We start from the raw sequence: 57,671 nt of genomic DNA, 5'->3' as shown, positions 1-57,671 counted from the left end.
CTTGGACATGCTATTTCGGCTGCTTTCATGGCTACATTACTCGGTATCTTTACAGGTTATGTTTTATGGCACCCATTTGCGAACAAGTTAAAGCGTAAGTCTGCTTTAGAAGTAAAACAAAAGAGAATGATGATTGAGGGTATCCTTTCAGTATTAGAAGGGGAGGCTCCACGTGTAATTGAACAGAAACTATCATCATACTTAACGATGGAAGAACGTCGTCAAATTTCTGGTGAAAGCGGGGCGGGTGGCCTTGGCAAAGAAAGCTAAGAAAAAAAAGCATGATGAACATATTGATGAATCTTGGTTAGTTCCATACGCAGATATTTTAACTTTGCTCTTAGCTGTGTTTATTATTTTATTTGCCTCAAGTTCAGTTGATCAAGAAAAGTTAGAGAGAATGTCGGCGGTATTTAGTCAAGTATTTGACGGGGGAACAAGCTTTCTAGAGCAGCCTGCACCAGTACCAAGCCCGAATGCAGATAGCGACCAAACGCCACAGCAAAATTCGGCCTATTTAAAGGATCAACAAGAGCTAGCAGCTATTAAAGATAGTGTGGACAACTTTATTGCAGTTAATGAGATGGAAGGTCAATTTGCAACTGAAATGACAGATGAGGGATTGCTTGTAACTATCCGTGATAGTATTTTATTTGATCCTGGTAAAGCAACGATTAAACCAGAATATATTCCAATTGCAAAAGAGCTTGCGGATGTATTAGTGTCTAATCCACCTCGTAATATTGTTATTACAGGTCATACAGATAATGTGCCAGCTGGCCCTAACTTCTCATCAAACTTGGAGTTATCATTAATGCGTGCGTCTAATTTTTACATGGTATTATTAGATAGTAATTCACAATTAAAGTCTGAGAACTTTAGTGCGAAAGGCTATGGTGAAAACCGAGCGATTGCTCCAAACGATACAGCAGAAGGTCGTGCACAGAACCGACGTGTAGAAGTGCTTATTCAGCCATTGGTTACCGAAGATGGTTCAGAAGCAAAAAATACACAATAATAAAAAGCTATTAGCGGCTGACCAATCGTCACATGCTAATAGCTTTTATTTACTTTACTTACGTAAAGACCCCAATTCAGCAACAATCGCTTGCATTTCACTTGGGCTAAATGTTTCTCTTTTCATCACCATCTCATATAAATACACTAAATCTTCATAATTAGCTTCATCGAAATGTTCTGATTTCATTGCATCAACATTCACCATGCGTAGCTTGTCCTTCATTTGATCCACCATATACACTACGTTTTCCTTAGACGGAACTGATAAATCCATTTTTTACCCTACCTTTCATAATCCTCGCACATATCATTTCATTGAATAAAAAAAATGTCAACTCCGTATTTGAGCATTGCTTTAAAAATAGACTGTTATTGGGTAGAATAAGTGCAGGAAGCTGTTTATTTATGAAATAATAGGGAATATGCAAATACACAAGCAGGGGGTTATAAATATGGGTCAGAGTAAATTATTAGCTTCAATCGTAGCAGGAGCAGCAGTTGGTGCTGCATTAAGTATGCTCGATCGTACAACGCGTGAAACAACAATTGCTACAACTAAAAAAATGAAGGAAGCCATCACATATTATGCATCAAATCGTGAAGAACTACAGGTGCTAGTGGAGGAAAAAGTGCTGGCAGCAAAAGTGCTTTGTGAAAGCGTGTCTGATAATGTTAACACGATTGCTGAGAAGGTTGATGAATTTAAAGAATTACCTTCCACAATACAAGGAATGATTGAGGACACGAAATCAGCCTTTACTTTACCTGAAAAGGAGTAAAGGAAGCTTTAGGAGGAATTATATGGAAGGGAAAAAAGCAACAATGCAAAATGCTTTTGGGTTCGTAAAGTCGTTTGTCTCTCCTGAGGAGGAATCGATTGACGTGATGACATCCAAAGGCTTTGTTCAAGATTTAATAAGTCGGCTAAAGCGAGTTGAAATATCTGCGCTTGCTGCACAATTGGCTTATTTCTTTTTACTATCGTTCTTCCCCTTACTTATTTTCTTAGTGACGCTATTACCGTATCTAAATTTAGAAACGACACAGGTCTATTCATTTTTAGTGAATATCTTACCAGATGAAGTGTATAAGCTGATTGAAAATACGCTGAATGAGATTTTAACAAATCGAAATAGTAGTTTATTGTCCATCGGGGTTCTCGGTACAATTTGGTCTGCATCGAAAGGTATTAATGCGCTTATTCGAGCTTTAAATAAAGCCTATGATACAGAGGGGAGAGCTGGCATATTAGATAGAGGGTTGTCACTGGTTTTTACAATCGCTCTTGTAATTGTGATGGCTATCGCTCTCTTACTACCAGTTTTTGGTCAGCAAATAGGACATTTCCTATTTTCAATCGTTGGAATTGAGGAGCAATTTGAATCTATTTGGCACAAATTAAGATGGTCAATACCACCTTTACTTATTTTTATCGTTTTAATGGGAATCTACTGGGTCGTTCCAAATACAAGCCCGCGTTTGAAAATAATGGGTGTATGGCCAGGGGCGATGTTTGCGACACTTGCCTGGTTAGCAGTCACATATGGTTTCTCTTTCTATATTAATAATTTTGCAAATTATTCTGCTACATATGGTAGTATCGGTGGTGTCATTATTTTAATGCTCTGGTTATACTTTACAGGAATTATTATCATCTTTGGTGGGGTATTAAATGCTACCATGCAAAAAAGGGCACTACAAAAAGAACTTCATGAGTAAGGAAATAACAATAAAACAAAATGAGCCTCGCTTTTCTTTATGAGAAAGGCGAGGCTTTGTCATTAGATATTTTTATTGAGCATGCGTAAACCGTTTAAAATAACTAGAATTGTACTACCCTCATGTCCGATTACACCTAAAGGAAGGTCGACTACTTGTAAAAAGTTAGAGGCGATTAATAAAACAATAACGCCGATAGAGAAGAAGATATTTTGTTTTACAATACGCTGCATTTTACGAGATAAGCGAACAGCATAAGCAATTTTGGATAAATCATTTTTCATCAACACAACATCGGCTGTTTCTAATGCAACGTCTGTTCCTTCACCCATCGCAATGCCAGTAGTTGCCGTAGCTAATGCAGGCGCATCGTTAATACCATCGCCGACCATTCCAACAAATTGATGTTGTGTAAGTAGGCGTTTCATTTCAGTAACTTTTGTTTCAGGCAGACATTCTGCTACATATTCAGTAACGCCAGCTTCCTTTGCGATGACTTTAGCTGTTTTTTCATTGTCACCTGTGAGCATTACCACTTGAATGCCGAGATCTTTTAATAGAGCTACAGCCTTTTTAGCTTCGCTGCGTACAGTATCTTTTAGAGCTGTTAAGGCAACAATACCATGCTGATCCCGAATAAAAATAACTGTTTTCCCTTCCGCAGCAAGTTTTGTAGCAGCACTATTTGCAAAATCATTGGCAAGCTGAGTACCAACAAACTCAGGTTTCCCCACTTGATACTCCTCATGATGGATCGTCCCTTTTATACCCCAACCAGGAATATCCTCGATTGTTGCCTGTGGTAATGTGTTAATTCCTTCTGCTTTAGCGTATGTAGTAATGGCTTGAGCTAGTGGGTGATTGGATTGCGATTCAATCCCTGCAAGCTTTGCTAAAGCGATATTACGATCTACGCCATCTCGGACAATAAAATCTGTAACAACTGGTTTACCCTGTGTTAAAGTACCTGTTTTATCGACAGCTAAAGCACGTAAAACACTGAGATGCTCTAAATGTAAGCCACCTTTAAAAAGTACACCATTTTTTGCACCATTTGAGATGGCTGCTAGTGTTGCAGGCATAATCGATGCTACGAGTGCACAAGGGGATGCAACCACCAATAACACCATTGCTCGGTAAAACGTCGTTGTCCAATCCCATCCGAGTAAAAAGTGGGGAAGGAACATCATTAAGGCAACACCTAATAACACAAATTTTACATAAGTCCCCTCAAATTTTTCGATGAATTGTTGTGAGGGAGATTTTTCACTTTGCGCATTTTGGACAAGTTGTATAATTTTTTGGAAAAGTGTTTCTGAATTTGCTTTGGTCATTTCCATCGTAATAGCACCATTTAAATTTACTGTGCCTGCAAATACTTCGTCACCTTCGATTTTTGAGACAGGCAGTGGCTCTCCACTAATAGCTGATTCATCAATAGAAGACTGTCCTTTGAAAATAATACCATCTGCTGGAATGCGTTCACCTGGTTTTATCAATAAATGATCGCCGATATTTAACGTGGACACGGACACTTTCATAGGTTCAAATCCGCCACGCACTAACCAAGCTTCTTCTGGCTGTAAATTCATAAGTGCTGATATTTCACGATGACTTTTATTCATTGCATATGTTTCAAGTGCACCACTTACTGCGAAAATGAAAATAAGAATAGCTCCCTCTGTCCAATAGCCGATTGCTGCAGAACCAATGGCGGCTAATACCATCAATAGCTCTACATTTAGTTTTCGATCTTCAATCGTTTCTTCAATGCCCTCTTTTGCTTTTGCGAATCCACCTACAAAAAATGCAATTAAATATAGTAGAACTGAAGCAGTTGTTTGTCCGCTCGTATCTAAGCGCCATGCAAGTAAGATGAAAATGCCCGCCATCAATGCAGCGATCAATTCAGCATGTTCTTTTGTTTTCTCAATTAAATTTATATTTTCTCGATTAGAGTATTCCATCTATATCCCTCCTGATAATGAAAATCAATATCAAAACCTTTATAAATTAATATTTATTAAAGTTTTTTAATTGAAAATGGATTTCAATTACCATCTCTTTTATTTAGAATTATTATAACAAAGGAATTTGTAAAAATAAAGTAGGAAGTTTGAAGGATATTTACTTTGACCATGGGGTGATGATGATAGGGGATTTTAAATAAAAAAAGCACAGTCTATTCACTAGGAATATTCTGTGCCTTACAAAATGGTGCAATCAAATGGATGACTACTACCGTTTATTTAATTAGAAAACTCTTTCTGCATGCAAAGCAAGCTTATCTAATGATGATTTATCGACATCTGCATGTAGAGAGTTACCATGTGAATCCATTGTTACAACTGCTGTAAAGTTTTCTACATTTAAGTGCCACATAGCTTCTGGAATACCAAAGTCCATTAAATCGACACCATCAACACCTTTAATGCAGTCTGCATAGTATTGGGCTGCTCCACCGATTGCATTTAAGTAAACACCACCATGTTCATTTAGAGCTTTTAATGTTTTTGGTCCCATTCCACCTTTACCAATCACAGCACGGATACCGAATTTTTTCATGATATCACCTTGGTAAGGCTCCTCACGAATAGAAGTAGTTGGACCAGCTGCTTTTACTGTCCAGTTACCTTCCTCATCTTTTGCCATTACAGGTCCGCAGTGATAAATAACTTGTCCATTTAAGTCCACTGGTGCATCGTGGCTCATTAAATGGTGATGGATAGCGTCACGGCCAGTATACATACGACCAGTAATAGAAACGACATCTCCCACTTTTAGTGAGCGAATTTGTTCTTCCGTAATTGGTGCAGTAAGCTCTACTAGATTTGTAGTTGTATCTTCTGTTGTAGCAGCTACTTCATCTTCTTTGAACGTGATTTTTTCACCTTCTTGGTAGTGCCAATTCATAATTTCGCCTGTTTGTGGATCGATGTCCACAGCCATACGACGGTAAGCCCAGCAGTTATAAGCTACAGATACATAGAAGGAAGCAGGGATACGGTGCATCACTCCAATTTTACAGCCTAGTAATGTTGCTTCACCACCGAAGCCCATTGTACCAATACCGAATGTATTAGCTGTTTTGACAACATACTCTTCTAATTTAGCAAGATCTGAATTTGGGTTTGTATCTTCAACATGACGGAATAATTGCTCTTTTGCTAAATCGTAGCCAGAAGAACGATCTCCACCAATGCCTACACCGATGAAACCAGCTGAACAGCCCTGACCTTGTGCTTGGTACACAGAGTGTAAAATACATTTACGAATACCGTCTAAGTCACGACCTGCACGACCAAGACCTTCTAATTCGCATGGTAAGCTGTACTGAATGTTTTTATTTTCACAGCCGCCGCCTTTTAGAATTAATTTAATTGTAATGTAATCTTTTTCCCATTGTTCGAACTTCATAACTGGTAAACCATCACCAAGGTTATTCCCACTGTTTGCACCAGTTAAAGAATCTACCGCGTTTGGACGTAATTTAGCATCTGCTGTTGTATCATTGATTGCTTTTTTGATTGCAGCTTTAATTTCTAATTGGTTTACGCCAACAGGTGTATAGATTTTGAAAGTTGGTAGCCCTGTATCCTGACAAATTGGTGACACATTATCTTCTGCCATAATAATATTATTTGCAATTGTGTCTAAACTCATTGCTGCACGTGTACCAGCATTCTCAGCTTCTTTTGCTTTTTTAATAGCACGACGTACATCCTTAGGTAAATTCGTAGATGTTTCAGTAATTAAATCATAAAGACTTTTCTCCAAAGTTTGTAGATTCATTGGTATTGCCCCCCATAGAAAAATTGATTATTTCCACGTTACATTATACTCTTTTCAACTAATGAAAAAAAGAGTCCTTATCTGAGAGCCCTAAATTAAAGCTTGTTTTCATAGTATTTTGAGAAGGGGTTGATTTAATAGAACATTTGTTCTAAAATAGAAGTGAATCCACATTTAGGAGGAATTTGAATGGCTGCTAAAACTTTACTTGAATTACCGGAAGAATTTGAAAAATATAGACCATTAATAGAAGAAACAATGAAGCCTGTTGTATTGGTTGATACGAAGGTAAGCAAAACATCTTTATTTCAAAGTAAGTTTGCAGGGAATCCCTACTTTCCACTGTCGATGGAATATCCAACAAATAACAATGGACAACCTTTGAAGCTATTAGCTCAAATTAATTTTACAGAAGTACCAAAGCATCTAGCGAATTTTCCAGAAGAGGGAATATTACAGTTTTATATTGATGGTTATGACGATGTGTTAGGAATGGATTTTGATAATGGACAAAATCAAGAAGGATTTCGTATTATCTTCCATGAATCGATCGTGCATGATGAAACAAAGCTCGTTCAAGATTTTTCATTTGTCAAAATAGTGGATGAGGAGATGTATTTTCCTGTGGAGCGTGAAATGGCACTATCCTTTAAAGCAGGCTTTGAACCATTGTCCATTGATGATTTTAGAAGTAATGACATGTACGCTAGTATCTTAACATCAATAGAGGATGATGATACATTAGAAGATGCCTTCTATGATGCTTTGACTGGTGATGGACATAAAATAGGTGGGTATCCGTACTTTACACAGGAAGATCCACGAGCATACGGTGATTATACGGACTCTACAATCATGTTATTACAGATTGATAGTGTAGGTGATGATATCCTTTGGGGCGATTGTGGTGTCGGCAACTTCTTCATTACAGCAGAAGAGCTAAACAATAAAGATTTTAGCAAGGTGCTTTATAATTGGGACTGCCACTAAAAAACAAGCGAGCATATTATATGCTCGCTTGTTTTGACTCATTATTGTTCACGAGCATTAAACTGCTCCATTTTATCTTCTAAATCATCCATCATTTGAATTAAGCGATCGATATCCTCTAATTCAGCAGTTTCGGGATCAAGGGCATCTAATACTTCTAAAAAAATTTCAAGACGCTCTTTTAAGTAGGTTACTTGCTGTTTTTTATCAGTGATTGGCTTTGACATTCGTACACCTCATTTCATCCCCTTTATCGTAGCCGATTTGGGCTTAAATTTCAATGTTTAGGTAAACACCTAGGACTAAGAGATTAATTTTAAAAATCAATAGGCAGAATATTTACAATATTGAGGATGTATGTTAAAGTTGTTTTAAGATAAAGTAAAGGAGCTGATTGGAAAAAGTATCATTGCAAAGCTAACTCGAAAAGGAGGGAGTTTAAACAAGTATCCGGTAATAATCAAAAGCCGAATTTCGTGTTTATACAATTAAATGAATATAAGTATTAGTTAGGCCTTAGCGTAAAATCACATGTGGTGAGCGCTAAGGCTTTTTGATATGCTGTTCTTTGGAAGAATGACGATATTGGAGGAAAAGATGACATACTTCTCAGATTACAGCAAAAAACGATTTACCATTTTAGTATTAATTGTATCCATATCAGGCTTTTCACAAGGGATGCTGTTACCGCTTATTTCGATCATATTTGAACGGGATGGCGTATCCTCGGCATTGAATGGCTTGAATGCAACAGGCTTATACATAGGAACACTATTAATCTCACCATTTATCGAGCAGCCTTTACGAAAATGGGGCTACAAACCGATTATTTTAGTTGGAGGAGCACTTGTTTTTGCATCTTTGCTTGCATTCCCCTTCTGGAAAAGTGTGACCTTCTGGTTTGTTCTTCGTTTGCTCATTGGAGTAGGGGACCATGCCTTGCATTATGCGACCCAAACATGGATTACAAGCACAGCAGATCATAAAAGTTTGGGAAAAGGAATGGCCATCTATGGCTTGTCATTTAGTATAGGCTTTGCCATAGGACCACTTATGGTGAAGCTGATTGAGATTGCTGAAGCGTTACCGTTTATCATATCATCCATCATGTGCTTGTTTGCATGGTCTTTTGTATTTTTCTTACAAAATGAAAAACCTGAGCGACTAACAGGCGACTTAAATGCAAGAGGATGGCAACGCTACAAAATGGCTATTTTATTTGGATGGATGGCCTTTTTAGGACCTTTCGTTTATGGATTCCTTGAGTCTTCATTAAATGCTTTATTCCCAGTTTATGCTTTACGCAAAGGCTACGAAGTAGGTATGATCCCTATTATTCTATCTGTCTTTACATTTGGTGGGATTTTAACACAAGTACCACTTGGTGCATTAGGGGATAAAGTGGGAAGAAGGAATATCTTGATGGTAGGCTCGTTCGGAGGCGCTATGCTTTTTGCAATCGCCAGCTTTTTAGAGCACTCTCAATTAGCTGTGGCTATAGCATTTTTCTTAACAGGCACTTTAGTTGGCTCCATGTTTTCTTTAGGCATTACATACATGGCCGATCTAACACCAAAGGAGTTACTTGCCTACAGGAAATTTACTTTGTGGAATTGCTTTAAGTATTGGTAGTTTAACAGGGCCTTTTTTAGGTGGAGTTTATATAGAGTATGTAAAAAATTATAGCTTCCTTTTACTTGTAGCAATGTTGTTGTTAGCTGTCGCTATGGTATTACTTGTATTTGGACGCCAGAAGCATAAACAAACATTAATGGCAAAATAAAAAGAGCGGGGCTCATCTCCCGCTCAAAAACAAAAAACGCCCAGCAAATCCGTGCTGTTATGGCGTTTTTTTGCGTAACAAGGATGTTCCGTCCAAGTTACATAGGTTTGGCACCTAGAAATGTATTATACAGGCATGTTCTTATGAAAGCAATAAAAAATAAAATGGGTAATTTTGGACTTTGTACATCTTTCTCTTTATAATGAAAGAACACTTGCTTAAGAAGGAGGTTTTATCATGACTGAAATGAAAAAACTATCTATTCATCGTGCCTTAACAGAATTAAAGATGCTGAATCTACGAATTGAGACAGCAACGAATGAGGTTAGTGCAGTAGTAGCTAATCGAAAAAGTAATCGTAAAATTAATGGTGTAGACATTCAAGAATATGAAAAGCAAATGCAAGCGTCCTATGATAAAGTGGTAGGCTTGATTAGCTATCGAAATAAAATAAAAGCTCTAGTTGTACAGTCTAACGCTAGCACAAAGGTGATAGTTGGTAAGGAAGAAATGACTGTAGCAGAGGCAATCGAACGGAAACAATCTATTCAATATGAAAAGAATTTGCTAGAAATCATGCAGCATCAATATCGTTCAACCATTAATACCGTTGCCAAAGAAAATGATGCATTACCTGCAAAACTGGAAACCTATTTAATTAACATATTAGGTAATAAAGATAAACAGTCTCCGGATGAAGTCAAATTACATACAGAAACATTTATGAAGAGAAATGAGTATGAAGTCATTGATCCTTTAAATGTCAAAAAACAAATTGAGTCATTGAGCACTTGTATTGAAGAATTTGAATCAGAGGTTGATGCTGTCCTATCGGAATCAAATGCTACGACATTTATTGAAGTGGGAGCTTAACGAAATAAATAGGCATGGTCTAGCGAAAATGGAAAACGAAAAGTCGCTCGCGCTTAAAGGCATGTGTGCGAGTTAAAACGTAAAACATGTCTTACTCAAAGGAAACTTTCAACTAATCTGATATGAAAGCTTAAAGGTTAAAGGTGAAAGATCAAAACTTACGTATCAAAGTTCTTTTAATAAAAGCTAAAAGTTTAACATTTAAAAATCTTTTAAATCCTGGGGTATTGGTTAAGGTATCGACTTTTCTGGACCGTCCATCACCCACCAGGCAGCCTGTGCTGTGCATTACATAAAAAGGACACATCAATTAATTTTGATGTGTTTTTTTATTTATTCATTCATATAAAAGGGAAACCAAGATAAAAAAGATGCAGCCTGTAATAGACAGACTGCATCTAAAAAGTCGCCAAACTATTTCTGATACTCAGGTTTTAAAACCATGCTACAAACGCATTCCACCTGCGCCGTCTGTGCGAACATATCGACAGGCTGGATATACTCAACATGATAAAGCTTTGATAATTGTTGTAAATCCTTCGCCAAAGTGGATGGATTACAGGACGTATAAACAAAACGCTTAGGTTTTAGCTTAAGCACTGTTCGAATAAATTCTGGTGCTAGTCCAGTTCGTGGTGGGTCTACTGTAATTACATCTGGAGTAAAACCTTCCTTGCGCCATTTGGCAAGGACACTTTCGGCTGTGCCGACTGCGTATTTTGTATGCTTGAAGCCATGGTTGCGCGCATTTTTACGCGCATCTTGAATGCTTTCTGGAATGACATCCATCCCACGTACTTCTTTCGCCTGATCTGCTAGCCATAGCCCAATTGTTCCAACACCGCAATAGGCGTCAACGACTGTTTCTTTCCCCGTTAATGCAGCGGCTTTTTTTATTTCATCATAAAGATGAACAGTTTGCGTTGGATTTAGCTGGAAGAAGGCACGAGCTGATAAATCAAAGGCTAGTTCACCAAGCTCTTCATGAATCGTTTCCTTGCCATCCAGTACAATGGTTTCATCACCAAATATTAATGATGTTTTTTCACGATTAATATTTTGTGCTATCGATACGATACTCGGATCGATTTTTTTAATACGTGTGATAAGTTCAGTTAAATGAGGGATTTCTTTTCGTGTTGTGACAAGAACTACTTGTGTCTCACCAGTGCGAATCCCTGTACGTACAACAATCGTACGCACTAAACCATCTAGCGTACGACCGTCGTAAATAGTGATATTTAGTTTTTGCAAAATCTTTCTTGTGGCTACGGTAATTTTAGAAGTGACTGGGTGCTGTACGAGACAATCATTAATATTCAAGAGCTTATTGCTTCCTTCAGCAAATAAACCTGCGTATACACGCTTACCCTCTTTACGTACTTGGAATTGGCTTTTATTACGATAGTGCCAAGGATTATCCATACCAAGTGTTTTACGTACTTCGATCGTTTCAGTTAAAGGTTTGGCATAACGTTCTAATGCTTGAATGACAATGTCTCGCTTTTCAATTAGCTGTTTATTGTAAGTCATATGTTGAAGCTGACAGCCGCCACATTCGTTATAAACTGGGCAAGGTGCCTCCTGACGATGCTTCGAAGCTTTACGAATGTCTAAAACTTCTGCTTCAGCAAAATTACGCTGTGTTTTTGTCACCTGAGCTGTAATTTCTTCTCCGGGAATAGCTCCTTTTACAAAAACTACATTACGTTTATAAAACCCTACACCCTCACCATTAATACCAAGCCTTTTTATTGTTAGTGGGAATTTTTGTCCCACGGTCATTGTTGTTTGCTGCGTCAAACATTCCACGTCCCTGCTCTATAATGTCATCTCCCCATTATAACGAAGGAGCAGGCGATTGCAAAGCGACAGGAAAATCTTCATATTCCAATACTAAATCGTCAAGCGATAAGAAGGTATAGCCCTGCTTTTTAGCTTCCGCAATAAACATTGGTAAAGCTTCGGCATTATCCTGTGCTACAGTATGCATTAAAATAACAGCACCAGGATGTAATTGTCCCATAAGTGCGTTATAGGCATAATCCGCACCACGACGTTCATCCTTCATCCAATCCTTGAAAGCCACAGACCAGAAAATATGGCGATAGCCTTCAGCATTTCCGACTTCTAAAAGTTTTGCATTGAAAGAACCTTCAGGTGGCCGAGCATATGTTGTACGATCGATTCCAGTTAATTCACGTAACTTCCCATCAAATTTCCGCCATTCCGCACGCATTCCATCTGGAGAAAGTCGCGCCATATTGGGATGACCGTATGAATGATTCCCAATAATATGACCGTCTTCCACCATGCGTTTCACTAAATCGCTGGCACTGTCTAAATAATGCCCTGTTAAAAAGAAAGTTGCTGGTACATTTTCTTTTTTCAATGTATCCAAAATACTTTCAGTAAAGCCGTTTTCATAGCCATTATCAAATGTTAAATAGGCAATTTTTTTATCTGGCTTTCCTTTGTAAATCGCACCATATTGGTCAAGTAGCTGATCAAGCTGCGCTCCTGCTTCCGCCTGCTCACCATTTTTAGCACGCTTAAAGCCCCAATGGTGTTCATCAGAACCAGCAGCGAAATAAGGATTAATACTAATTCCTGCGGCAATAATAAAAGTAGCAATTACCGCACCTACAATATGTTGTTTCCACATAAAAAACGCATCCTTTCTTTTTCATTAGAATGCGTAGTTTATAAAAAAATTATCCAACTTAATTTTTGCTAATTCTGAGCTTTTAGCAAATCTTCAAGTGCTTGCTTTAAAACGGGATATTTAAATGTAAAATGGTGTTGTTGTAAAACAGTGGGCAGCACATGTTGTCCTTCTAAAACAAGCGAACTTTGTTCACCAAGAGCTAAACGCATCGCAAAACTTGGGACAGGCATCCAATGGCGTCTGCCCATGACTTCTGCGATTGTTTGTCCGAACTCTTTCATTCGCATAGCATTCGGAGCTGTTATATTAAATGGACCACGAATATTTTCATTTATAATCGCGAAATAAATTGCGCGTACTACATCATCAATATGTACCCAAGAGAGCCATTGCTCACCAGAACCAATTGTTCCACCTATATACATTTGATAGGGCAATAGCATAGGTGGTAGCGCACCGCTATTTCTGCCTAAGATGACACCAAAGCGTGCAAAAGCCACGCGAATCCCTAATGATTCTGCTCGTTTCGCATGTCGTTCCCAATCATGGACGGTTGTACCCAAAAAATCATGGGCATAGTCCATAAAATCCTCATGATAGACAGCATCTGTAGAAGTAGGATAAATCCCCACGGCACTAGCATTGATAAGAACTTTAGGCTTTGACGTTAGCAAGTCCATTATCTTCACTAATTCAAGCGTTGCATTCATTCGGCTCCAATAAATAGCCTTCTTCTGTTTTTTCGTCCAGCGCCCATCATTTAATGAAACACCTGCTAAATTAACAAAGGCATCAGCACCCTCTAAAAAAGGCAAAGGCTGCTCGTGCTGCTGTAGCCATTGTACATAGTGAATACCATTTTCTAGCCTTGAGTGATGACGTGTTAAGACAAAAACATCATGTCCATTATCCTGTAATAGCTTTATGAGTGCACTCCCGACAAAGCCAGTGCCACCTGCAATAACGATTTTCATAACAAGCACCTCTTCTCTGATCGAATAAAAACACTTACTAGTAAGTTTAACACTTAACTCAAAAGCGAACATCTTCAGTGCATTCCAGAATAAGCGCAAATACTCACGGAAGGAAGAAGAATACTCGCGGAGTGAAGAGGAATCCTCGCGGAGTGAAGAGAAATCCTCGCGGAGTGAAGAGAAATCCTCGCGGAGTGAAGAGAAATCCTCGCGGAGTGAAGAGAAATCCTCGCGGAGTGAAGAGAAATCCTCGCGGAGTGAAGAGAAATCCTCGCGGAGTGAAGAGAAATCCTCGCGGAGTGAAGAGAAATCCTCACGGAGTGAAGAGAAATCCTCGCGGAGTGAAGAGAAATCCTCGCGGAGTGAAGAGGAATCCTCGCGGAAGGAAGAAGAATACTCGCGGAGTGAAGAGGAATCCTCGCGGAGTGAAGAGGAATCCTCGCGGAGTGAAGAGGAATCCTCGCGGAGTGAAGAGGAATACTCGCGAAGTGAAGAGAAATACTCGCGGAGTGAAGAGGAATACTCGCGAATGAAAGCAAAACCCTCTCGTCAGATCACTGCTCCCTTAAAAAAGAAATGCTATAATATGCAATAGTGAGGTGTTTGCTATGCGTATAATTACGAAAATTGCACGTCAAAAAAACAATCCTGAACGATATAATATCTATATAAATGAGGAATATGCTTTTCCAGTTGATGAAGCCATACTTATTCAATTCGGTTTAACAAAGGGAAAGGTGCTTGATGAATTTGAAATCCAAGAGATTGCCTATGAGGATGAAATACGTAAGGCCTTTAATAAGGGATTAAACTTTCTTTCTTATCAAATGCGAAGCGAGCATGAGGTGAAGAAAAAACTGCTCACATTAGATTTTGGAGAAGCCATAATATTGGAGGCAATTCAGAAGTTAAAGTCTTATGGCTTTATCAATGATGAAAACTATTCAAAGGCATTGCTTGATACCAAGAAGGCTACGATGAAAAAAGGGCCGAGAGCCATTAGACAAGATCTTATTAAAAAGGGCATTGAGAAAAATCTGCAGGATGAGGTGCTTGCTACATATAGTTTTGAGGAACAATTAAAACTGGCAATGCAGTTAGCGGAGAAAATTATTCGCTCACAGAATAAGAAAACGCCAACACAAATAAAGGCCAAGATCCAGGACTTTCTTTTAAGAAAAGGTTATGCATTTCCGATTGTGGAAGAGGTGCTTAGCCAAGTTGAGATAGTGCAGGATGATGACAACTGGCAGCAGTTATTAAATACTCAAGGCGAAAAAGTTTGGAAAAAGTATGTATCGAAGTATACTGGTTATGAGCTAAAGATGAAAGTTAAACAGGCGCTCTATCAAAAGGGTTTTCCTATAGAAATAATAGATCGTTTTATAGAAGAGAAGGAGAATGAAGAATGAACGAAAAAAATTATGCTGCGATGACCGAGCACGAACTGCGAGAAGAAATTGCTTTTCTAAAAGAGAAAGCTCGAAAGGCAGAACAGCTAGGAATTCTCAATGAGTTTGCTGTTTATGAGCGTAAAGCTTTAATGGCAGCAGCGTATTTAGTAGATCTGGATACGATTGTTCCTGGAGAAATGTATCGTATTGATGGTTCAGATAATGAGTTTTTCCAAGTAGATTATTTAAAGGGTCGCTTTGCTTGGGGACATCGTTTAGGCGGGGATAAGTACCAAGAGGCATTACCTGTATCGATATTATCCCCTGTAAAGGCGGGTAAGTAAATGGAAGAGAAAATTGAAAAATTAACAGCAGAGTTACTAGCAAAAAATCCGCAAATGTCTGTTGGACGGGCACGAGTTTGGGTGGAATTATTATGGAGTGATTTTGAATCAACAGCTGCGAAAGCAGGCTATGCTTATCGTGGGGCAGAGTACACAGAAAATCTTGTGCGTCAATTAATTGCAAGCTATGGTGATAAATTACATATTTTTGCAGGGCGCAATCCGAAATATGCTCATTTCTTAGATGCTAGTGATGATATGTTACAATAATAAAACCCTGACCACTAGTGGTCAGGGTTTACTGCTTAATTACTCGCGCCAATTTGTAGCTTTTTCTGTAATTTATCTTCTGTAAAAATCCACCCTGTATAAGACGTAACAATTTCATAATCATCGTTTAAATGTGCAACAGCTACGAAAGGATAGCGATTATCACTACGATAACGTAAATCGATTAACCTTACTTCTGTTAAGCCATTTTCAAGTTCTGAAATTTCCCATCTGTACATTGGGGAGAAGGACACAAATGCAGCTAGATTAGAATCTTTCATTGCCGCATCTATAACAGCAGTTTTAGGTAAAGGCTTGATTTCGAATTTATCGTAAATATTAACAGTCCTTCCATAAGCACGCCCAACATAATAATGAGTCTTAGACTTGGCTGCGATTCGCCAGTGGAAGAAGCGCATTGTAGGTGCTACAATAACATATTCCTCGTCCTGAATGGTATGATGCACAGCTTTTTTTACAGCTCTTTGAACAGCAAATCGTAAAATATAATAAATCACTATTACGATATACATGATACTAAATGTCCAAACTGGATTTGTGCCAAATGCCCATAAAACAATACCGAGGCAATGTAAGGAAAAGATAATTGGATCGAATGTATTGATGACACCTAATGCTACCCATTTTTTAGAGAATGGTCGAATTGCTTGCGTACCATAGGCGTTAAAAATATCAACAAAGACATGAAGGCCAACAGCTAAAAAGGTCCAAAGCCATAAATGAAACACATTTACGTCTTGCAAAATAAGCGATAAAACAACTGTAATTAAAATAGGCCAAATAGCCACAGCTGGTAGTGAATGTGTAATTCCTCGATGATGTCGAATATAGATAGCGTTATTACGTAGCTTTAACACAGTGTCGACATCTGGAGCTTGTGAGCCAATAATTGTCCCTGCCATTACTGCTGTAAAAGTCATTGAATGATTGGCTACTACAGGGTCGGCTAATGCAAGACCGCCAAGGGCAATACCCATAACGAAATGTGTACCTGAATCCAAAAATATCCACTCCTAGTATGCGGTAAAATCGAGTACAATGTGCATACATCTTTATTTCAATAATAATAAAAGATCTATTAAATTTTATGACATTCAAGCAAAGGAGACGATTTTTGTCGACTAAACCCGAATGTTCTTTTCTTAATTGTATACCCTTTTCATCATAAATTAAATCGTAAAAACAACGGAGGTCACTGTGAATTACCCATATGTAACAGAATTTCGACAATCTTTAGTCAACTGGTTTAACGCTGAGAAACGCGACTTACCGTGGAGACATACAACTGACCCTTATAAAATTTGGGTATCAGAAGTGATGCTACAGCAGACACGTGTCGACACAGTTATTCCTTATTACAATCGTTTTATGGAAAGTTTTCCAACATTAGATTTGCTTGCGGAAGCACCACAAGAATACTTACTGAAGTATTGGGAAGGTCTTGGGTATTATTCTAGAGCTCGCAACTTACAAGCAGGTGCTCGTGAGGTTTTAGAAAATTACGGAGGCGTAGTACCAGACAATCGCCACGAAATATCAAAATTAAAAGGTGTTGGTCCCTATACTGCAGGTGCTATTTTAAGTATTGCCTACAACAAGCCTGAACATGCAGTAGACGGTAATGTTATGCGAGTTTTAAGTAGGGTGCTTGATATACATGATGACATCGCTATGCCAAAAACGAAGAAAGTTTTCGAAGTAGCGGTGGAGAAACTCATTGATCCTGAGCATGCCTCCTCTTTTAACCAAGGTTTAATGGAACTTGGCGCGCTTATTTGTACACCTACCTCGCCCAAATGTTTATTATGCCCAGTACGAGAATATTGTACGGCGTTTAATGAAGGGGAACCAGAAAAATTACCTGTCAAATCAAAAAAAATAAAAATGAAGCACCTTACATATGATGTCCTTGTATGTGAAGATGAAAACGGACGATTTTTAATGCAGCAGCGTCCTGAGAAAGGTCTACTTGCTAATCTATGGCAATTTCCGATGATTGATACAAGCCAATCTACAGTAGAAAACTTTAAAAAAGAATTTACAGTAAATGTTCATGCCAAACATGAGTTGCTTACATTTAAACATGTTTTTTCACATTTAACTTGGCATATAAATAGCTATTATATGAAATGTGAGACTTTTGGCCAGGGCGATTGGCTAAGCCGAGAGCAAATCGAACTTTTGCCGATGCCTGTCCCGATGCTAAAAATTTGGGAAGAAGTCAAAAAGTAAATCGCAGGAAATTAAATCCATCTTAAAATAATCAATTCATGAGCATAAAAGTCATCACCTCAGTACACAATAACTAGCGTGGAGGTGAATGAAGGATGAAAAAACAAAACAACCAAAATTTCCAACCGAATAAAAACATGCAACGTCAAAGTGAAGAGTTTGGTTATGAAACGGACGTAAATGAAGTGCAAAAGCAAAATGCGAAAGCAGAGCAAAAGAAAGCTCCAGCTTCAGGCCGTTTCTCTAAAACTAACCAAGATTTAGGTGAGTAACACTTTGTAACTGCATAACTGCATTTACCTCTAAGGGGCTGTCTAAAATCCGAAAAGATGAAAAAGACAGCCCCTTTCTAATTGCTAAGAAAATCCTCTAAAAGTGGTATAGCTGTGCAATTAATTAAATAATCCCACTGAGGCTGACAAGATTATAAAAATCGCTTTAATTGACTAAATTTTATACTAATTCAAAATGGCGTAGTGAAATTTGTGGTTTTCTAACTACACCTTTCGCGTACACATTGCTATAATATACTAGAGACTGCTAGATTTAGGTAGCATAGACGAAAAGGTGGGCTTCAAAATGGCATTACCGGTAGAAGGAGAAACGATACAAATACATAGTTATAAGCACAATGGCCGTATCCACCGTGTTTGGCAAGAAACGATGGTTTTAAAAGGAACAAAGAATATCGTTATCGGTGCGAATGAACGGACCCTTGTGACAGAATCTGATGGTCGTACATGGCTAACGAGAGAGCCTTCTATTTGTTACTTTCATGCGGAACACTGGTTTAACATCATCTGTATGCTACGTGAAGACGGTGTGTATTATTATTGTAATCTAAGCTCACCATTTGTTTTCGATAATAATGCCATTAAATATATCGACTATGATTTAGACATTAAAGTTTATCCTGACATGTCTTATACCCTCTTAGATGAGGATGAATATGAGCTTCATCGTAAGGAAATGTCTTATCCTGAAGTCATTGATAAAATTTTAAAGCGCAATGTCGATAAATTAATAAGCTGGATTCAACAAAAAAGAGGACCATTTGCACCCGACTTCATCGATGTCTGGACAAATCGTTACAAGTTCCAGCTTGATATGCAGTCAGATGATTGTTAGTGACACCTATTAGTTTACCTAATAGGTGTTTTTTTGTTTGGTACAGCCATCTGTAAAGAGAGAAGTAAAATAGTTCGCTGTAAAGTCAATATAACTGTATTTTAATCAAAATATTGCTATAATACGTAGGGCATTCATAATCGAATGTCTGTTTCTTTTTGTAAGGATGTGATGAAAAGTTGGGAAGCATAAAGCGGTATATGCGCTTTGTAAAACCATATACATGGGAAATTATTTTAACGATTATCATTGGTATAGTGAAATTTGCTATTCCCCTGTTTATTCCACTACTCATTAAAATTGTGTTAGATGATATTATTGCAGCAGAAGACCTAACAGATGTAGATAAAACAAAAGAGCTGTTATATTGGTTAGGCGGAACCATTATTGTGTTTTTTATTATCCGTCCACCAATCGAGTATTATCGTCAATATTTTGCACAACACGTTAGTAATAAGGTGTTGTTTGATATTCGTAAGGAAATCTACGCACATTTACAGCGATTAAGTTTAAAATATTATGCCAATACACGTGCTGGAGATGTTATATCAAGGGTCATTAATGATGTTGAGCAAACGAAGAACTTTGTTATGACGGGTTTAATGAATGTTTGGCTGGACCTAGCGACGATTATTATTGCGATTGTCATTATGCTAACAATGGATGTAAAGCTGACGTTAGTCGCATTAGTCGCTTTCCCATTTTATGCATTAAGTGTGAAATACTTTTTTGGCAAACTGCGAGCTTTAACCCGTAAACGTTCTCAAGCACTTGCGGGTGTACAAAGTTATTTACATGAACGTGTAGCTGGTATGAGCATTATTAAGAGTTTCACGCTAGAAAAGCATGAACAAAAAATATTTGATACAGCAAATGGGGAATTTTTAGAAAAGGCACTCGACCAAACAAAGTGGAATGCTAAGTCATTTGCAGTAGTTAATACAATCACGGATGTAGCGCCATTGCTTGTCATAGCCTATGCGGGCTACCAAGTCATAAATGGATCACTTTCAGTTGGAACAATGGTTGCTTTTATTGCTTATATTGAACGATTGTATGGTCCACTTCGCCGCCTTGTAAGTGCCTCGACTACTTTGACGCAGTCGATCGCCTCAATGGATCGGATGTTTGAATTAATAGATGAGCCCTATGAAGTGAAAAACAAGGACAATGCTCGTGAACTACCACGTGCAAATGGGGAAGTTTGCTTTCACAACGTGTCCTTCCAATATGAAAAAGTTGGCGCATCTATTTTAAATGCTATCGATTTTACGATTAATCCTGGAGAAACTGTTGCATTTGTTGGGATGAGTGGTGGTGGTAAATCCACGATTATCAGTTTGATTCCTCGTTTTTACGATACAACAAGTGGTAAGGTGACGATTGATGGACACGATGTACGAGATGTCACTATACATTCGTTACGCTCACAGATTGGTATTGTTCTGCAAGATAATATACTTTTTAGTGATTCTGTTAAAGAAAATATTTTAATGGGACGACCAGATGCAACAGATGAACAAGTCATTGAGGCAGCTAAAGCTGCAAATGCACATGACTTTATTATGGGTTTGCCTAATGGCTATGATACAAAGGTTGGAGAACGAGGTGTAAAGCTATCCGGCGGGCAAAAACAACGGGTTGCTATTGCGCGAGTATTTTTAAAAAATCCACCGATTTTAATTCTTGATGAAGCTACTTCTGCGTTAGATTTAGAAAGTGAAGCATTGATTCAAGAATCACTTGATAAACTTGCTCATGAACGGACGACCATTATCATCGCACATCGTCTGTCTACAATTACCCATGCGGATAAGATTTTCGTCATAGATCATGGGCAATTAATAGAAAATGGTACACATGAACAATTAATGAACAGACAAGGAACCTATTATAATTTATTCCAAGTACAGCATTTAGATTAAAAATTATATGATTTATGGAATTTTTTCAAAATAGCCTTTCATTTAATGATAAATGGAAGGCTACTTTTTTGTTATAAAGGCGAAAAAACTATCTCTTTATAAGATTTAGTTATTATGAAATGAGATTAATGTAGAAATACTATGTAATTTGGAGAATATTAGTGATTGAAAGAGCAAAGATTTTTAGGTAGAATTATCTGAAAATAGGGAATTTAACAAAAGTTATAGTATGCTATTAATAACATTATACAACTAAGTAAAATATAGGTAGGGTGGGACGTTGCGCATGAGGAAGAAGCTACTAGAAATAAAAGGTTTAAAAACAACCTTTTTCACAGATAATGGACAAATTCCTGCTGTAGATGATATCGATTTTTCTGTCCATGAAGGAGAAATTTTAGGAATTGTAGGAGAGTCGGGAAGCGGAAAAAGCGTTACGTCGCTGTCCATCATGGGATTGATCCCATCACCACCAGGGAAAATAACAGGTGGCGAAATTTTGCTAGATGGCAAAAATCTAGCGCTATGTACAGATAAACAAATGCAAAAAATACGTGGAAAAGACATTGCGATGATTTTCCAGGAACCAATGACTTCTCTAAATCCATTGTTTACGATTGGTGACCAGCTTAAAGAAGCGATTCAAATTCATAATCCTAAATGGTCGAAAAAGGATGCGTTTGCAAGAGCGGTTGAAATTATGAAACTTGTCGGTTTACCACGGGCTGAGGAATTGTTAAAGGATTACCCCCACCAGCTATCTGGTGGAATGCGTCAAAGGGTTATGATTGCCATGGCACTTGTTTGTGATCCTCAAGTATTAATTGCAGACGAGCCTACAACCGCATTAGATGTGACGATTCAGGCTCAAATATTACAGCTCATGAAAGACTTAAATAAACGGTTGAATACAGCTGTGTTGTTAATTACACATGATTTGGGCGTTGTAGCGGAGACTTGTGAGCGAGTGATTGTAATGTATGCTGGACAAATCGTGGAAGAGGCACCGATTCAAGAAGTTTTTACTAATCCGAAACATCCTTATACACAGGGACTTATTCAATCAGTACCTGATATGCGTTATAAAAAGGACAATCTATATTCTATTCCTGGTAGTGTACCAAAACCTGGGAGCATCCAGGTCGGCTGTCGATTTGCGGCACGCTGTGAACATACGATGGACCGTTGTTTACAAGAAACACCACCTTTATTTGAGGCAGCAGAGAACCATAAATCGAGATGTTTTTTACTAGAGAAGCAGGGGGTGGAACAGCGTGTCGAAAGCGTTATTAAAGGTTGATGGTTTAAAAAAATATTTTCCTATTCGAAAGGGTGTCCTGAATTCACATGCCGGGGATGTGAAGGCGGTGGATGATGTTTCATTTGAGGTATTTGAGGGAGAAACATTAGGCATTGTTGGAGAGTCAGGCTGTGGTAAATCCACAACAGGCCGCTTATTAATGCGTTTATTGGAGCCAACGGAAGGTAAAATAGAATTCGCAGGTAAAGTAATTTCAGAATTATCCAATAATGAAATGAGGAAGGCACGTAGAGATATTCAAATGATTTTTCAGGATCCCTATGCCTCATTGAATCCGCGCCATAACATCGGCAAAATTTTAGAGGAGCCCCTTATTGTTCATGGCATAGGAAATGCCAAAGAGCGGAAACAAAAGGTATTGGAGCTACTTGAGATTGTTGGATTGAATGAATATCATATCAAGCGTTATCCGCACCAGTTTAGCGGAGGGCAAAGGCAGCGTATCGGAATTGCTAGAGCCTTGATGACCAACCCGCGCTTAATTATTGCGGACGAGCCAGTATCTGCGCTAGATGTGTCCATTCAGGCACAAGTATTAAATTTATTGCAAAAGCTGCAAAAGGATTTAAAGCTGACTTATATTTTTATTTCCCATGATTTAGGGGTAGTGCGCCACATCAGCAATCGTGTTGGCGTAATGTACCTAGGTAAATTAGTAGAGTTGACAGCGAGTGAGGACTTATATGCTGAACCGCTTCATCCATATACACAGGCACTCTTATCTTCGGTCCCTGTTCCTGATCCGATGTTTGAACGGGAACAGATCATTATTTCTGGAGATATTCCGAGTGCATCAAACCCGCCAAGCGGTTGTACTTTCCATACGAGATGTCCTTTTAAAAAGGAGCAATGCTCACAAGTAGTACCTAAAATGCAAGAAGTAAAACCGGGTCATTATGTTGCTTGCCATCTTTATGAGGCGCTTCAACATTCAATGATATAAAAAACTCATAGGGGGAAATTTAATGAAGAAAAAGAAGCTTTGGACTTTAGGTGTAATGCTACTCCTTATTCTCTCGACAATCTTAGCAGCTTGTGGCGGCTCAGATACTAAGGATACGGGTAGTAAAGATACATCAACTGGTGGCAATACAGCTGGCAGTGGTGAACCAAAAATATTAGTGTATGGTCGTGGTGGAGATTCAGTAGCACTAGACCCTGCTGTTGTTACAGATGGTGAATCTTTTACGGTAACAGCTAATATTTATGAAACATTAGTAAACTTTGGCGAACAAGATGTAACGATTCAACCTGGGTTAGCAAAATCATGGGAGGCTTCAGAAGATGGATTAACTTATACTTTTGAGCTACAAGAAGGTGTGAAGTTCCATGATGGTACAGATTTTAATGCCGAGGCAGTTGTAAAAAATATTGAACGTTGGAAGTCAAGTACTGATAAATATCCTTATTTTAGCTCCCAATTTGTCGTTGGAGACAAACAAGTAATCGAATCAGTTACTGCTGAAGGTGACTATAAGGTTGTATTTAAGTTAAGTCAACCACAAGCACCATTCCTAAAGAATTTAGCCATGTCCCCATTTGCGATTGCTTCGCCTACAGCATTTGAGGCAGATGAAGAAGGCTTATCTGCAAATCCAGTAGGAACAGGCCCATTCAAATTTGTTAGCTGGGTACGTAATGATTCTGTAACGATCGAGAAAAACCCAGACTACTATATTGATGGCTATCCAAAATTAGATAAAGTGATTTATCGTTCTATTCCAGATAACTCTGCGCGTTTAAATGATTTGTTAGCAGGCAATATTGATGTGGCTGATGGTTTAAGTCCATCTGATAAAGCAACAATCGAAGGCGATGCTAAATTACAATTAATCGAACGTCCATCTATGAACGTTGGTTATCTAGGTTTAACAGTGACTCGACCACCATTCGATAATGTAAAAGTGCGTCAAGCAGTCAACTATGCAATTGATAAGCAAGCATTGGTGGATGCATTTTATGAAGGACTAGCTGAACCAGCGAAAAACCCAATGCCACCAGTAATTTCAGGTTATAACGATGAGGTTACAGGCTATACGTATGATCCTGAAAAGGCGAAGGCATTACTTGCTGAAGCAGGCTATGATGGTAAAGAAATTGAGCTATGGGCAATGCCAGTACCACGTCCATACATGCCAGACGGACAAAAAGTAGCAGAAGCGATTCAAAAGAACTTAGAGGATGTAGGCATTAAATCTAAAATTGTATCATTTGAATGGGCTACTTATTTAGAAAAAGCACAAAATGGTGAAGCGGATGCATTCTTACTTGGCTGGACAGGTGATAATGGAGATGCAGATAATTTCCTATACACGTTATTAGACGGCGATAATATCGGTTCTAACAACTATACATTCTATGACAATCCAGAATTACACAAAATATTGACAGCTGCTCAAACTGAAATTGATGAGGACAAGCGTAATGAACTTTATAAGCAAGCTCAAGTCATGATTTCTGAGGATGCTCCATGGGTTCCACTTGCTCACTCTATTCCAATTTTAGCTGCTAATGCAAAAGTGACGAATTATATTGCGCATCCTACAGGTTCTGACCGTTTAGATGCAGTAGATATTCAAGAGTAAACTTCATTTTGTAATGGAATAGAGGAGTTTAAAAGAATCTGCTTGCTTTTCTGCGGGTAAGCCGTGGAAATCTCGCAGATTCTTTTCTAGTAATAGATAATCATTTTCTCCTGTGTGAAAGATCACTCATCTAAACATTCAAAATCGTTTGGTGAAGGTTCAACCTTTCAACAGTATATAAAGACTTCAAAGTAGATTATGAAAATCATAGAGAGGTGATGAAGATGCTTCACTATATGGGGAGACGTTTACTCCAGCTAATCCCAGTTTTGCTTGGAATGACTTTTATCGTCTTTATGTTGATACGCGCAATACCTGGTAATCCAGCACAAGTTATTTTAGGACAACAGGCGACAAAAGAGGCGGTCGAGGCGTTAAACGCAAGTTTAGGATTAGATAAGCCTTGGTATACACAATATTTTAGTTATTTAGCAGGCATTTTTCAGGGAGATTTAGGTGTTTCCTTACGTACAAAATTACCTGTATCAGAAGAAATTTTTCCATACTTAGCAGCAACAGCTGAACTTGCATTTTTCGCAATGATTATTGCCATTGTTATTGGGGTGAATGCGGGTATTATTTCTGCATGGTTCCAAAATTCTTGGTTCGATTATACAGCGATGGTGGTGGCATTAGTTGGTGTATCTGTACCTGTATTCTGGCTAGGCTTGATGGAACAGTGGACATTTAGTAGTCAGCTTGGCTGGTTACCTACTTCTGGTCGAGAGGATGTTCGAAATCCAATAACCTCTATAACCCATTTTTATTTATTGGATACGCTCATTCAAGGGCGCTTCGATCAATTTATTGAAGTTGTAAAGAGGTTAATATTACCGGGAGTTGCACTGGCAACCATTCCTATGGCTATTATTGCAAGAATCACAAGATCTTCTATGTTAGAAGTTATGCGCTCAGATTATGTACGTACTGCAAGAGCAAAAGGCCAAAAAATGTTTATTGTTGTGTATAAGCATGCTTTAAAGAACGCTATTATTCCTGTAATAACGGTAATCGGGTTACAGACGGGGTTACTACTAGGGGGAGCCATTCTAACAGAGACGATTTTTAGTTGGCCAGGCATTGGTCGTTATATTTATGATGCGATTGGCTTCAGGGATTATCCTGTCATTCAATCAGGTATTCTAATCGTTGCATTTATTTTCATCATGATTAACTTAATCGTGGACTTACTGTATACAGTGATTGATCCACGTATTAAATACAAATAGAAGGGAGCTGCAATGATGACTGGAGCAATTGACATAAAAAAAGAAGCAGCACCAGTTCAAGAACGAGCGGTCGGTCCATGGTTAGAGGGCTGGCGAAGCTTTAAAAAGAGCAAAATCTCTTTAATAGGTGCAGGGATTGTTATATTTTTTATATTACTTGCTGTAGTAGGACCGCTCGTTGCACCACAAGGGATAAATGAACAAGATTTATCGAAGCGTTTACTAGCACCATCAGGTGATCATTGGTTTGGAACAGATGATTTTGGGCGAGATATTTTTTCTAGAATCATTCATGGTGCACGAATTTCGCTATGGGTAGGCTTTTTTTCAGTTGTTTTATCGGTAATTGTTGGTAGTTTGCTTGGTATTATCGCCGGTTATTATGGTAAATGGATTGATACAATTATTTCACGTATTTTTGATATTATGCTCGCTTTCCCTAGTATGCTATTAGCGATTGCTGTTGTGTCGGTACTAGGACCATCCTTACAAAATGCATTAATTGCCATTGCCATTATTAACATACCGAATTTTGGACGTTTAATTCGTTCCAAAGTGTTGAGCGTCAAAGAAGAAGAGTATATTGTCTCAGCAAAAGCAATCGGCATGCGTGATTCACGAATTTTATTTTCACATATTTTGCCGAATTCTATGACGCCTATTATTGTACAAGGAACGCTTGCAATTGCGACTGCCATCATCGAAGCAGCAGCATTAGGCTTCCTCGGACTGGGCGCTCAAGCACCAGCACCTGAGTGGGGAAAAATGTTAGCAGATGCTCGAAAGTTTTTATTAAATGCTCCTTGGACTATGATTTTCCCAGGATTAGCAATTATGCTAACGGTTCTTGGCTTTAACCTGATGGGAGATGGCCTAAGAGATGCACTCGATCCAAAGATGAAAAGTTAGTTAAATACTATAGCCTTCTACTAGTTAGAAGGTTTTTTTTTAGCTATTTTGCCCATCTATACGAAAGGGAATAAAAGGAACTCTTTTACAGCAAAGTCGTTTTAAAGAGTAGTAGGTAACAGGAGGAATTTTCTAAAAATAAGCGAAAATATCTTTTAGGAGCCATTAATTGAATTTTTTGTCACGTTATTTTAGACTTAAAAAGTAGAAAAATTTTATTTTAGTAGATTATTACTTACCATATAATCTTTCAGTTGAAATACATATTTGAGGAGGGTGTTAAAATTGGGGATTAATTTACAAAAAGGGCAACGAGTTGATTTAACAAAAGGTAACGCAGGTTTAAATAAAATTAAAGTAGGCTTAGGGTGGGACCCTGTAGCGCAAGAGAAAAGTGGCGGCTTTTTAGGTGGTTTATTTTCTAGTAGAAATAGTGGCAGTGGCAGAAGCATAGACTGTGATGCTTCAGTCTTAATGCTGCAAGATGATAAGGTGATAGCGGGAGACGATGTTGTTTACTTTGGAAAATTAACAAGTAATTGCGGCTCTGTTCGACATTCTGGTGATAATTTAACAGGAGACGGCGATGGCGATGATGAAGTAATTACAATTGAGCTATCGTCTGTACCAACGCAATATAACAAGCTTGTGTTTGTTGTAAACATTTATGATGCAGCAGGTCGTAATCAACATTTCGGTATGATTCAAAATGCATATATTCGTGTGTATGATGACAGGACAGGAAGCGAACTAATTCGCTATAATTTAACTGATAATTATTCGAATTTAACGACGTTAGTCTGTGGAGAAATTTACCGTCATAATAGTGACTGGAAATTTGCTGCAGTTGGTACGGGAACGAATGATATAAAACTTGGCGATGTTGTTCGAAGATATCAATAAATAAATGACTATATAGGAGGAATAAAGAGTATGGGAATTTCACTACAAAAAGGTCAAAAGGTAGATTTAACAAAAACAAATCCAGGATTAACAAATGTTGTTGTAGGTTTAGGCTGGGATACAAATAAATATGACGGTGGTAATGATTTTGATTTAGATTCTTCTGTATTTTTACTGGCTGATACAGGCAAAGTAGCTGATCAAAATGACTTTATTTTCTACAACAATACAACAGGTGGCAACGGTTCAGTTGAACATTCGGGCGATAATTTAACGGGTGTTGGTGAAGGTGACGATGAAGTGGTAAAAGTTGCATTAACGCAAGTGCCTGCTCATGTTCAACGATTAGCCTTCACTGTAACAATCCATGATGCAGAGTCTCGTAGTCAAAATTTCGGAATGGTGTCTAATGCGTATATTCGTATTGTTAATGCTGCTTCCAACGAGGAAATTATCCGTTATGATTTAGGCGAGGATTTCAGTATTGAAACAGCTATCGTAGTAGGGGAATTATACCGCCATAATGGAGAATGGAAATTTAATGCAATTGGTGCTGGCTACCAAGGTGGCTTAGCTGCTTTATGTAATGATTACGGCTTAAGTGTAAACTAAAATTTCATCTTTGGACAGAAAGGGAGATTTTGAATGGCTATTCAATTAAGTAAAGGGCAACGTATTGATTTAACCAAGCAAGACCCAGGATTAAATAGCATTGGCATTGGCTTAGGCTGGGATGTTAAGCAATTTGATGGTGGGCAAGACTTTGACCTCGATGCATCTGTATTTTTACTAGATGCATCAGGTAAATGTCGTAATGAACAAGATTTTATCTTCTATAATAATTTAGCGAGTCTAGACCAATCTGTTGTTCATACAGGTGATAATCGTACAGGTGAAGGTGATGGGGATGATGAAAAGATTCTTGTCAACTTAAAGCAAGTATCACCTCAAATTGAAAAGATTGTGGTAACGGTTACTATCTATGATGCTGAGAGTCGTCATCAAAACTTCGGACAAGTACTAAATGCTTATGTTCGATTGACAAATGAAGATTCGGGATCAGAGGTATTACGCTATGATTTAGGCGAAGATTTCAGTATTGAAACTGCCGTTGTATTTTGTGAGCTTTACCGTCATAATGGCGAGTGGAAATTTGCCGCAGTAGGCTCAGGCTATCAGGGTGGACTAGCAGCATTAATCAACGCATATGGCCTACAGTAACGAGTAGGGTATAGGTACATGACGGGGGATCTTCGGTGGATGTAATAAACGAGATATTAAATACATATGCACAGTTTTTTAACTGGCAGATGTGGGGACAAGTTTTAACAGATCCAGTATCATGGGGCCTTATTTTTTCATTGATTATTATGGAGGGGCTATTGTCTGCAGACAATGCGCTTGTTTTAGCAGTACTTGTTAAACATCTTCCACAGCATCAGCGGAAAAAAGCGCTAATGTATGGGATGTTTGGGGCTTATTTTTTCCGATTTCTCTTCATCGGTATTGGCGTTTACCTCGTAAAATTCTCTATTGTTAAAGTGATCGGTGCAACTTATTTAATGTGGTTAGTCATATTACATTTTAAAAATAAAAGCACTGATGAAGGAGACGCACACGAGTTTAAGAAGACAGGTTGGATGGTTCGAGTCTTTGGTACTTTCTGGGCGACTGTTATTTCAGTTGAATTAATGGATATCGCCTTTTCAGTAGACTCTATATTAGCGGCATTTGCCATATCCGATCAAGTATGGGTTCTTTTATTAGGTGGAGTTTTAGGCATTATTATGATGCGTACCATCGCTGGTGTATTTCTTTCATTGATTGAACGAGTACCAGAACTTGAAACGACTGCCTATATTTTAATTGCCATTATTGCATTGAAAATGTTTGCTAGTATTTTTGGATTCCATCTTTCACATGAAGTATTCTTTATTATTTTAATTGCTGCATTCTTATTGACGTTTGTTGTTCACAAGGTGAATAAGAAAACAGCAGTGTAAACAAGGCACTGTATTGGTCTGTATAGAACAGGCTGATACAGTGCTTTTTTCACAAAAGGCATAGTTATCGGGGAGAGGATTAGATGCAACACTTTGCAACAGAAGCAGAGACGATTTTTTTTAAGAAGCCACAGCCTTTTACTAAGTGGGAAACGCCAGATATTTTATCATATGCTCTAGGTGCGACTCTGTATATGCCAGCTTCTATGCCTGCAATTGTGAGTTTGATTCAATCACAAAAATATCAAGAACTCACATCACTCGTCATTGATCTGGAGGATGCAGTAGGCGATATAGAATTACGAGATTGTGAAGCGAAGTTGATGGAGGATATTAGTGAGCTATATGCACTCTATCAACAAAAAAAATTATTACTTCAGGATCTACCATTACTTTTTATTCGTGTACGTCATGTTGAGCAATTTCAAAGATTAACAACTATTTTAGGGAAAAAGCAAGAAATACTAACGGGCTATGTATTTCCAAAGTTTACAGCAGCACAGGGCGCCCGTTATTTTGAGCTTCTTGAACAAACAATTTTAGAAAATGACTTAATTCTATATGGTATGCCAATTTTAGAGAGCCGTGAGGTGCTATATAAGGAATCTCGCATGGAAGCATTATTAGACATTAAGGCAGTGCTACATCAATACAGAGCTCGTGTATTAAATGTACGTATTGGTGCCACTGATTTCTGTGGCATTTATGGAATTCGTCGTCGTATGGACTCGACCATTTATGATATCAGTGTGATCCGTGATTGTATTGCAGATATTGTCAACGTCCTTGGTCGTGAGGAAGATGGGTTTGTTATCTCGGGGCCTGTGTGGGAGTATTTTAGTAATCAGCGTGTATTAAAGCCTGCATTAAGAGAAACACCATTTAGTGAAAAGGGAGCTCTTGATACGAGGAAAGCATTATTAGACGATTGTTTAGATGGATTAATGAAAGAAGTGTTAATGGATAAACAAAATGGTATTGTGGGAAAAACAATTATTCATCCTAGTCATATCCGTGTTGTTCATGCCCTCTATGTCATTTCCTATGAAGAATATTTAGATGCGCTAAGTATTGTAGAGAATAATGATGGTCGCAAAGGTGTGATGAAAAGTCACTATGCGAACAAGATGAATGAAATCAAACCACATATGAGATGGGCACAGCGAATATTAAAACAGGCACAAGTCTATGGTGTCTATCATGAATCTGTCGATTTTGCCTCACTCTTATTAAATTCAGAAATAGGTGGTAGTGTTTATGCAACAACAAATGAGTAAATTAAGCATTTTACCGGATTATTCAATCGATATTGAAATTACCCACAATCCGCATAATTTTGCGCTAACCGACTTGTTTAAAATGGCAGCTCGTATTAATAAGAAAAGGCAATTTTTGTTTGTAAGCACCGTACTTGGTAAACATTTAGCTGTGCGCCCGCAAGTGCCCTTACTGACAGGGACCCTGCTAGCCATGATGTATCATCAGCATCTTACTGGACAAAAAGTAGCAGCTTCATCAGCAGTCGTTAAAGCTTTAAAAGAGGGTGCGGGTTTGTCAGAAGTACAAAATTCTACAGAGGGTAGCCTCGAGTTAGCACAAGAAACATTGTTCGTTGGATTTGCCGAGACAGCTACTGCACTAGGACATGCGGTATTTAACGCATACGATTCGAATGCAATGTATATTCACACAACACGTGAAGTGCTTCCCGATTTTGAACCATTTGTTACATTTGAGGAAGAACACTCCCATGCGACAAGCCATAGAATTTATACTGAGGAGCCAGAAGTGTTACTACAAGCTAAACGCATTGTGTTAATTGATGATGAGATTACTACTGGTAATACGGTTATTAATATCATTCAAACATTAAGACGGAAATTTCCGTTAGTTAAGCAGTATGCTGTGCTCTCTATTTTAGATTGGTGTTCTGAACAGCAACAAAAGATTTTTCAGCAATTAGAAGAGCAATGGGGTATTTCCATTGTGTTCATCTCAATCATGTGTGGACACTTTAACTGTTCTGGTATACCAAGCTTAACGAGCACACAGCCTAATATACTAACACAACCTACAAATAATCTGACACTATGGCCAATTCAAGAATCTATTGATCGTAAGTTTTATCGATCTATTGCTGAGAATAAATTCGTAAATAGTCAACCCTATATAGTAGCAACAGGGAGATTTATGCTCACGTCAAAACAGCATTTTCAACAAAAGAAAATGTTACAGACCATCGCCAAGCAATTACAAAAGCTTCGTACAGATGGTCCGGCATTAGTTATTGGAACAGGTGAGTTTATGTATGTCCCTATGCAAATTGCCTCTTATTTAGGAAACGACGTTTATTTTCAATCAACTACTCGTAGTCCGATCTATTGTACGGACGATTTAGGATACACGATTACTGAAAAAATAGCCTTTGAAAGTCCAGAGAATAATGGCGTTGATAATTATTTATATAATATACAAAGCCAGTCCTACACGGAACTTTTCTTTATGGTGGAACGTATAGCAAGTAAAGAGGTTGTTGCTCGTGTGGTAAATGAGTTACAAATATTAAGTAACGCCAAGGTCTACGTGATTTGTATGCATGAATGGGAGGTAGAACAATGATTTCAACTTTGCAGCCAGACAAAATGGGGAGCTATGCACCAGAGGATGTTCTATTTTTATTGCGTGATATTGGGCATGTTTATCTTGAACTGGATAATGAAAAACGTGAACAGCTTATTCAATCAGGCACACATTATTCTGAAATGCTACCAATGGAAAGGCAACCATCTAACACCTATATGAATCTTTTTTATAAAACGTTAGATGCGCATGCAGAGAGAATAGCCATCGCTGTTGGAGTGGTGGCAGAGCACATCATTGAAAATAGAGGGTTAGAAAACTTAGTGCTTGTTAGTTTAGCAAGGGCAGGTACACCCATTGGCATTTTAATCAAACGGTATATTGCCATGCGATATAGGGTGAATATTCCACATTACTCTATTTCTATACTACGTGGTCGAGGGTTTGATGAGGTAGCGATCCGTTACATTTTGACAGAGCATCCCCTAGGAAATCTTCAATTTATTGATGGTTGGACAGGAAAAGGGGCAATTACCAATGAATTAATCCAATCCTGTCAAAAATTTAATGCGCAACAGCCCAGACAATTAAATGCCAATTTAGCCGTATTGGCTGATCCCGGGCATTGTGCTGCCATCTATGGAACTCGTCAAGACTTTTTAATCCCGTCTGCTTGTTTAAATTCGACTGTATCTGGATTGGTGAGTAGAACAGTGTTAAATTTACAGTTCATGGATGCAAATGACTTTCATGGTGCTAAATACTACAAAGAGTTAGAAGATATGGATGTCTCTAACCTTTACATAGAACGTATCGTCTCATGCTTTGAACATGTACAGAGTACGATATTGCAACAATTTCAAGAGCAGGTCATCGCTCCTATTACTTGGGAGGGCATGAAGTCTGTGCAAAAGATTCAACGCGATTTTGGCATTGAGAATATTCATTTCATCAAACCAGGTGTAGGTGAGACGACTAGAGTGTTGCTTCGACGGTTACCTTGGAAAATTTTAATTAATCCACAGTACTTGCATGAACTGGAACATATTTTATTATTAGCCAAAGAAAAAAATGTACAGGTAGAAGAATATTCGAATATGTCCTATGCATGTTGTGGCTTAATCAAAGCATTATAGAGGAGATTATGATGATACTATTTACATCGGATTTAGATAGAACGCTTATTTATTCTCAACGTATGATGGAGAGTTTTCCGCCGGTTACAGAGACAGTGGTCGTTGAACACAAGGCGGAGAAAGCAATGAGCATGATGACGCAGGCAACAGCATCTCTATTGCAACAAATACACCAACAAACAATATTTGTACCTGTTACGACTAGGGCATTACATCAATATAAAAGAATTCATTTTATTAGTGATATGTGTCCTGCTTTTGCAATTACAAGCAATGGGGGTACAATATTAGAAAAGGGCCAGCCCTCTGAAAAATGGACGAAAACACTATGTAGACGTATTGAGGATTCTTCAATCCCACGAGAGGATCTGTTAAAGCATTTTCAATCAATTAAATCCGATACATGGCTACAACGTTCTTTGTATATAGATGATCTGTTTTATGTACACCATGTGGATCTTGAAACTTTACCACACGTGGAATTACAAGCTATGATTCAAGAGTTTGATACGTACGGCTGGTATGTTCTTTTACAAGGTGAAAAATTGTATTTTATGCCTAAGGTACTGACGAAGGAAGCGGCTATCGAATATATGAAAGAGTTCTGTACATACGATGTGCATATAGCGGCAGGGGATTCTATTATGGATTACGGAATGCTGGCAATGGCTGATTTAGCTTTTACACCGAATCATGGAGATTTAAAGGATAAACAGCCAAAAGTTTTACAAAATACAACTTACTCGGCTTACAATGGTGAAGCATTTACTAAAGATTTGCTAGATATGGTTTTACAGATGACTTCACAACAGACAATAGTATAAGCTTTCAATTATTTTTGTCATAAGGTAGAGTCGTCCTATGACAAATGAATGCTTCAGCATATGCTGAGGATGATTTTAGGAGGTGCGTTTGTATGCAAACAATCACAATTAAATCAGTGTTGGAGCGTCATCCTGATGATTGGCTACAGGCGTTTCAAGATTCACCAAAGGATCGTGCATTTTATGAAGAAACAGCACAACAAGTTAGTTTTAGTAGGATTGCTGTTCGTGTATTAGGTGTACCAATCGAAGAAGATGATTATTTCAATTCGTTATTTACATTGTCACAAAACGCTAATATCCATATTTTAAGTGAAGAATTAAATAAGCATATTGAACAAAAGGATTTTCAAGCCATACAAACAATTTTATCGCAGCATCAACAAACACCAAAAGGGCTATCTATTAATCGTCTAGTGGCGATGATGTATGGTCATCAGTTAATACCAAAGCATGATGATGGTGTTATGAATCGCCATTTACAACTAGCGACCATTAAAGTAGTAGAACTATTTCAACAACAACAATCGTTAGGTCTGCTAGCAAATGATTTTCGCCGATTTTTAATTGATATGGTGAAGTGGCTAAAAAACCATTGGATTATATGGACAAAATCCATGAAACCAACGGATGATTTTCCTAAAGTTGTTTGGTATGGGGAAACCACTATAAGTCAGCGTTATTTCTTATTACTATTAATGGAGCTTGGCTGTGACGTTTTAATTTTCCATCCAGCGAAAATAGATGAATTGGCAGAGATTGACCCTACCGATACATTCTCTATCACGTACGCATATGCTAATCAAACAACTTTACAGCCATTTCCTGATAAGCTTCGTGATCGGCAGGCAACGGTAGGTTATCGCTCTAGTCAGCATTTTGAACAATTAATGCATGATCAACAATCAGGTGTCTATAAGCCTTGGCAGTTTAAAGATTTTATGCCACGTTCATTAACATTACGGATGACATATGATGATATTTTTATTTATGCAAAAGAGAAGGCTTTGGTTCGACCGCAGTTTGAAGTGATTGGAGATGAGGTAATCATCCCAGTTATATTTGCAAAAATTAGTGGTGTTTCAAGCCAAAGAGAAGAATACTGGCATCAAATGCATCAATTACTGGTAAGTTCGCAAACCGTTTTTGTACAGGAATTTCCTTATGCAGCAACAAGCAGAGCCAATTTTCATTTTCATTATAAGCATTGCTTAGTGAATGGGGAGCTGTCAGTAGAGCGTATTATGCAAAGTGATTGGTGGCAATATGGTGAGTTAACATTGGAGCTACAGCGTGCAATCGCCCACACGATAAAAACTTCCTGTGAGCAGCCCATGTTGAAACAACAGCCAAATGAGACTTTATATGATTTACAGTTATTTTTATTCAAACAAATGACCATGATTCCTCAGGATATCCTGCGATTAATGCAAAGCTTTGATTATTCACAAGATGTACCCAAACTGGTATTATATCAAGCACCTCAGCAACCAGCTTTATCACGTGAGGATATGGCATTATTGGCATTTCTAAATCGTTTTGGTATGGATATTATATTTTATAATCCGACAGGCCAACTTGACTTAGAAAAGCATTTGCAAGAGGATACATTCGATGTACATCGTTTAGAACATATGCTATTTGACTTGCCCTATGAAGAACCAAAACAGCAAAAAACTGCACCCGATAAAATCATTAAAAAACTCTTTAATCGTTTTTTCTAATGGCAGGAAGGAGGCGGCACGAATGTCAAATATCTCGAAGACGTTGGAGCAGCTGACCTTAGAAACCGCTGATGCCGTCAAAGAACAGTTGCGAGACCATGCAGAGGTTCAGCAAATTGCTAATCGAATCAATGTGAAAAATCAGTTAGAACTATTGGCGCTGGGAAAAGAGCCAGCGACAAAATTAGCTACATTTGCAGATCAGATTTTAGCTATTATCACCCGCTCAACATCCTTCGAATCAAATGAATTATTTAAGCAGCTTGAGGCTCTAATGCAGACATTTGATAAAAAAGATTTTACTGAGCAAAAGGGCTTTTTTAAAAAGCTATTTGCACGTAAAACCAAAAATGATGAAGATTTATTTGCCAAATACAATGTACTGGGTAGAGATATTGAGAAAATTCATTATCATTTTGTGTTGATGGAAGAGGAATTAGCGAAGGATAATCGAATACTTGCACGATTATATAACGAGGACTTGATGTACTATCTTGAACTAGAAAAATATATCGTAGCTACTGATATAAAATTACATGAAGTACAAACAACATTGATTCCGATGTATGAAAAGCAGAGCGAGGCTGGTAATCAGGTGGCGAAAATGGAGCTGAATAGTTTGCAAGCAATTGCTGAAATGCTCCGACAGAAAATAGATGAATTAGAAAAATCACGTATGGTCGCCATTTTAACAGCTCCGCAAATCGAAATGCTACGTCATGGCAATAGTGAACTGATTGAACAAATTAATGGCGCTTTTGTTAAGACCATCCCTGTTTTTAAAATGGGATTAATGAATGCGGTGAATGATAGGCGACAACAATTACAAAATCAATCTGCATCAGCCTTTGAAAATCGTATGAAGCAATTCGGAGGAGCTAGCGATGAAGCGGTGCAATTAAGCACTGCTATGGCTCAGCAATCAGGCCCAACACAGAGCCTTGAAGAAATGTGGGACATTATTGTTTCAGGTATTGAAAATTATCAGCATTTACGTGATGAGCAAACGGTAAAACGTCAGCAAGCAGAGCAACAGCTGCTAACATTGCGAAACTAACACCCTTCCTCTAAAGTAGGTCACTACTTGGAGGATTTTTTTGTATAGTAAAAGCGACAGATTGATCTTGATTTAGCGGGTGTTCAAACTCCCTTTGATTTAAGATCATCTGTCGCTTAAAACGCTAGTTAAATGAATTCTTCTTCAAATTCTACATTGATTTCATGTCCATGATGACTTTGATAGGATACGATGAGTGTATCTAGATGCTCTAGATTTTCCTCATAATCTAAAATACGCGATAGTATATAAAGTAGGTGATAGCTAGAAAATTCCATATCGCCTTCTTCACGAGCAAAGTTGACTTGCTTGATGAAAATTTCCATCAGTTCATTGCGTTGGACATAGTCGATGCTTTTACTCCACTGTGAATGCTCAGGCTTTAATTTACCTGTATATTTCAAGAGCAATTGTTCATGGTATGTTAATAAGGAATCAAGTCGCTCCTGTATCATCAAGTGAAATTGCGTAGGTAGCTGCGCCAATTCGTTTTCATGCTTATGCAAACGCTGTAGTAATTCTAAGCTTTTTTTGGAAGTTAAAATCATTTGACGATAGACTACAAGTTTACGTGCTTTCACATACTTTTTATTTTTGAAGTAATTACGCTCTTCCTTGAATAAATCATACAGCGTATCCACGCGCAACATACGGCTTTTAAATTTACTTAATGCTCCCTTTGTGGATGTATGCTCAGAAGCCTGACGTACAGCAAGTCGTGTCCAACGAATAATATCGTCCTGTAAAATATAGATTTTACGGAATAGCTTTACCTCGTATTTCGGTGGTAGGAAAACAAGGTTAACAACAAATGCTGCTAACACTCCAACTAATATAGTAACAAAGCGTATCAATCCAAACGTTAAGAAGTCATCGCCTTGAAATTCCATAATAGCCACGACTGACACCAACGCCAACGAAAGCGATTTTTCAAGTTTAAACTTCAACATTAAACCAATAGCTATTATGACGGCTATGCCAATGGCAACAACATGATGGCCAAAGAGTAAGCCAAACATAACGGCGATAGTCGCACCTATAATATTTGCCTGCACTTGCTCTACAATAGTTTGATATGAACGATAAATAGAAGGCTGAATCGCAAAAATGGCTGCAATTCCAGCAAAAACAGGTGAAGGTAGCTTTAATAACTCTGCGATAAACAGTGCTAAGACAATAGCGACACCAGTTTTAAATACACGGGCACCTAATTTCATAAAGATGTCCTTTCTGTCTAATATTTTTTAGTTTCTTTACATTATAGAAGGAAGTGCACATAAAATACATAGATTTGTATGCTTGATATGAAAAAGGCGACTTTTACTAACAAGTCGCCTTTGTATTGTCACATGCTTACAATTGAGAAAACGCAGTATCTACAGCTTTAATAGTTTCAAGAATATCTGCTTCCGTATGCTCTGTTGTTAAGAACCATGCTTCATATTTAGAAGGAGCTAGATTGATACCTTGCTCAAGCATCAATTTAAAGAAACGACCAAAGATTTTACCGTCAGAGTTTTCAGCTTGGTCGTAGTTTTCTACTTTCACATCTGTAAAGTAAATCGTTAGTGCCCCTTTGAGGCGATTTAACGTAATGGTTACGCCATGCTTCTTGGCAGCAGCTAAAATACCTTCTTCTAGAATTCCACCTAATCGATCCATTTCATCGTAAATACCTGGTGTTTGTAGCACTTCTAGGCAGGCAATCCCCGCTTGCATAGAGGCAGGGTTTCCAGCCATCGTACCTGCTTGATATGCAGGGCCGAGGGGAGCAACTGTATCCATAATTTCTTTACGACCACCGTATGCTCCTATTGGTAAGCCACCGCCAATAACTTTACCCAGTGCTGTTAGATCAGGTGTTAGACCGAGTAAATTTTGAGCACCGCCATAGTGGAAGCGGAAGGCTGTGATGACTTCATCGTAAATCGTTAAGGCACCTTTTTCTTTTGCTGTCGCATGTACTAATTCAAGGAAACCTGGGTTTGGTTCCACAATACCGAAGTTCCCTACGATTGGTTCAATTAAGATCGCAGCAATTTCCTCGCCCCATTTATTCATAGCTTCTGTAAAGGCTTCAGGGCTATTGAAAGGTACAGTAATAACTTCTTCAGCAGTCGAAGTTGTTACACCTGCTGAATCAGGCGTTCCTAATGTTGCTGGGCCAGAACCGGCAGCTACTAATACTAAATCGAAGTGACCGTGGTAGCAACCAGCAAATTTCATGATTTTTGTTCGGCCTGTATAGGCGCGTGCAACACGAATAGTTGTCATAACAGCCTCAGTACCAGAGTTGTTAAAACGCACTTTGTCCATAGATGGGATGGCTTCTTTTAGCATTTTTGCGAAAGTAACCTCATATTCAGTCGGCGTTCCAAACAATGTACCATTTTCAGCTGCATGTGTAATGGCCTTTGCAATATGAGGATGGCCATGACCAGTAACGATTGGTCCATATGCTGCTAGATAGTCGATATAACGATTGCCATCTACATCCCAAAAATAAGCGCCTTTTCCTCGAGCCATTGCCACAGGAGAACCGCCGCCTACTGCTTTATATGAACGAGAAGGGCTGTTTACACCACCCACGATATGCTGTATAGCCTCTGCATGTATTGCTTCAGATTTTGCGTGATTCATAGAATTGCCTCCTAACTTTTTATACGTAATCTATTGTAGACCTATCGTTGTAAGAAATCCAAAGAAATTAAGGGATATGACTTGATTTGTTACTTAGAGTAAAATAGAACCTACAGAGGAGGAGATTGTTATGACTTTACTAGAGGGACAAAAGGCGCCAGATTTTTCTCTAATGAATGAAAAGGGAGAAATGGTGCAGTTAGCTAATTTTAAAGGACAGAATGTTATTTTATACTTCTATCCCAAAGATATGACACCAGGCTGCACGACGGAGGCCTGTGATTTTCGTGATAAGTTCGAGGACTTCAGTCATTTAAATGCTGTTGTTCTGGGTGTTAGTCCAGATAACGCAAACAAACATACAAAATTTATTGATAAGCATGGTTTACCATTTTCCTTATTAGTTGATGACGATCATACCGTTGCTGAAGCATATGGTGTGTGGGTTTTAAAGAAAATGTATGGACGTGAATATATGGGCATAGAGCGTTCAACGTTTTTAATTGATACTGAGGGTAAGCTTGTAAAAGCTTGGCGTAAAGTACGTGTAAAAAATCATATTGAAGAAGTGTATACCTATTTAGCAGAACTGGAGGCAGCAAAGTGAAAATCTATTTTACATTTGAACCTAGACCAGATTTACGAGAGCCGTTATTAGCAGAATTTCCACAGGTTGATTTTATCTTCAAAAGTGGCTTATCGAATGAAGTTCTTCAACAAGCGGATGTTTTAGTTACATATGGCGAAGATTTAACAGAAGAAAGTATCCAATATGCGACAAAGCTAAAATGGATTTTCGTTGCCTCGGCAGGTATAGAAAAAATGCCAGCTCAAGCGATTATTGAACGTGAGATTTTAGTTTCGAATGTCCGTGGTATTCATAAAACACCAATGGCTGAATCAATGCTTGCCCATATTTTAGCGATTAAACGTGCGTTACCTTGGATGTATGAGCAGCAAAAGAAAAGTGAATGGTCGAAAAAATCGCAGCAAACGGAATTACGAGATAGTACGGCGCTTATTTTAGGCCCAGGAGCGATTGGTTCAGAAGTTGGGCGTTTATTGCAGGCTTTTGGCGTGACGACGATTGGCTGCAACCGCTCTGGAAAAGAAGCGGCGTATATGGATACGATGATTAGCTTCGCTCAATTAAAAGAGGCCTTACCTAATGCGGATATCGTTATTTCGGTGTTACCAAAAACAAAAGAAACGACCCATTTATTAAAAGAAGAGCATTTTGCTGCTATGAAAAATAGCGCCATCTTCATGAATTTTGGTCGAGGCAATTTAGTGGAAGAAAGGGTACTCATTCAAGCAATCAAAAAAGAGCAAATTGGTTACGCCGTTTTAGATGTCTTTGAAGAAGAGCCTCTGTCAACGGACAATCCATTATGGACGTTACCGAATGTCATTGTATCACCACATGTATCTAGCCATTCTTCTCGTTATGTTGAACGAAGCTTAGAAATTTTCAAGCCAAACCTAACAAAATGGCTGAAGGGTGACACGGATTTAGAAAATACGATGGATTTATCTAGAGGATATTAAGGGCCAGCCATTGATTTATTGAGAATAAGCAATGTGTGATTGTTGACGAAGTAGTGCGAATTGGATACACTATTTATAACAATTATAAATTAATAATACTTATGGAAGAGGTGCATGACGATGTCTGCAACGCATTTACAGGATGCACTGGACACGTTAAAAACAACTGGTGTTCGTATTACTCCTCAGCGTCATGCTATTTTGGAATATCTTATTCAATCAATGGCACATCCTACTGCCGATGAAATTTATAAAGCACTTGAGGGAAAGTTCCCTAATATGAGTGTAGCGACTGTCTATAACAACCTGCGCGTATTTCGTGAAGTGGGTCTTGTGAAAGAACTGACTTATGGGGATGCTTCAAGTCGCTTTGATTTCGTGACAAATGACCATTACCATATGATTTGTGAATGCTGTGGTAAGATCGTCGATTTCCATTATCCAGGACTCGACGAAATAGAGCATTTTGCATCACAGGTAACTGGTTTTGATGTGCACTCGCATCGTTTAGAGATATACGGCACTTGTCCATCATGTAAAGTTGCTACTGCTAAAGTACAATAAAAATCCTAGCTCTTACAAGGGCTAGGATTTTTTTGTTTTATTATTATAGGATTGATCGAACTCTTTACCTTCTAAAGTTGGATCGAGCGTTAGTGGTTCATTACAGTACATGCACATATCAACACGCCCTAAAACCTTTGTATGTTTATGACAATTAGGACATTCCACTTGAATAGCTCTTGTTGAAAGCAACCCGATCCAAGCATATACGACTGTGCTACCGATAATACATAAAACACCTAATGACATGAAAATTAAAACTAATATCGGGCTATTTTTAAAGAAAATTCCTCCGTACATGACAATAAAACCGAAGAAGATTAGTGCTAATGCGAATGAACGAATTTTATTAATTTTACTTTTGTAAGGTTTCATATTTCATCTTGCCTCCCAATCTAAAATCTACTATAACATATAAGGGCGAAGTATTTTAGCTTTGAGATGAATGAAAGAAGGAATACTTTTAGAGTATGTCGAATTTTTAACGGAACAAGAGAACCTATATGAATAAAGGGGGGCTGAACATGGAGCAGGTATTGCGTCCAATCTACCAAGAACGTGCGAGTCAGTCGAATACATTAGGCGTAATTTTAGTGGAGAAGCGTGCGGAACATAGTAACGTTACAGATACATTTGATACAGTTTTATTAATTATCGTAAAAGAAGCAGAGCAGCCAGTTTTTTCGAAACATTACTTATATGAAGGAAATAAAGTAGCTCTACATACAGTTACAGAGAAGTTAATACGAAAATGGTTGCTCATCGGTTCTAATAAGAAGGTAGTCGATTGGATTTTCTTTGGAAGGGTGTTATTTGATCGTAATGAATTTTTGCATAAATTAAAAATAGAATTGCAAGAATTCCCGTATAGCGGTCGTAAAATTAAAACAGGCATCCAATTCTCAAAGTTAATTCGCAGATATCTGGAGGGGAAAGAATACTTCGATAAAGGAAGTTACTTGGATGCTTATAATCACGTAGTCGATTCATTACATCATTTGGGTCGTCTTTCTATTATAGATAGCGGACTATACCCTGAAGTTACTGTTTGGGCACAAGTGAAAAAAATAGAGCCTGCTATCTACAAGCTGTATGAAGAGCTAGTGACGAGTAATGAGCCAATAGAAAAGCGCTTAGAATTATTGTTTTTAGCAAGTGAGTTTTTAATTCATTCTCGTACACGTGATGGTGCACAGCATATATTAGAAGTTATGCAAACGAAAGACATGTGGACGATTCAGGAATTGCATGACCATCATGAGCTCATGAATTACTCAGTAGATTTAGAAGTGTTTGTCGAATATTTAGTGGATAAGGGCTATATTCAAATAGAACCAATTGCTGCAAAAAATGAGATGATATTTCACCGTCATTACAAGGTCAATAAAGAGGCACTAGAAATGGGGCATTGACTGTAGTATGCTTGTAATCGAGGTATTTAAAAATACCTCGATATTTTTTTAGAAAAGTAGTTGACGAATGATATCTTGGTATTGTATTATATTAATTGTCGCTAAGACATAACGAAATGCTCGATGAAAAACATAAAAAACTTTTTCAAAAAAGTAGTTGACATGATTTGAGCGAGATGTTAATATTAAGAAGTCGCTGAAAAACGACTTGAATAATGAACCTTGAAAACTGAACAAGCAAAACGTAATCAATAAAGTTTTCAGTAACTAACTTCGGTTAGTGAACGAAACAAAATTTTGGACATCAAAATGATGCCAGCAAAACAATTTGAGCTATTCAAATTTCTTTTATGGAGAGTTTGATCCTGGCTCAGGACGAACGCTGGCGGCGTGCCTAATACATGCAAGTCGAGCGAACAGAGAAGGAGATTGCTCCTTCGACGTTAGCGGCGGACGGGTGAGTAACACGTGGGCAACCTACCTTATAGTTTGGGATAACTCCGGGAAACCGGGGCTAATACCGAATAATCTGTTTCACCTCATGGTGAAACACTGAAAGACGGTTTCGGCTGTCACTATAGGATGGGCCCGCGGCGCATTAGCTAGTTGGTGAGGTAACGGCTCACCAAGGCGACGATGCGTAGCCGACCTGAGAGGGTGATCGGCCACACTGGGACTGAGACACGGCCCAGACTCCTACGGGAGGCAGCAGTAGGGAATCTTCCACAATGGGCGAAAGCCTGATGGAGCAACGCCGCGTGAGTGAAGAAGGATTTCGGTTCGTAAAACTCTGTTGTAAGGGAAGAACAAGTACAGTAGTAACTGGCTGTACCTTGACGGTACCTTATTAGAAAGCCACGGCTAACTACGTGCCAGCAGCCGCGGTAATACGTAGGTGGCAAGCGTTGTCCGGAATTATTGGGCGTAAAGCGCGCGCAGGTGGTTTCTTAAGTCTGATGTGAAAGCCCACGGCTCAACCGTGGAGGGTCATTGGAAACTGGGAGACTTGAGTGCAGAAGAGGATAGTGGAATTCCAAGTGTAGCGGTGAAATGCGTAGAGATTTGGAGGAACACCAGTGGCGAAGGCGACTATCTGGTCTGTAACTGACACTGAGGCGCGAAAGCGTGGGGAGCAAACAGGATTAGATACCCTGGTAGTCCACGCCGTAAACGATGAGTGCTAAGTGTTAGGGGGTTTCCGCCCCTTAGTGCTGCAGCTAACGCATTAAGCACTCCGCCTGGGGAGTACGGTCGCAAGACTGAAACTCAAAGGAATTGACGGGGGCCCGCACAAGCGGTGGAGCATGTGGTTTAATTCGAAGCAACGCGAAGAACCTTACCAGGTCTTGACATCCCGTTGACCACTGTAGAGATATAGTTTCCCCTTCGGGGGCAACGGTGACAGGTGGTGCATGGTTGTCGTCAGCTCGTGTCGTGAGATGTTGGGTTAAGTCCCGCAACGAGCGCAACCCTTGATCTTAGTTGCCATCATTTAGTTGGGCACTCTAAGGTGACTGCCGGTGACAAACCGGAGGAAGGTGGGGATGACGTCAAATCATCATGCCCCTTATGACCTGGGCTACACACGTGCTACAATGGACGATACAAACGGTTGCCAACTCGCGAGAGGGAGCTAATCCGATAAATTCGTTCTCAGTTCGGATTGTAGGCTGCAACTCGCCTACATGAAGCCGGAATCGCTAGTAATCGCGGATCAGCATGCCGCGGTGAATACGTTCCCGGGCCTTGTACACACCGCCCGTCACACCACGAGAGTTTGTAACACCCGAAGTCGGTGAGGTAACCTTTTGGAGCCAGCCGCCGAAGGTGGGATAGATGATTGGGGTGAAGTCGTAACAAGGTAGCCGTATCGGAAGGTGCGGCTGGATCACCTCCTTTCTAAGGATTATTTCGGAATACAAACCTGGGGTTTGTAAGATTACGTTTTGCGTTCAGTTTTGAAGGTTCATTCTTTCTTGAATGAAAATCTTCAAAACTTGTTCTTTGAAAACTGGATAAAACGACATTGAAATTGTAACAAACACATTTATTTTTTAAGTTTTTTTTATAGGCTTAATAACATTAAAAGGTTTCAAGACACGAGCAGTTCTAGGAAGCAATCGAGTGAATGAAGGAGCGTACTTGAGTACGTGACTGATTGAACGAGAGAAGCTGACAACGAAATGCGATGTGTATTGAAAGCTGATAGGTTAAGTTATTAAGGGCGCACGGCGAATGCCTTGGCACTAGGAGCCGAAGAAGGACGGCACTAACACCGATATGCTTCGGGGAGCTGTAAGTGAGCTTTGATCCGGAGATTTCCGAATGGGGGAACCCACTACGTTTAATCGCGTAGTATCTTGACGTGAATACATAGCGTCTTGAAGGCAGACCCAGGGAACTGAAACATCTAAGTACCTGGAGGAAGAGAAAGAAAAATCGATTCCCTGAGTAGCGGCGAGCGAAACGGGAAGAGCCCAAACCAAGAGGCTTGCCTCTTGGGGTTGTAGGACACTCAATACGGAGTTACAAAAGAGCGAGTTAGATGAAGCGACTTGGAAAGGTCCGCCAGAGCAGGTAAAAGCCCTGTAGTCGAAAGTTTGTTCTCTCCTGAGTGGATCCTGAGTACGGCGGAACACGTGAAATTCCGTCGGAATCCGGGAGGACCATCTCCCAAGGCTAAATACTACCTAGTGACCGATAGTGAACCAGTACCGTGAGGGAAAGGTGAAAAGCACCCCGGAAGGGGAGTGAAAGAGATCCTGAAACCGTGTGCCTACAAGTAGTTAGAGCCCGTTAATGGGTGATAGCGTGCCTTTTGTAGAATGAACCGGCGAGTTACGATTACGTGCGAGGTTAAGCTTTAGAAGGCGGAGCCGCAGCGAAAGCGAGTCTGAATAGGGCGAAATAGTACGTGGTCGTAGACCCGAAACCAGGTGATCTACCCATGTCCAGGGTGAAGGTAAGGTAACACTTACTGGAGGCCCGAACCCACGCACGTTGAAAAGTGCGGGGATGAGGTGTGGGTAGCGGAGAAATTCCAATCGAACTTGGAGATAGCTGGTTCTCTCCGAAATAGCTTTAGGGCTAGCCTCGTGATGAGAATACTGGAGGTAGAGCACTGTTTGGACTAGGGGGCCATCCCGGTTTACCGAATTCAGACAAACTCCGAATGCCAGATATTTATACACGGGAGTCAGACTGCGAGTGATAAGATCCGTAGTCAAAAGGGAAACAGCCCAGACCACCAGCTAAGGTCCCAAAGTAATCGTTAAGTGGAAAAGGATGTGGCGTTGCACAGACAACCAGGATGTTGGCTTAGAAGCAGCCATCATTTAAAGAGTGCGTAATAGCTCACTGGTCGAGTGACGCTGCGCCGAAAATGTATCGGGGCTAAACGATTCACCGAAGCTGTGGATTGACATCTACGATGTCAGTGGTAGGAGAGCGTTCTAAGTGCGTTGAAGTCAGACCGGAAGGACTGGTGGAGCGCTTAGAAGTGAGAATGCCGGTATGAGTAGCGAAAGACGGGTGAGAATCCCGTCCACCGTATGACTAAGGTTTCCTGAGGAAGGCTCGTCCGCTCAGGGTTAGTCGGGACCTAAGCCGAGGCCGATAGGCGTAGGCGATGGACAACAGGTTGATATTCCTGTACCACCTCCTCACCGTTTGAGAAATGGGGGGACGCAGTAGGATAGGGTAAGCGCGCTGTTGGTTATGCGCGTCCAAGCAGTAAGGCGTGTGTGTAGGCAAATCCGCACACTGTAACGTTGAGCTGTGATGGCGAGTCCGTATGGACGAAGTTCCTGATTTCACACTGCCAAGAAAAGCCTCTATCGAGGTGAGAGGTGCCCGTACCGCAAACCGACACAGGTAGTCGAGGAGAGAATCCTAAGGTGTGCGAGAGAACTCTCGTTAAGGAACTCGGCAAAATGACCCCGTAACTTCGGGAGAAGGGGTGCTCTTGAGCGTGCAAGCGCATGAGAGCCGCAGTGAATAGGCCCAGGCGACTGTTTAGCAAAAACACAGGTCTCTGCAAAACCGTAAGGTGACGTATAGGGGCTGACGCCTGCCCGGTGCTGGAAGGTTAAGAGGAGTGGTTAGCGCAAGCGAAGCTGCGAATTGAAGCCCCAGTAAACGGCGGCCGTAACTATAACGGTCCTAAGGTAGCGAAATTCCTTGTCGGGTAAGTTCCGACCCGCACGAAAGGCGTAACGATCTGGGCACTGTCTCAACGAGAGACTCGGTGAAATTATAGTACCTGTGAAGATGCAGGTTACCCGCGACAGGACGGAAAGACCCCGTGGAGCTTTACTGTAGCCTGATATTGAATTTTGGTACAACTTGTACAGGATAGGTAGGAGCCAGAGATCTCGGAGCGCCAGCTTCGAAGGAGGCGTCGGTGGGATACTACCCTGGTTGTATTGAAATTCTAACCCATGCCCCTTAGCGGGGCAGGAGACAGTGTCAGGCGGACAGTTTGACTGGGGCGGTCGCCTCCTAAAAGGTAACGGAGGCGCCCAAAGGTTCCCTCAGAATGGTTGGAAATCATTCGTAGAGTGTAAAGGCACAAGGGAGCTTGACTGCGAGACCTACAAGTCGAGCAGGGTCGAAAGACGGGCTTAGTGATCCGGTGGTTCCGCATGGAAGGGCCATCGCTCAACGGATAAAAGCTACCCCGGGGATAACAGGCTTATCTCCCCCAAGAGTCCACATCGACGGGGAGGTTTGGCACCTCGATGTCGGCTCATCGCATCCTGGGGCTGTAGTCGGTCCCAAGGGTTGGGCTGTTCGCCCATTAAAGCGGTACGCGAGCTGGGTTCAGAACGTCGTGAGACAGTTCGGTCCCTATCCGTCGTGGGCGTAGGAAATTTGAGAGGAGCTGTCCTTAGTACGAGAGGACCGGGATGGACACACCGCTGGTGTACCAGTTGTCTTGCCAAAGGCATCGCTGGGTAGCTATGTGTGGACGGGATAAGTGCTGAAAGCATCTAAGCATGAAGCCCCCCTCAAGATGAGATTTCCCATTACGCAAGTAAGTAAGATCCCTCAAAGACGATGAGGTAGATAGGTTCGAGGTGGAAGTGTGGTGACACATGGAGCTGACGAATACTAATCGATCGAGGACTTAACCAAAATGTTTGAACCATTCAATGAACCGTTTATCCAGTTTTGAAAGAATAAAAAACATTATAATATACTTGTAATTTTGATAAAATATGCTATAATAAGTATTGTCTTTCAAATAGTCTAGTGATGATGGCAAAGAGGTCACACCCGTTCCCATACCGAACACGGAAGTTAAGCTCTTTAGCGCCGATGGTAGTTGGGGGCTTCCCCCTGTGAGAGTAGGACGTCGCTAGGCTATATACTAAAATCATTCCGAAGTAGCTCAGTTGGTAGTAGCACCTGACTGTTAATCAGGTTGTCGCAGGTTCGAGTCCTGCCTTCGGAGCCATTCTTGGAGAGTTGTCCGAGTGGCCGAAGGAGCACGATTGGAAATCGTGTAGGCGGTTAACACTGTCTCAAGGGTTCAAATCCCTTACTCTCCGCCAGCACTTTGATTTATTCCAAAAGTTGGCCCCTTGGTCAAGTGGTTAAGACACCGCCCTTTCACGGCGGTAACACGGGTTCGAATCCCGTAGGGGTCACCATTTAAATACCCAGATGGAGGATTAGCTCAGCTGGGAGAGCATCTGCCTTACAAGCAGAGGGTCGGCGGTTCGAGCCCGTCATCCTCCACCATTATTTTTACAATAGTATATGATTATCGCGGGGTGGAGCAGTGGTAGCTCGTCGGGCTCATAACCCGAAGGTCGTTGGTTCAAATCCGGCCCCCGCAACCAAATGGTCCCGTGGTGTAGCGGTTAACATGCCTGCCTGTCACGCAGGAGATCGCCGGTTCGATCCCGGTCGGGACCGCCATTTATTTTAATAACAAGGGTCAGTAGCTCAGTTGGTAGAGCATTAGATTGAAGCTCTAAGTGTCGGCGGTTCGATTCCGTCCTGACCCATCATGTTTTTTTGCCGGTGTAGCTCAGTTGGTAGAGCAACTGACTTGTAATCAGTAGGTCGTGGGTTCGACTCCTATCGCCGGCACCATGTATTCCCGGAGGGGTAGCGAAGTGGCTAAACGCGGCGGACTGTAAATCCGCTCCTTAGGGTTCGGCGGTTCGAATCCGTCCCCCTCCACCAGTTTTATTATTATAGGGGCATAGTTCAACGGTAGAATAGAGGTCTCCAAAACCTTTGGTGTGGGTTCGATTCCTACTGCCCCTGCCAATTAATTTTATGGCGATTGTGGCGAAGTGGTTAACGCACCGGATTGTGGTTCCGGCATTCGTGGGTTCGATTCCCATCAGTCGCCCCATTTAAAATAAAATTAATAAAAATCATAATATAATGGCGATTGTGGCGAAGTGGTTAACGCACCGGATTGTGGTTCCGGCACTCGTGGGTTCGATTCCCATCAGTCGCCCCATTTATATAATTATCTTTTGGGGTATAGCCAAGCGGTAAGGCAACGGATTTTGATTCCGTCATGCCCTGGTTCGAATCCAGGTACCCCAGCCATTTTGCGGAAGTAGTTCAGTGGTAGAACACCACCTTGCCAAGGTGGGGGTCGCGAGTTCGAACCTCGTCTTCCGCTCCAACTTCGATGGCGGCATAGCCAAGTGGTAAGGCACAGGTCTGCAACACCTTTATCACCGGTTCAAATCCGGTTGCCGCCTCCATATTTTAATTCGAATCGGTGTATCCGATTTTTTTTATCTCCATTATGCCGGTGTGGCGGAATTGGCAGACGCGCACGACTCAAAATCGTGTTCCTTTGGAGTGTCGGTTCGACCCCGACCACCGGTATCACTAGATTAATTTACGTTACGATTAAAAAGTTAAGAAAGCTCATAAACCTTGATATAACAGGGTTTATGAGCTTTTTGCATTGTTGATAATACGATAGAAAACGATAAGAATTGATTTTGTTTTACACAAGCTGTTATCCAAAAAGGGTTTTATGAAAGGTTGTAGAATTCTTTTAAATAATATGTTCTAAAGGGGGATGAAGATGGAGTTTAAGGATTATTTGATGCAGGAGTATAATATTAGCGAAAGTTCTGCAAAGGACTATGTAGGGCGTTTTAACGGTATTATCAATAGAGGATTGTATAATGGAGAAGATAAAATGACTAACACTCTAAAAGAAGCTATTGAAAAAGAATTTCCTAATTCAAAAAAACATTATTCCCTTACACTTGAAAGGTATATTAAATATAAAAAAGAGAATAAACTAAAAGCTCACGTGTAGAAAAACAAACGTAAGCTTATGACGAATTAGTTATACTTGTGCAATAGGAGATGTTAATCACTACTTATTATACATTTCTGTAAAAGTTTCGAATGCTATTTGATCATTTTCTTCAATTCTTTCTTTTAGAATGTGTGCATTTCGTTGAAAAACGGGTATTGAATACATATAACACTAGCTTCTCCTCCATTGATACAGCCTCCTATAAACAGAATATTTCTAGTTTGTAAAATTTGGAGAATTTTGGATAAAAGTGTTCATTCCATTCTACTTTAGCTGTTACATTCATCTTCTTTTTCATATACATTGAGTAAAAGTATACTTACGATATACTGATTATCTTGAATCCATTGATTATAAATTCCACCATGCTCTTCTACAATTCTTTTCACATTTTTAATTCCTATTCCCTCGAATTGTCTATTCTTTCGAGTTTGAAGCTCCGCAGTATCAAATACATTTGAAATTTCTATAAGTAGGTTCTGATCAAATTGTTTGATAAGAAGTGAAATTTCTTTTTCTTTAGAATTTGATAAACGTAAGACTGCGTTTATAGAATTATCTATTAAATTACCTAGCACAACTGCAAAAATATCAGTATCTAATTTAATCCTTTCAGGAAAGAAAGATTTAACGTTTAAAGTTATTCCATTGCTTTCAGCAATAGATATTTTTTCATTCAGAAGATAATTTAGCACGTAGTTATTTGTAAAATAATAATCAATGTGTTCGATTTTCTGTATCGAATTTTGAAGATATTTTTCAGCTCCAGCAGTATCTCCCTGACTTAACATACCCATTAGAACTACGTATTGATTTTTTAAGTCGTGCTTTATTGAATATAGTTTAGATTGTGAATCCTTTAGTTGTTTGAAAAATTTCAATTCTGATTCAAATACTTTTTTTTGCGTTTTAGTTTTTTCAAGCTTCTCATAATAATTTCCGAGGGTTATATAAAGATATAGTATGCATAAATTCATATAAATTATAAAAATAGCAATCAATATAAAGATAAAATTAGGTTGATTAATAATATGAATTTCAGATACTCCAGCAGTGCTTAACACAAATATCGATATCATTGGTATAGAAATTATTGCCATTAAGAGAAAAACATTTATAGGTCTCTTTAATTTACGCTTTTGAAGAAAGATAATTTTAAGAACAGCTACAGCCATTAGTTTTAAAATAATAGCCATACCTCCCCCTCCAGCTATAAAGAGAAAATTTGAATCATAACTTTCTAATTGTAATACCATTTTCGTAATAAAAAACGAAACAGAATCACAGATTAAAAACGTAAATAGTAAATAAATTACCCAAAAGAACTCTTTTCTCAAATCTATCTGAGTCCTCTTTGCGATAACTAAAAACAATAAAGCAGTGAAGGTGATATTGATCAGTATATAAGGAAAATTGTTAAAGTTGAATAATGTAACGATAGTGTCATTCATTATATTAAGTCTCTTAACTTCATCAAAATTTGTTTTCTGGCACTATCTATAAATTTACGACTTATTGGTATTTCAACAGTATTCTTATCATTTAATTTGGCGGTAATTGTATTATTGCTAATTTGTTTTACATATCTAACATTAACAATAAACGAGTTGTGGACCTGCACAAAATTATCATTAACTTTGGATAAAAGGTCTTTCGTTTGAAGAATCGTTTCATATATATCAGAGGGTGTGTGAATAAGTACTTTCCTTTTATTTTTTTCAAAGTAAATAATTTCGCCAAAAGAAATACTGTAAAAAACTTTGTTAAATGTAAACATAAATTTTGAATCATCTAAATCTAAATATTTAATAGCGCGATTCAAAGTAGGATATAGTTTGTCTTTTGTTACTGGTTTTAAAATGTAATCAAAAGTGTTCACCTTAAAAGCCTTCTCCATATATTCTTTGAAATTTGTAATAAAGATAATTGGACAATTATAATTATTCTTTCTAATGGTCTCGGCAATCACTATTCCCGATAGATTTGGAAACTCAAAATCTAAAATAAATAAATCATATGTATTTTCTTTAAGTAATTCAATTAAACGAAATGGATTGTAGAATATATCAATATCAAATAACGAGGAGTCATATTCTAACATTAAATCTTCAATAGCTTTTGCAATAACTGGAACATCATCACAAATAGCAACTTTTATTACCATGGTTTCACTCCTAAATTCTTACTATATTTGTCCTAGACAGAAACTTGAGACATTCTTGTTATTTTTATAGTTTACCACCATTCAGAAAGAAGTTGTAAAATACTTAGCCACTTCTACCATTCAACCATCTTCCAAAACCAGTTTAATTAGACATTTTTATTATTAGAAAAGATCCTATTCTCTCTATCCAATCATTAGACTAGGATAGAAATAATGTCAAAAATTACATATAACTTGCAGTTTGTTACACAAAAGAAAAAAAGTTTGAAAATAGATTATTATTAAAACAAATATTTTTAGTTATCTGAAACCATTAACGATGTTAAGTTCCTATTTGTTTAATTAATACTAATTTATTTCAAAGGAGATATTTATATTGACGAATACTACAAACAATATTGTTATATCACAATTATGTAAGCGACATGGAGAAAAAGATATTTTAAAAGATGTGTCATTTGAAGCGAAACAAGGGAGAATAACAGCTTTCCTTGGACCAAATGGTGCAGGAAAAAGCTCAACACTTCGTATTTTGTTAGGGCTTGATCGTTCAACAGGAACGGCAACTTTTGGTGGAAGTAACTATGCAACATTTAATACTCCATTGAAAGTGGTAGGAGCAGCATTTGACGGTATAGGTGGTACTCCTTCTAGAAGGGTAAAAACCCATCTGAAAATCATAGCACAAAGCAACAGCATTTCTTTGGGGCGTGTGTCCGATGTATTGAAAATAGTCGGTTTATCAGAAAAAAGCAAAGCTAGGCTGGGAACTTTATCATTGGGTGAAGGGCAACGTCTTGGACTTGCAGTAGCTATTTTGGGAGACCCTCAATATATTGTTCTTGATGAACCAACCAATGGACTTGATCCAACAGGAATTCGCTGGTTTAGAAAATTTATTCGTCACCAATCAGAAATGGGAAAGACTATTTTGTTGTCATCACATCTTCTTTCTGAAGTGGAAGCTGTGGCAGACGATGTAGTTATTATTAATCATGGAAAAGTAATAGCCACTGGTGAACTTCAGCATGTTATGAAAGATCTGGAATCATTGGAAGATGTATTCTTTTCTCTTACAGAAGAAGGTGAAGCAAAAGATGAAGACTTTTTCTAGAACCATACGATTTGAACTGATAAAGATTTATTCAAGTAGAGTGTGGTGGGTAATTTGTGCTTTAGTTGTGGTTATTCAACCATTATTTGCACTAATCTCAGCAAAAAGCTTCGCTGAGATGGGTTTAGACGCGACATCAGAAACTCACCCGGAATTAGTAGAAGCCTTACCTCCATTGGATTATTTGGGATTTGATGCAGTGCTTTTTGGGTTATTACCGATGGTTGTCTTTGGAGGAATTTTAGGGGCAAGTGAATATAAACATCATATATTACGTACAACTTTACTATGTCAAAGTAGTCGTATTAAAGTTTTCGGTGCGAAAGTACTTGCACTTTTAATATGTAGTACATTAATATCGTCTTTAACAATTTTTGCTACTATTTCTATTACGCATTTGGGTTTGGGGGAACTAGGATTACATCCATTTTATTTAAGTACAGTAGCTTGGCGGTTTATTGGCTTTTCAGTGCTGGATTGGATTTTACTAACAATACTTTCTTTTGGGATCGGAATGCTCTTTAGAAATGCTATAGTACCTTTAGTATTTTTGATTCCTCAGGTTTACAATCTTGGGAATTATTTAGCGCAAAAATGGGGATGGGGAGAGTATCTTCCTGTAGCAGCAGGTAATCTTCTCATTGCAATACCAACAGACCCTTTTGAACATGATCCATTAAAAGGCGGTATCGTACTGCTGATATGGGTGATATTAACTTTAATCACATCTTATTATGCTTTTATTCGTAATGATGTAGGAGGAAAATATTGATGTATGCTGCGTTGCGTAGTGAGAAAACTAAATTTTTTTCTTTTGGTTGGTGTACTTTAGGTGTAATCGGAGCTATTATCGTTCCCTTACTCTTCTTATTAACATCCGATACACCAAAGATAGGGAGAGAGAAGGAGATACTTTCTCTTTGCTTGCAAGCCCTCTATTTGGGTCAACTGGGGATTATTGTTGCAAGTGCAGGTCATTTTGGACAAGAATATTCGCACTCTGCTCTAAGAACAACACTTCTCACACAACCATCAAGATTAAAATTATTATGTGCGAAATTTGTGAATATTACCATAATTATTGTGTTTACGGGAATAGTTTCAAGTGTACTTAGTTTACTTGTTCTTTTTTTTCAACATGATATGGAATGGACAGGTACTTTAATGATACGGTTACTTGGAAGTATTTCTCTTGGCATACTTAGTTGGATTCAATTAGCTTGGATTACCTCTGCCTTATCTATTATGACAAAATCGCTTATAGCACCTATCGCTATCATGTTCCCGCTTATTTTGGGACTTAGCCAAATGTTGTTTACAATTTCTCAGTGGGCAAAATTTTTACCTACTCTTGCTACATTGAATCTTTTTTCAATACCTGCTTTAAATACCTTATTGGATAAATGGTCGGGGCTAGCGGTTCAATTTTCTTGGGTAGTAATAGTATTTACTATTTCTGCTGGGTTGTTTTTAAATCGTAATGTTCGTTAATTTGGTATAGATTTGATTCTATTAATAAAGTGCAATTATACAGAGCTTTTTTCTTATTTGAACTTCCATGAAAGAACTTAATCATCTTTCATTTTCTGTGGTGAAGAGCTTATTTTTGCGCTTCATGGATGGCTAACGTGGCAGGATAGTTAAAGAAAAATATATGATATACTTAATTTACTAAATATTCGAAAATGAAAAAAGAGGTTTTAGAGGATAATCAGTCGAAGCGTTTTTATGAGAGATTGGGTGCTAGATTAGAAAAAACGGAAAAGATTAATATAGGAAATAAAGACTTAGACTTATTAATTTATGTGTGGAGTAATATAGATCCTGTTCTTTATCAAACTAGAGGAAAAAGAAATGCTGATGAAAATAAGTAGCATTGGTGGTGAAAATTTTGCATCCCATACAACGAAATGAAATACCTAAAGACATAGTTGAGTATGTTGGAGGAGTTATCCATATTTATTTTCCAAGACAAGGACATACATCGGATGTAGGGATTCTTAATTCTAAAAGAGGAATATTCGTTTTAAAAAGAACAAAAGGAAAACAATTTTGTTCCTGGTTAACGAAAGAAGCAACTGTCCTTAAACATTTATCAAAATCTACATTACCAGTTCCAACGTTGCATTATTTTATTGAACAATCATTAGAAAATCAGTCATGGGCTTTAATGGCATATTTAGAAGGAGACACCGTTAGAAGTGCACTAGAAAATGAGATTAAAGAGGAAAACAGACATGAAATAATATTTAATTTTGGAAAGATCCTTTCTGCCATTCATTCAACCCGATGTCCACAAGAGTTAGTAAAAAACACACCATGGATAGACGATATGTTGGGACAGGCTGAGTTTAATTTGAAAAATTTTAAAGTAGATGGCACTCCAAAATTATTAGATAAATTGAAAAGGAAAAAACTAAAAATCATTCAGCAAACATTTATACACGGTGATTTCACAATTGACAATGTTCTTGTACAGAATAGAAAAATTTCAGGAGTTATCGATTGGAGTGCTGGAGCATTAGGTGATCCACGATATGATGTTGCTCTGGCGGTACGCCCTAAAGCACATGTATTTGAAACAGAACAAGACAAACAGATATTCTATGAAGGGTACGGCGTTAAGTTAATAGACCAAAATGAATACAATTACTTTAAAAATGGATTATATGAATTTTTTTTAATTAAAAATAGTTTAAACCGTTCTATAGGATAAAAAACTTCCTTTATAGATCGGTTTTTTATTTTCCCGTTCATTTTTAATGATTAGTTCATGCTCTGTTCATGTAAACATTTTAAGCTATGAGTAATCAAAGAAATGGAGGGGTTAGTAATGAATCTTGCATGGAAAGAGATAAAGAAGAATAAAGTACGGTTTTTAATCTTGGGCTCCATTATCTTCCTAGTTAGTTTTTTAACGTTTATTATTTCGGGTTTGGCAAATGGTCTATCGCAGGATAATGCAGCTTTAATTAAAGATTTACCGAAAGGACAAATTTACATGGCTGAAGATGCAGAGGGGGCGTTTAATCTTTCGAGAATTGATAGCGATCTTCAACAGGAAGTCATGGGGAAAGAGAAAGAAGCAGTAGCTTTTTCGATTCAAATGGGCTTTTTAAATGATCAAGACGATAAACAGCAGAGTGTTGCCTTTGTTACATCTACCGAGTCCAGATTGTTTCAAAATGTGCATCAAGGGGAGGTACTGTTAGATAGCTCGTTACAGGATAAAGGAATCAAAGTCGGAGATACATTAAAGAATAATCAATACAATGGTGAGTTCATCGTTAAAGGCTTTGTGGAGCAAAAGAAATATAGCCACGCACCTGTCGCTTATATTAGTGAAGAGGCCTATCACGAGATGTATCGTGTAAAGGACAAACAGTTAATTTATGTACCAAATAGCGAGCCAAAAGAGTTTAAAGGGCTACAAGCATACAACAATAAAGAATTTCTCAATACAATTCCCAGCTATAGTGCGGAACAGCTATCTTTAAATATGATTATATGGTTCTT

General features: G+C 38.7%; 52 protein-coding genes, 16 tRNA genes, 3 rRNA genes and 1 pseudogene (2 of these 72 cut by a window edge). 59 read left to right on the top strand and 13 right to left on the bottom strand.

The annotated features are described in order from the left end of the window. Together motA and motB are read left to right on the top strand one after the other, a co-directional pair. Positions 1-270, top strand: partial view of a flagellar motor stator protein MotA gene (motA, locus tag V6670_RS19535; protein ID WP_036123322.1) — the end only. It extends 534 nt beyond the left edge of the window; only the last 270 of its 804 coding nucleotides appear in the window; its start codon lies beyond the left edge, outside the window; it ends in the stop codon at positions 268-270. Next, positions 254-1,018: a flagellar motor protein MotB gene (gene motB, locus V6670_RS19530; RefSeq protein WP_036123321.1), complete on the top strand. Its 765-nt coding sequence runs from the start codon at positions 254-256 to the stop codon at positions 1,016-1,018. Before motA ends, motB begins: the two co-directional genes overlap by 17 nt. Before the next feature lie 54 nt (positions 1,019-1,072). Here motB and V6670_RS19525 read toward each other — a convergent pair whose 3' ends face one another. Beyond that, positions 1,073-1,294: a DUF1128 domain-containing protein gene (locus V6670_RS19525; RefSeq protein ID WP_036123318.1), complete on the bottom strand. Its 222-nt coding sequence runs from the start codon at positions 1,292-1,294 to the stop codon at positions 1,073-1,075. Positions 1,295-1,472: 178 nt separating this feature from the next. Here V6670_RS19525 and V6670_RS19520 point away from each other — a divergent pair, with 178 nt between their 5' ends. After that, positions 1,473-1,799: a hypothetical protein gene (locus tag V6670_RS19520; protein ID WP_058843701.1), complete on the top strand. Its 327-nt coding sequence runs from the start codon at positions 1,473-1,475 to the stop codon at positions 1,797-1,799. A 22-nt stretch (positions 1,800-1,821) separates the two neighbouring features. Then, the gene (locus tag V6670_RS19515) at positions 1,822-2,739 is read left to right on the top strand and encodes a YihY/virulence factor BrkB family protein (protein ID WP_338651898.1); all 918 of its coding nucleotides are present in this window, start codon (positions 1,822-1,824) and stop codon (positions 2,737-2,739) included. A 62-nt stretch (positions 2,740-2,801) separates the two neighbouring features. On the opposite strand, the gene V6670_RS19510 is transcribed toward V6670_RS19515, so the two are convergent. Both V6670_RS19510 and V6670_RS19505 read right to left on the bottom strand, forming a co-directional pair. After that, on the bottom strand, positions 2,802-4,706 hold the full coding sequence (locus V6670_RS19510) for a heavy metal translocating P-type ATPase (protein ID WP_338651897.1): 1,905 nt from the start codon (positions 4,704-4,706) through the stop codon (positions 2,802-2,804). A 286-nt stretch (positions 4,707-4,992) separates the two neighbouring features. Beyond that, complete coding sequence (locus V6670_RS19505) at positions 4,993-6,531, bottom strand: fumarate hydratase (RefSeq protein WP_338651896.1); 1,539 nt, start codon at positions 6,529-6,531, stop codon at positions 4,993-4,995. A gap of 189 nt (positions 6,532-6,720) precedes the next feature. On the opposite strand from V6670_RS19505, the gene V6670_RS19500 reads away from it, so the two are divergent. Continuing rightward, positions 6,721-7,521, top strand: a complete 801-nt coding sequence (locus tag V6670_RS19500) for a YwqG family protein (protein WP_338651895.1) — start codon at positions 6,721-6,723, stop codon at positions 7,519-7,521. 41 nt (positions 7,522-7,562) lie between these two features. Here V6670_RS19500 and V6670_RS19495 read toward each other — a convergent pair whose 3' ends face one another. Next, positions 7,563-7,748: an SE1561 family protein gene (locus tag V6670_RS19495; protein ID WP_036123069.1), complete on the bottom strand. Its 186-nt coding sequence runs from the start codon at positions 7,746-7,748 to the stop codon at positions 7,563-7,565. Positions 7,749-8,199: 451 nt separating this feature from the next. Between V6670_RS19495 and V6670_RS19490 the strand changes: the two are divergent. Together V6670_RS19490 and V6670_RS19485 are read left to right on the top strand one after the other, a co-directional pair. After that, positions 8,200-9,304: pseudogene (locus tag V6670_RS19490) on the top strand (MFS transporter). 237 nt (positions 9,305-9,541) lie between these two features. Next, positions 9,542-10,177 carry a hypothetical protein gene (locus tag V6670_RS19485; protein WP_338651894.1) on the top strand — a complete coding sequence of 212 codons (636 nt, stop codon included), beginning with the start codon at positions 9,542-9,544 and terminating at the stop codon, positions 10,175-10,177. Between the two features lie 414 nt (positions 10,178-10,591). On the opposite strand, the gene rlmD is transcribed toward V6670_RS19485, so the two are convergent. The 3 genes from rlmD to V6670_RS19470 all read right to left on the bottom strand — a co-directional run bounded on the left by rlmD (position 10,592) and on the right by V6670_RS19470 (position 13,819). Beyond that, positions 10,592-11,980, bottom strand: coding sequence for a 23S rRNA (uracil(1939)-C(5))-methyltransferase RlmD (rlmD, locus tag V6670_RS19480; RefSeq protein WP_089934589.1), 1,389 nt, complete (start codon positions 11,978-11,980; stop codon positions 10,592-10,594). A gap of 37 nt (positions 11,981-12,017) precedes the next feature. Further along, complete coding sequence (locus tag V6670_RS19475) at positions 12,018-12,842, bottom strand: polysaccharide deacetylase family protein (RefSeq protein WP_338651893.1); 825 nt, start codon at positions 12,840-12,842, stop codon at positions 12,018-12,020. A 68-nt stretch (positions 12,843-12,910) separates the two neighbouring features. Then, complete coding sequence (locus V6670_RS19470; RefSeq protein ID WP_338651892.1) at positions 12,911-13,819, bottom strand: TIGR01777 family oxidoreductase; 909 nt, start codon at positions 13,817-13,819, stop codon at positions 12,911-12,913. Between the two features lie 608 nt (positions 13,820-14,427). Here V6670_RS19470 and recX point away from each other — a divergent pair. The 3 genes from recX to V6670_RS19455 are packed head-to-tail and all read left to right on the top strand — an operon-like array spanning position 14,428 to position 15,827. Then, complete coding sequence (gene recX / locus V6670_RS19465) at positions 14,428-15,231, top strand: recombination regulator RecX (protein WP_338651891.1); 804 nt, start codon at positions 14,428-14,430, stop codon at positions 15,229-15,231. Continuing rightward, positions 15,228-15,557: a YfhH family protein gene (locus tag V6670_RS19460; protein ID WP_036122247.1), complete on the top strand. Its 330-nt coding sequence runs from the start codon at positions 15,228-15,230 to the stop codon at positions 15,555-15,557. The genes recX and V6670_RS19460 overlap by 4 nt, the downstream gene beginning before the upstream one ends. Then, a complete protein-coding gene (locus V6670_RS19455; RefSeq protein ID WP_338651890.1) occupies positions 15,558-15,827 on the top strand; it encodes a YfhJ family protein in 270 nt (89 codons plus the stop codon). Positions 15,828-15,862: 35 nt separating this feature from the next. Here the strand turns inward: V6670_RS19455 and V6670_RS19450 are convergent, their stop codons facing one another. Then, positions 15,863-16,849, bottom strand: coding sequence for a metal-dependent hydrolase (locus V6670_RS19450; RefSeq protein ID WP_338651889.1), 987 nt, complete (start codon positions 16,847-16,849; stop codon positions 15,863-15,865). Between the two features lie 196 nt (positions 16,850-17,045). On the opposite strand from V6670_RS19450, the gene mutY reads away from it, so the two are divergent. The 19 genes from mutY (at position 17,046) to V6670_RS19355 (ending at position 37,404) form a co-directional block, all read left to right on the top strand. Beyond that, positions 17,046-18,080 carry an A/G-specific adenine glycosylase gene (gene mutY / locus V6670_RS19445; protein WP_338651888.1) on the top strand — a complete coding sequence of 345 codons (1,035 nt, stop codon included), beginning with the start codon at positions 17,046-17,048 and terminating at the stop codon, positions 18,078-18,080. A gap of 95 nt (positions 18,081-18,175) precedes the next feature. Then, on the top strand, positions 18,176-18,352 hold the full coding sequence (locus V6670_RS19440; protein WP_008173504.1) for a gamma-type small acid-soluble spore protein: 177 nt from the start codon (positions 18,176-18,178) through the stop codon (positions 18,350-18,352). Positions 18,353-18,659: 307 nt separating this feature from the next. Next, positions 18,660-19,208 (top strand): DUF402 domain-containing protein, encoded by a 549-nt coding sequence (locus tag V6670_RS19435; protein WP_036122234.1) that lies wholly within the window; start codon positions 18,660-18,662, stop codon positions 19,206-19,208. 200 nt (positions 19,209-19,408) lie between these two features. After that, entirely contained in the window at positions 19,409-21,133 is a 1,725-nt protein-coding gene (locus V6670_RS19430; protein WP_338651887.1) for an ABC transporter ATP-binding protein, read from the top strand. Between the two features lie 286 nt (positions 21,134-21,419). Then, positions 21,420-22,433, top strand: a complete 1,014-nt coding sequence (locus tag V6670_RS19425; RefSeq protein ID WP_338651886.1) for an ABC transporter ATP-binding protein — start codon at positions 21,420-21,422, stop codon at positions 22,431-22,433. Then, positions 22,408-23,397 carry a dipeptide ABC transporter ATP-binding protein gene (locus tag V6670_RS19420; RefSeq protein WP_036122226.1) on the top strand — a complete coding sequence of 330 codons (990 nt, stop codon included), beginning with the start codon at positions 22,408-22,410 and terminating at the stop codon, positions 23,395-23,397. Before V6670_RS19425 ends, V6670_RS19420 begins: the two co-directional genes overlap by 26 nt. Positions 23,398-23,419: 22 nt before the next feature. Then, a complete protein-coding gene (locus tag V6670_RS19415) occupies positions 23,420-25,039 on the top strand; it encodes an ABC transporter substrate-binding protein (RefSeq protein WP_338651885.1) in 1,620 nt (539 codons plus the stop codon). 224 nt (positions 25,040-25,263) lie between these two features. After that, a complete protein-coding gene (locus tag V6670_RS19410) occupies positions 25,264-26,268 on the top strand; it encodes an ABC transporter permease (RefSeq protein ID WP_036122220.1) in 1,005 nt (334 codons plus the stop codon). Between the two features lie 12 nt (positions 26,269-26,280). Then, positions 26,281-27,177, top strand: coding sequence for a nickel transporter permease (gene nikC / locus V6670_RS19405; protein ID WP_036122217.1), 897 nt, complete (start codon positions 26,281-26,283; stop codon positions 27,175-27,177). 285 nt (positions 27,178-27,462) lie between these two features. Next, positions 27,463-28,080 (top strand): TerD family protein, encoded by a 618-nt coding sequence (locus tag V6670_RS19400; protein WP_036122214.1) that lies wholly within the window; start codon positions 27,463-27,465, stop codon positions 28,078-28,080. A 30-nt stretch (positions 28,081-28,110) separates the two neighbouring features. Next, a complete protein-coding gene (locus tag V6670_RS19395) occupies positions 28,111-28,692 on the top strand; it encodes a TerD family protein (RefSeq protein WP_036122212.1) in 582 nt (193 codons plus the stop codon). A 33-nt stretch (positions 28,693-28,725) separates the two neighbouring features. After that, on the top strand, positions 28,726-29,301 hold the full coding sequence (locus V6670_RS19390; protein ID WP_338651884.1) for a TerD family protein: 576 nt from the start codon (positions 28,726-28,728) through the stop codon (positions 29,299-29,301). A 35-nt stretch (positions 29,302-29,336) separates the two neighbouring features. After that, positions 29,337-30,083 (top strand): TerC family protein, encoded by a 747-nt coding sequence (locus tag V6670_RS19385; protein WP_338651883.1) that lies wholly within the window; start codon positions 29,337-29,339, stop codon positions 30,081-30,083. Between the two features lie 83 nt (positions 30,084-30,166). Next, the gene (locus tag V6670_RS19380; RefSeq protein ID WP_338651882.1) at positions 30,167-31,360 is read left to right on the top strand and encodes an HpcH/HpaI aldolase/citrate lyase family protein; all 1,194 of its coding nucleotides are present in this window, start codon (positions 30,167-30,169) and stop codon (positions 31,358-31,360) included. Beyond that, the gene (locus V6670_RS19375) at positions 31,341-32,702 is read left to right on the top strand and encodes a phosphoribosyltransferase family protein (protein WP_338651881.1); all 1,362 of its coding nucleotides are present in this window, start codon (positions 31,341-31,343) and stop codon (positions 32,700-32,702) included. The genes V6670_RS19380 and V6670_RS19375 overlap by 20 nt, the downstream gene beginning before the upstream one ends. After that, on the top strand, positions 32,699-33,799 hold the full coding sequence (locus V6670_RS19370; protein ID WP_338651880.1) for a cysteine protease StiP family protein: 1,101 nt from the start codon (positions 32,699-32,701) through the stop codon (positions 33,797-33,799). Before V6670_RS19375 ends, V6670_RS19370 begins: the two co-directional genes overlap by 4 nt. 8 nt (positions 33,800-33,807) lie before the next feature. Further along, on the top strand, positions 33,808-34,623 hold the full coding sequence (locus V6670_RS19365) for a hypothetical protein (protein ID WP_338651879.1): 816 nt from the start codon (positions 33,808-33,810) through the stop codon (positions 34,621-34,623). Positions 34,624-34,715: 92 nt separating this feature from the next. Beyond that, positions 34,716-36,347, top strand: coding sequence for a YceG family protein (locus V6670_RS19360; protein ID WP_036122183.1), 1,632 nt, complete (start codon positions 34,716-34,718; stop codon positions 36,345-36,347). Between the two features lie 22 nt (positions 36,348-36,369). Beyond that, on the top strand, positions 36,370-37,404 hold the full coding sequence (locus tag V6670_RS19355; RefSeq protein WP_338651878.1) for a toxic anion resistance protein: 1,035 nt from the start codon (positions 36,370-36,372) through the stop codon (positions 37,402-37,404). Positions 37,405-37,532: 128 nt separating this feature from the next. On the opposite strand, the gene V6670_RS19350 is transcribed toward V6670_RS19355, so the two are convergent. Together V6670_RS19350 and V6670_RS19345 are read right to left on the bottom strand one after the other, a co-directional pair. Continuing rightward, positions 37,533-38,621 carry an aromatic acid exporter family protein gene (locus tag V6670_RS19350; RefSeq protein WP_036122179.1) on the bottom strand — a complete coding sequence of 363 codons (1,089 nt, stop codon included), beginning with the start codon at positions 38,619-38,621 and terminating at the stop codon, positions 37,533-37,535. A gap of 136 nt (positions 38,622-38,757) precedes the next feature. Further along, entirely contained in the window at positions 38,758-40,044 is a 1,287-nt protein-coding gene (locus V6670_RS19345) for a glutamate-1-semialdehyde 2,1-aminomutase (protein WP_338651877.1), read from the bottom strand. Positions 40,045-40,174: 130 nt separating this feature from the next. Between V6670_RS19345 and bcp the strand changes: the two genes are divergently transcribed. From bcp to perR, 3 genes are all read left to right on the top strand, one after another. Next, positions 40,175-40,651, top strand: a complete 477-nt coding sequence (bcp, locus tag V6670_RS19340; protein ID WP_338651876.1) for a thioredoxin-dependent thiol peroxidase — start codon at positions 40,175-40,177, stop codon at positions 40,649-40,651. Further along, entirely contained in the window at positions 40,648-41,592 is a 945-nt protein-coding gene (locus V6670_RS19335) for a D-2-hydroxyacid dehydrogenase (protein WP_141905851.1), read from the top strand. Before bcp ends, V6670_RS19335 begins: the two co-directional genes overlap by 4 nt. Before the next feature lie 120 nt (positions 41,593-41,712). Further along, the gene (gene perR / locus V6670_RS19330; protein WP_004230508.1) at positions 41,713-42,156 is read left to right on the top strand and encodes a peroxide-responsive transcriptional repressor PerR; all 444 of its coding nucleotides are present in this window, start codon (positions 41,713-41,715) and stop codon (positions 42,154-42,156) included. Between the two features lie 21 nt (positions 42,157-42,177). Here perR and V6670_RS19325 read toward each other — a convergent pair whose 3' ends face one another. Next, positions 42,178-42,531 carry a YgzB family protein gene (locus V6670_RS19325; RefSeq protein WP_004230509.1) on the bottom strand — a complete coding sequence of 118 codons (354 nt, stop codon included), beginning with the start codon at positions 42,529-42,531 and terminating at the stop codon, positions 42,178-42,180. A gap of 149 nt (positions 42,532-42,680) precedes the next feature. On the opposite strand from V6670_RS19325, the gene V6670_RS19320 reads away from it, so the two are divergent. The 21 genes from V6670_RS19320 to V6670_RS19220 all read left to right on the top strand — a co-directional run bounded on the left by V6670_RS19320 (position 42,681) and on the right by V6670_RS19220 (position 50,874). Next, entirely contained in the window at positions 42,681-43,568 is an 888-nt protein-coding gene (locus V6670_RS19320; protein WP_141905850.1) for a nucleotidyltransferase-like protein, read from the top strand. Positions 43,569-43,915: 347 nt separating this feature from the next. Beyond that, positions 43,916-45,467 (top strand): 16S ribosomal RNA (locus V6670_RS19315). Positions 45,468-45,776: 309 nt separating this feature from the next. Beyond that, positions 45,777-48,704 (top strand): 23S ribosomal RNA (locus V6670_RS19310). Between the two features lie 113 nt (positions 48,705-48,817). Further along, a 5S ribosomal RNA gene (gene rrf / locus V6670_RS19305) occupies positions 48,818-48,933 on the top strand. Together the 16S, 23S and 5S rRNA genes with 16 tRNA genes alongside form the textbook arrangement of a ribosomal RNA operon. A 16-nt stretch (positions 48,934-48,949) precedes the next feature. Beyond that, positions 48,950-49,026 (top strand) — tRNA-Asn (locus tag V6670_RS19300). A 5-nt stretch (positions 49,027-49,031) separates the two neighbouring features. Then, positions 49,032-49,123, top strand: a tRNA-Ser gene (locus tag V6670_RS19295). Positions 49,124-49,147: 24 nt separating this feature from the next. Next, positions 49,148-49,222: transfer RNA gene (locus tag V6670_RS19290), tRNA-Glu, on the top strand. 15 nt (positions 49,223-49,237) lie between these two features. Next, positions 49,238-49,313 (top strand) — tRNA-Val (locus V6670_RS19285). Between the two features lie 26 nt (positions 49,314-49,339). Next, positions 49,340-49,414: transfer RNA gene (locus V6670_RS19280), tRNA-Met, on the top strand. 3 nt (positions 49,415-49,417) lie between these two features. Beyond that, positions 49,418-49,493: transfer RNA gene (locus V6670_RS19275), tRNA-Asp, on the top strand. A gap of 16 nt (positions 49,494-49,509) precedes the next feature. Continuing rightward, positions 49,510-49,582: transfer RNA gene (locus V6670_RS19270), tRNA-Phe, on the top strand. Between the two features lie 12 nt (positions 49,583-49,594). Then, positions 49,595-49,670: transfer RNA gene (locus tag V6670_RS19265), tRNA-Thr, on the top strand. Positions 49,671-49,679: 9 nt separating this feature from the next. Further along, a tRNA-Tyr gene (locus V6670_RS19260) sits at positions 49,680-49,763 on the top strand. 13 nt (positions 49,764-49,776) lie between these two features. Beyond that, positions 49,777-49,850 (top strand) — tRNA-Trp (locus V6670_RS19255). Between the two features lie 12 nt (positions 49,851-49,862). After that, positions 49,863-49,938: transfer RNA gene (locus V6670_RS19250), tRNA-His, on the top strand. 35 nt (positions 49,939-49,973) lie between these two features. Next, positions 49,974-50,049 (top strand) — tRNA-His (locus V6670_RS19245). 17 nt (positions 50,050-50,066) lie between these two features. Next, positions 50,067-50,141: transfer RNA gene (locus V6670_RS19240), tRNA-Gln, on the top strand. Between the two features lie 4 nt (positions 50,142-50,145). Further along, a tRNA-Gly gene (locus V6670_RS19235) sits at positions 50,146-50,220 on the top strand. Between the two features lie 8 nt (positions 50,221-50,228). After that, positions 50,229-50,302, top strand: a tRNA-Cys gene (locus tag V6670_RS19230). Positions 50,303-50,348: 46 nt separating this feature from the next. Beyond that, a tRNA-Leu gene (locus V6670_RS19225) sits at positions 50,349-50,429 on the top strand. A gap of 205 nt (positions 50,430-50,634) precedes the next feature. Further along, positions 50,635-50,874: a hypothetical protein gene (locus tag V6670_RS19220; protein ID WP_141904864.1), complete on the top strand. Its 240-nt coding sequence runs from the start codon at positions 50,635-50,637 to the stop codon at positions 50,872-50,874. A gap of 272 nt (positions 50,875-51,146) precedes the next feature. Here V6670_RS19220 and V6670_RS19215 read toward each other — a convergent pair whose 3' ends face one another. Then, positions 51,147-52,073: a GHKL domain-containing protein gene (locus tag V6670_RS19215; protein WP_141904865.1), complete on the bottom strand. Its 927-nt coding sequence runs from the start codon at positions 52,071-52,073 to the stop codon at positions 51,147-51,149. 254 nt (positions 52,074-52,327) lie between these two features. Further along, complete coding sequence (locus V6670_RS19210) at positions 52,328-53,041, bottom strand: LytTR family DNA-binding domain-containing protein (RefSeq protein ID WP_141904866.1); 714 nt, start codon at positions 53,039-53,041, stop codon at positions 52,328-52,330. Between the two features lie 376 nt (positions 53,042-53,417). Here V6670_RS19210 and V6670_RS19205 point away from each other — a divergent pair, with 376 nt between their 5' ends. The 6 genes from V6670_RS19205 to V6670_RS19180 all read left to right on the top strand — a co-directional run. Then, the gene (locus V6670_RS19205) at positions 53,418-54,155 is read left to right on the top strand and encodes an ATP-binding cassette domain-containing protein (RefSeq protein ID WP_141904867.1); all 738 of its coding nucleotides are present in this window, start codon (positions 53,418-53,420) and stop codon (positions 54,153-54,155) included. Next, a complete protein-coding gene (locus V6670_RS19200) occupies positions 54,139-54,927 on the top strand; it encodes an ABC transporter permease (RefSeq protein ID WP_338651875.1) in 789 nt (262 codons plus the stop codon). The genes V6670_RS19205 and V6670_RS19200 overlap by 17 nt, the downstream gene beginning before the upstream one ends. Then, entirely contained in the window at positions 54,927-55,646 is a 720-nt protein-coding gene (locus V6670_RS19195) for an ABC transporter permease (protein ID WP_141904869.1), read from the top strand. The genes V6670_RS19200 and V6670_RS19195 overlap by 1 nt, the downstream gene beginning before the upstream one ends. 194 nt (positions 55,647-55,840) lie before the next feature. Beyond that, positions 55,841-56,029: a hypothetical protein gene (locus V6670_RS19190; RefSeq protein ID WP_141904870.1), complete on the top strand. Its 189-nt coding sequence runs from the start codon at positions 55,841-55,843 to the stop codon at positions 56,027-56,029. Positions 56,030-56,046: 17 nt separating this feature from the next. Further along, positions 56,047-56,871 carry a phosphotransferase gene (locus V6670_RS19185; RefSeq protein ID WP_141904975.1) on the top strand — a complete coding sequence of 275 codons (825 nt, stop codon included), beginning with the start codon at positions 56,047-56,049 and terminating at the stop codon, positions 56,869-56,871. A 117-nt stretch (positions 56,872-56,988) separates the two neighbouring features. After that, positions 56,989-57,671: the 5' portion of an ABC transporter permease gene (locus V6670_RS19180; RefSeq protein WP_141904871.1), read on the top strand. The gene runs 349 nt beyond the window's last position; the window shows 683 of its 1,032 coding nt (coding positions 1-683); its start codon is at positions 56,989-56,991; the stop codon falls past the right edge of the window.

Source organism: Lysinibacillus sp. Y5S-8 (assembly GCF_036894365.1).
Lineage (GTDB): Bacteria > Bacillota > Bacilli > Bacillales_A > Planococcaceae > Lysinibacillus > Lysinibacillus fusiformis_D.
The sequence above is the reverse complement of the archived record's forward strand: the minus strand, read 5'-3'. Positions and strand labels throughout refer to the sequence as shown.

Excerpts from the sequence above, each read along its gene's own strand:
- V6670_RS19430 (WP_338651887.1), top strand. The coding sequence starts at position 19,409 with ATGCGCTTTGTAAAACCATATACATGGGAAATTATTTTAACGATTATC.
- V6670_RS19470 (WP_338651892.1), bottom strand. The coding sequence starts at position 13,819 with ATGAAAATCGTTATTGCAGGTGGCACTGGCTTTGTCGGGAGTGCACTC.
- V6670_RS19425 (WP_338651886.1), top strand. The coding sequence starts at position 21,420 with ATGAGGAAGAAGCTACTAGAAATAAAAGGTTTAAAAACAACCTTTTTC.
- V6670_RS19370 (WP_338651880.1), top strand. The coding sequence starts at position 32,699 with ATGATTTCAACTTTGCAGCCAGACAAAATGGGGAGCTATGCACCAGAG.
- V6670_RS19520 (WP_058843701.1), top strand. The coding sequence starts at position 1,473 with ATGGGTCAGAGTAAATTATTAGCTTCAATCGTAGCAGGAGCAGCAGTT.
- V6670_RS19190 (WP_141904870.1), top strand. The coding sequence starts at position 55,841 with ATGAAAAAAGAGGTTTTAGAGGATAATCAGTCGAAGCGTTTTTATGAG.
- V6670_RS19355 (WP_338651878.1), top strand. The coding sequence starts at position 36,370 with ATGTCAAATATCTCGAAGACGTTGGAGCAGCTGACCTTAGAAACCGCT.
- V6670_RS19215 (WP_141904865.1), bottom strand. The coding sequence starts at position 52,073 with ATGGCTATTATTTTAAAACTAATGGCTGTAGCTGTTCTTAAAATTATC.
- V6670_RS19455 (WP_338651890.1), top strand. The coding sequence starts at position 15,558 with ATGGAAGAGAAAATTGAAAAATTAACAGCAGAGTTACTAGCAAAAAAT.
- V6670_RS19325 (WP_004230509.1), bottom strand. The coding sequence starts at position 42,531 with ATGAAACCTTACAAAAGTAAAATTAATAAAATTCGTTCATTCGCATTA.
- V6670_RS19510 (WP_338651897.1), bottom strand. The coding sequence starts at position 4,706 with ATGGAATACTCTAATCGAGAAAATATAAATTTAATTGAGAAAACAAAA.
- V6670_RS19395 (WP_036122212.1), top strand. The coding sequence starts at position 28,111 with ATGGGAATTTCACTACAAAAAGGTCAAAAGGTAGATTTAACAAAAACA.
- V6670_RS19415 (WP_338651885.1), top strand. The coding sequence starts at position 23,420 with ATGAAGAAAAAGAAGCTTTGGACTTTAGGTGTAATGCTACTCCTTATT.
- V6670_RS19460 (WP_036122247.1), top strand. The coding sequence starts at position 15,228 with ATGAACGAAAAAAATTATGCTGCGATGACCGAGCACGAACTGCGAGAA.
- V6670_RS19220 (WP_141904864.1), top strand. The coding sequence starts at position 50,635 with ATGGAGTTTAAGGATTATTTGATGCAGGAGTATAATATTAGCGAAAGT.
- V6670_RS19485 (WP_338651894.1), top strand. The coding sequence starts at position 9,542 with ATGACTGAAATGAAAAAACTATCTATTCATCGTGCCTTAACAGAATTA.
- V6670_RS19525 (WP_036123318.1), bottom strand. The coding sequence starts at position 1,294 with ATGGATTTATCAGTTCCGTCTAAGGAAAACGTAGTGTATATGGTGGAT.
- V6670_RS19365 (WP_338651879.1), top strand. The coding sequence starts at position 33,808 with ATGATGATACTATTTACATCGGATTTAGATAGAACGCTTATTTATTCT.
- V6670_RS19200 (WP_338651875.1), top strand. The coding sequence starts at position 54,139 with ATGAAGACTTTTTCTAGAACCATACGATTTGAACTGATAAAGATTTAT.
- V6670_RS19435 (WP_036122234.1), top strand. The coding sequence starts at position 18,660 with ATGGCATTACCGGTAGAAGGAGAAACGATACAAATACATAGTTATAAG.
- V6670_RS19515 (WP_338651898.1), top strand. The coding sequence starts at position 1,822 with ATGGAAGGGAAAAAAGCAACAATGCAAAATGCTTTTGGGTTCGTAAAG.
- V6670_RS19475 (WP_338651893.1), bottom strand. The coding sequence starts at position 12,842 with ATGTGGAAACAACATATTGTAGGTGCGGTAATTGCTACTTTTATTATT.
- V6670_RS19410 (WP_036122220.1), top strand. The coding sequence starts at position 25,264 with ATGCTTCACTATATGGGGAGACGTTTACTCCAGCTAATCCCAGTTTTG.
- nikC (WP_036122217.1), top strand. The coding sequence starts at position 26,281 with ATGATGACTGGAGCAATTGACATAAAAAAAGAAGCAGCACCAGTTCAA.
- V6670_RS19500 (WP_338651895.1), top strand. The coding sequence starts at position 6,721 with ATGGCTGCTAAAACTTTACTTGAATTACCGGAAGAATTTGAAAAATAT.
- V6670_RS19195 (WP_141904869.1), top strand. The coding sequence starts at position 54,927 with ATGTATGCTGCGTTGCGTAGTGAGAAAACTAAATTTTTTTCTTTTGGT.
- V6670_RS19495 (WP_036123069.1), bottom strand. The coding sequence starts at position 7,748 with ATGTCAAAGCCAATCACTGATAAAAAACAGCAAGTAACCTACTTAAAA.
- V6670_RS19390 (WP_338651884.1), top strand. The coding sequence starts at position 28,726 with ATGGCTATTCAATTAAGTAAAGGGCAACGTATTGATTTAACCAAGCAA.
- V6670_RS19345 (WP_338651877.1), bottom strand. The coding sequence starts at position 40,044 with ATGAATCACGCAAAATCTGAAGCAATACATGCAGAGGCTATACAGCAT.
- V6670_RS19440 (WP_008173504.1), top strand. The coding sequence starts at position 18,176 with ATGAAAAAACAAAACAACCAAAATTTCCAACCGAATAAAAACATGCAA.
- V6670_RS19505 (WP_338651896.1), bottom strand. The coding sequence starts at position 6,531 with ATGAATCTACAAACTTTGGAGAAAAGTCTTTATGATTTAATTACTGAA.
- recX (WP_338651891.1), top strand. The coding sequence starts at position 14,428 with ATGCGTATAATTACGAAAATTGCACGTCAAAAAAACAATCCTGAACGA.
- V6670_RS19375 (WP_338651881.1), top strand. The coding sequence starts at position 31,341 with ATGCAACAACAAATGAGTAAATTAAGCATTTTACCGGATTATTCAATC.
- V6670_RS19360 (WP_036122183.1), top strand. The coding sequence starts at position 34,716 with ATGCAAACAATCACAATTAAATCAGTGTTGGAGCGTCATCCTGATGAT.
- V6670_RS19350 (WP_036122179.1), bottom strand. The coding sequence starts at position 38,621 with ATGAAATTAGGTGCCCGTGTATTTAAAACTGGTGTCGCTATTGTCTTA.
- perR (WP_004230508.1), top strand. The coding sequence starts at position 41,713 with ATGTCTGCAACGCATTTACAGGATGCACTGGACACGTTAAAAACAACT.
- V6670_RS19210 (WP_141904866.1), bottom strand. The coding sequence starts at position 53,041 with ATGGTAATAAAAGTTGCTATTTGTGATGATGTTCCAGTTATTGCAAAA.
- V6670_RS19320 (WP_141905850.1), top strand. The coding sequence starts at position 42,681 with ATGGAGCAGGTATTGCGTCCAATCTACCAAGAACGTGCGAGTCAGTCG.
- bcp (WP_338651876.1), top strand. The coding sequence starts at position 40,175 with ATGACTTTACTAGAGGGACAAAAGGCGCCAGATTTTTCTCTAATGAAT.
- V6670_RS19380 (WP_338651882.1), top strand. The coding sequence starts at position 30,167 with ATGCAACACTTTGCAACAGAAGCAGAGACGATTTTTTTTAAGAAGCCA.